Here is a 43,412-nt window from a genome sequence, read left to right on the forward strand (position 1 = left end):
TCGAGTTCTCAAAGAACACACACCCACCAGACGTCCTCGTGATGAGGCCGGCTCCGATGAGCTCTCCCAGAGCGCGAGCATTACTCGCAATCTTGTTCTTGGGAGTGGCCCCGCACAGGCGGCCCGAGCGAGTGGCTCGGGCACTTTTGCTTCCCCGGTGCTTGCGGCTCCGGGGGAGTTGCTCTCTGCGGTGCGTCGATTAAGTTACACAGCCGCGAACAACGCGTCAAATCCCCTGGTCAGAGGGTCAGCTTTGCGCCGGCAAAACTCTTCTTGCCTCGTCGCACCACCAACCAACGACCGTGGAGCAGGTCGGAGTCCGCCGGCTGCCACTCCGGATCGGTGATCTTGGTGTTGTTCACGTAGGCGCCGCCTTCGGACACCGCACGCCGCGCGGCCTTGTTGCTCTCGGAGAGTTTGGTGTCGACGAGCAACTGGATGATGGAGGGCCGTTCTGTCGAGTACTCGGCGATGACGGTCTCCCCCACAGCTGCTGCCAGCGTCGCCTCGTCGAGTTCGTCGAGCTCGGCCCGTCCGAACAATGCCTGGCTGGCGAGCTCGACGGCGCGCGTGTTCTCTTCCCCGTGGATCAGGGTGGTCATCTCGGCGGCGAGCTTCTTCTGCGCGAGACGCAGGTGGGGCTTCTCCTCCGTCGCCTGCTCGAGCTCGGCGATCTCCTCACGTCCGAGGAAGGTGAACCAACGCAGGTAACGGATGACGTCTGCGTCGGCGGTGTTCACGAAGTACTGGTACCAGGCGTACGGGCTGGTGAGCTCGGGGTCGAGCCAGAGGCTGCCGCCACCAGTGGATTTGCCGAACTTCTTGCCGTCCGACGAGGTCACGAGCGGCACGGTCAACGCGTGCAGCGACAACCCGTCGAGTCGACGTCCGAGATCGACACCGCCGATGATGTTCCCCCACTGATCCGAGCCACCGATCTGCAGCACGCAGCCGTACCGGCGGTTGAGCTCGACGAAGTCGTTGGACTGTAGGAGCAGGTAGCTGAACTCGGCGTAACTGATGCCATCACCCTCGAGACGCCGCTTCACGGTGTCCCGGGCGAGCATGACGTTCACCGAGAAGTGCTTGCCGAGGTCGCGGAGGAACTCGATGGCGGAGAGCTGCCCGGTCCAGTCGAGATTGTTGACGACGAGTGCACCGGTCGGGGATTCGTCGATGTCGACGAAGCGGCGCAGCTGCGCATCGATCCGGCCTGCCCATTCGGCGACCGTGTCGGGAGCGTTCATGGTGCGCTCCCCCACCTCACGGGGGTCACCGATGAGGCCGGTGGCGCCACCTGCAAGAACGATCGGGCGGTGACCGGCCAGCTGGAAACGCTTGAGGGTCAGCAGCGGCACGAGGTGGCCGGCGTGAAGGCTGGCCGCCGTCGGGTCGAAGCCCGCATACAAGGTGATGGGCCCGTCCGCCAGTGCCTCGCGCAGTGCATCGAGGTCGGTGGACTGCGCGATCAGACCTCGCCAGCCGAGTTCGTCCAGGATGTCGACGGGAGCGTCCCCGGTCCGGATGGATCCCTCGGTCGTGTTGGCGGTTCCCTCAGTCTCAGCACTCACCCCTCGATCTTGTCATCCATCGAGATCGGGGCTCGGACGAGGTGACGCCTGCGGGCGTCGGACGACCGCGGGCCTACTGCCCGGCGATCAGGCGCTCGTGCTCGGCGTCGTCGACCTTGCGTGCCTCGTCGATGAGCATGACGGGGATTCCGTCTTCGTCGATCCGGTACGCGACGTGCAGTCGCGGGTTGTAGAGCTCGTCGCCGGCGTCGATCAGCGGGCCGTGGTCCTGCGGGCAGGCCAGCCGCTCGCGCACGATCGGGTCGATGGCCTCAGCGCGTGTCGTCACGCCGCTCAGCCTAGGGCATCTTCTGCCGACGACCCGCTCCAGTCCAGCTTCTCGGCGATCGTCTTCGTGTAGCGCCGGTAGCGGCCCTCGTCGTCGCGGTACCAGATCCGCGGTCCGGGCTTGGGCAACCCGTCGGCCGCGAATATGGTGCTCAACGGGCGGTACGACGCGGAGTGCGGGATCTCGTCGACGACGCGGATGAGGTGGGGCCGGATCTCGGCGGGGAACTCCCCGAGCGCGATTCGCAGTTGGGTGACGGTGAGCGACTCGGGTTTGGCATCCGGGCGGAGGGTCAGCGCAGCGACCAGCACCTGGTGTCCCGGCTCCCCCACGCCGTAGGCGACGACCCGGTCGACGCCCTGTATCCGCGACAGCGCGTGGGTGATCGGCGGGATGAACGCGGGTCCGGCCTCGGTGCGGACCACCCGGTCGGTGGCACCGAGGAAGTACAGGTCGCCGTCGGCATCGCGGACGAACAGATGCCCCGACACCTCCCACCGGTCACGGCTGGTGAAGACGTCACGCAGCACAGTGCCGTTGGTGTCGAACTTGTGCCGGGCCTTGGCCAGCAGCAGACCGGGCTCGCCGACCTCGGCACGCCGGACGAAACCGGACTCGTCGATCAGGAGACGATCGTTCGCGATGTCGTAGGCCGCGACCTCGACCGGGTTGGTCTCCGGGAGCGGCCGCCCGACGGACGACAGCTTGTCGCCGGAGACGTTGGCCAGGATCGCCGAACCGTCGGCGGTCGCGAAGAACTCGAGAATCCGGGCCCGGGGGAAGCTGCTGCACACGTCTTCCCACAGGCCCGCCGACATACCGGAACCCATGAACAGCCGGATCGGGTTGTGCTGGTTGATCCGGAAGCGCGGATCGCGGACGACGTCGCCCAGCATCGACCAGGTGTAGGACACGACGGTGACGCCGTAGCGCTGCACCTCGGTCGCGAACGTCTCCGGGTCGATGCCGTTGGACAGCGCGATCCGGGACCGGCCGACGACCGTCGCGCCAAGGGTCGTCAGCAGGCCGGAGGCGTGATGCAGGGGCGGTAGGCAGTACACGGTGTCGCGGTCGGAGAGCGCCGCCGCCGACGCCGCACCGAACGCCGACATCGCGAACCGATGGTTGGTCACCGGCCACGGCACGAGCTTTCCCCGGGCACGGCTGAACAGGATGAATGCGAGGTCTCCCGCGAGACCGGGATCGGGCCGGTACCAGGTGGGCAGGTCGACCTCGTCGGGGACGATCTGCTCCATGTCGATGATCGTCTTGCCGTCGACGCCGTCGATGGCACGGGAGTCGCCGCTGCCACCGCCGAGCACGAGCACCCGGTCCGACGCCGCGTCGGCGAGGTCGAGGTTGGTCGGGTCGGTCACGATGACCGAGCTGTCCGCGAGGCGCATCATCTCCCGCACGTCTGCGTCAGCGGCCAGCAGCACCGAGACGGCGCCGAGCCGGGCCAGTGCGGCGACCACGACCAGCGCGCTCGGACGCGTGTCCATCAGGACGCCGATGTGCTGTCCCGGACGCACGCCGCAGTAGATGAGGCCGGCGACGACGTTGTTGATGCGGGCGTCGACCTGCGCGTGGGTGAGCACACGGTTCTCGAACAGGAAGAGTTCTTTGTCGCCGTGCTTCTTGGTGTTCTCGGCCATCAGCTTCGACAGCGAGATCCGGGTGCCGCTCTGGATCTGGCCCAGGCGCAGGAGGCGGGGCACCGTGCGCACCGACTCCGACGCGACGGCCCGCGATGTCCGCTGCACCGAGTTGACCAGCGTGAGCAGTTCCCGGGACGCTGCGGTGCCGGCATCGGCGACCGACCCCACGCCGTGGGTGATGCGCGAGGACAGGCTGACACCGCCGCCGTGTCCCGGCTCGACCTGCGACATCTCGCTGATGAGTTCCGGACGGGTCCCGTTGTCCGACAACCAGTTCACCCAGTCGGCCGTGGTGGGCCAGGTGTGCTGTCCCGCCGTCGAGCCGACCACCAGCCCGAAGTGCCCGACCGGCAGGGTGGATTCGTAGACCTCGGCGTCGGGTGCGGCGCGCACGATCCCGCGCACCGCCGCCGGTTGACCGATGTCGTCGGCCTCGCCGACGAACGCCAGTACCGGGCAGGTGATCTCGGTGAGCGAGACGAGGTCGCCGTTGATGACGAAGCCGCCGGAGACCATGCGGTTGTGGGCGACGAACTGGCGCAGCAGTTCGGCGATCGCCGGGCCGGACCAGGCGACCCAGCCGTCGGCCTCGAGGAACCGCCGCTGATCCTCACGCGGGAGCAGCGCCTCGCGGTCGTGGAGACGGCGGAGGAAGTCGATCCGGCTGCGCACGGTCTTGACCGGGTCGAGTAGCTGGAAGCCGGTGCGCGCCATCCAGTCCCGGACCCACAGGTTCCGCACGAAGGACCGTTCGGCGAGGAACTCTGCGGCCGGCGCCACCAGACCGGCGGGCAATCCGAGGGGCAGGGCCGCCAGGACGTCGACCGGGCTGCCGAAGGTGATGACGCTCGCGATCCCCTTCGACCGCCGGTAGGCCGCGGTCTGGTAGGCGAACATGCCACCCTGGGAGTACCCGGCGAGGTGGATGTCGCGTCCGGTCGCCTCGACGATCAGATCGATCGCGTGGCTGATGGCCACCACGTGGTCGGCGAGGTTGCGTTCCATCCCGCCCTCTTCGGTGTCCGGGGAACCGAAGTCGATCACCCACGGGGTGATGCCGTTGCGATGGAGGATGGACACCGCACCGTTGTGCTCGGTCACGTCATAGACGTTGGCGGACACCATCATCGGCGGAACGAGCACGATGTTCGGGCCGGTGGACGGCTCGTTCGGGAAGTACCGGCGCAGCCGGAACATCTTGTGTGTCTCGACGATCGCGAAAGGAGCCGGTTCGGTCCCGGTCTCGAGACCGCCGAAGCGGAGCACCTCGAGTCCGTTCTGAGCGGTCGCCACCACCCGGCTGACCACGCCGCCCAGATCCGGGAGCCCGTCCAAACCCACCATCGCGTCGATTCCTCCCCGTTGTCAGCGAGACGTCCACCACCGACACGTCGGTGACATACGCCACTCTACCCACTGAGCAGTGGTTCTACTCTCGTCCTCCGGGACCGGCGTCCCAGCGTGTCCGCAGGTCGGCCGATTGTGCCGACACCACGTCTATCTGCCGTCGTACCTGATCGGGCGCGGTACCGCCATGCGCGTTGCGCGACTCGACCGAACCGCGCACCGTCAGCACCTCGCGCACCGCGGGGCTGAGCGAGGGGTTGATGCCGGTCAACGTCTCGTCGTCGAGCTCGGCGAGACCGATGCCCCGCGACTCGGCCTCGCGGACACAGGCTCCGGCGACCTCGTGGGCGACGCGGAAGGGCACGCCCTGCCGGACCATCCACTCGGCGATGTCGGTGGCGAGGGTGAAGCCGGCCGGGGCCAGCTCCTCCATCCGGTCGGTGTGGAACTCGAGCGTCGCGACCAGACCGGTGACGGCCGGCAGCAGCATCTCGAGCTGTGCCACCGCGTCGAAGACCGGTTCCTTGTCTTCCTGGAGGTCCCGGTTGTACGCCAGGGGCTGCGCCTTGAGCGTCGCGAGGAGACCGGTCAGGTCACCGATCAGGCGGCCGGCCTTGCCGCGCATCAATTCCGCGACGTCCGGGTTCTTCTTCTGCGGCATGATCGAGCTGCCCGTCGACCAGGCGTCGGCCAGCGTCACGTAACCGAATTCTGGTGTGCTCCAGATGATCACCTCTTCGGACAACCGGGAGAGGTCGACTGCGATCATCGCGAACACGAACGCCGCCTCGGCCGCGAAGTCGCGGGACGAGGTGGCGTCGATGGAGTTCTCCGCCGGCGCGTCGAACCCGAGGTCGGCGGCGATGGCGGCCGGATCGAGTCCCAGCGACGAACCGGCGAGGGCACCGGAGCCGTACGGCGAGACCGCGGTCCGGCGGTCGGCGTCGGCGAGGCGATCGATGTCGCGGAGCAACGGCTGGGCATGCGCGAGCAGATGGTGGCCGAGCAACACCGGCTGCGCCGCCTGCAGGTGCGTCTTGCCGGGCATGATCGCGTCAGGATGCGCGGCCGCCTGAGCGGTCAGCGCGTCGACGACGTCGAGCACTCCGAGGGCGACGCGTCGCATGGCGGCGCGCAGCCACATCCGGAACAGCGTGGCGACCTGGTCGTTGCGCGACCGGCCGGCACGCAGCCGTCCGCCGAGCTCGGGGCCGACCCGCTCGATGAGTCCGCGCTCGAGCGCACCGTGGACGTCCTCGTCGGACTCCGCGGGACCGAACGTCCCGTCGGCGACGTCGGCAGCCAGACGGTCGAGGCCGTCCAGCATGCCGGTCAGGTCGTCATCGGTGAGCAGTCCCGCCTTGTTCAGCACCCGGGCATGGGCTTTCGATGCCTGGATGTCGAACGGCGCCAGGGCCCAGTCGAAGTGGGTCGACTTGCTCAGGGCGGCCATCGCCGCGGCCGGACCGCCGGCGAAACGGCCGCCCCAGAGCGAACCCTCGTTGGTCGTCCCGCCGGTCTGCTCGCCACTCACAGATTCAGGTCCCGCTTGGCCGAGATCTTGGAGGACAGGCCGTGCAACTCGACGAAGCCACGGGCTGCCGACTGGTCGAAGCTGTCGCCCTCGTCGTAGGTGGCGAGGTTGAAGTCGTAGAGCGACTCGGAGCTACGACGCCCGGTGGCGGAGATGTTGCCGCCGTGCAGGACAAGGCGGATCTCGCCGGAGACGTGCTGCTGGGTCGAGTCCACGAAGGCGTCGAGCGAACGCTTCAGCGGCGAGAACCACAGACCGTCGTAGACCAGCTCGGCCCACTTGCGGTCGGTGCCGCGCTTGTAGCGGCCGAGCTCGCGCTCGATGGTGACGTGCTCGAGCTCCTCGTGGGCGCGGATCAGCACCATGGCGCCCGGGGCCTCGTAGACCTCGCGGCTCTTGATGCCGACGAGACGGTCCTCGACGACGTCGAGGCGTCCGACACCCTGCGCACCGGCGCGGCGGTTCAGCTCCTCGATGGCCTCCAGCACGGAGACCGGGCGGCCGTCGATGCTGACGGGGCGACCCTTGTCGAAGCCGATGATGACCTCGTCGGGGCTGTTCCAGTTGACGGTCGGGTCCTCGGTGTAGCTGTAGACGTCCTTGGTCGGCGCGTTCCACAGGTCCTCGAGGAAGCCGGTCTCGACGGCGCGGCCCCACACGTTCTGATCGATGGAGAACGGCGACTTCTTGGTCACGTTGATCGGGATGTCGTTCTCTTCGGCGAAGGCGATGGCCTTCTCACGGGTCCACGCGTAGTCGCGGACCGGGGCGAGAACCTCGAGATCGGGTGCGAGGGTGGCGAAGCCGACCTCGAAGCGGACCTGATCGTTGCCCTTGCCGGTGCAGCCGTGGGCGACGACGGTGCCGCCGTGATCGCGGGCGGCGGTCACGAGATGCTTGGCGATCAGCGGACGCGACAGCGCCGACACCAGCGGGTAGCGGTCCATGTAGAGGGCGTTCGAGGTGATCGCCGGGAGGCAGTACTCATCGGCGAATTCGTCACGGGCGTCGACGACGACGGCTTCGACCGCGCCGCAGTCGAGGGCGCGCTGGCGGATGACGTCCATGTCCTCGCCGCCCTGACCGAGGTCGAGAGCCACGGCGACGACCTCCTTGCCGGTCTCCTTCTGGATCCAGCTGATCGCGACCGAGGTGTCCAGGCCGCCCGAGTATGCGAGTACGACACGTTCTGCCATGAGGTGAAGCTCCTGTTCTAAGCGATGACCCGAGTCCATCATCGGCCCCGGGGTTCCGACCACACCGTCCGGGTCTCGGTTGGCGGTGTGTTCGGTTGCGGTTCTCGTTCTGTCCGGCCGCGACGGGCGCGGCCGGTGGTTCTGCAGTGGGCGGGGGCTACACGAGGCCCTCGATCCGTCGGGCGAGCTCGGCGCCGTCGAGCGGCTCGCGGGCGACGACGAAGATCGTGTCGTCACCGGCGATCGTGCCCACCACATCGGGAAGTCGGGCACGGTCGAGGGCAGCCGCCAGGTAGTGCGCGGCGCCGGGCGGCGTGCGCAGTACGGCGAGGTTGCCGCTGTTGTCGGTGGAGACCAGGAGCTCCGACACGAGGCGCGAGAGGCGATCGGTACCGCCGGACACGCCGCGCACCGGCGAACCGTCCTCCGGCACCACGTACACACCCGCACCGCCGTCGGCGGCCCGCAGCTTCACGGCCCCGAGCTCGTCGAGGTCACGGGACAACGTGGCCTGGGTGGCATCGATCCCCTGCTGGGCCAGCAACCGCTGCAGCTCCGACTGGCTGCGCACCTGGTGGGTCGACAGGATGTCGATGATCCGCGCATGCCGCCCCGCGCGGGTCGCGGCGAGGCGGTTCTCCGAGTGTTCGGCTCCGGCGGTCACAACTGGTCCTGGCTTTCTGGTGTCATCTCACTGGTGCTCCAGCAGCCAGATCAGCAGGGCCTTCTGCGCGTGCAGACGGTTCTCGGCCTCGTCGAAGACGACGCTGCGCGGACCGTCGATGACCGAGGCGGTGATCTCGTCGCCGCGGTGCGCCGGCAGACAGTGGAGCACGATTGCGTCGTCGGCGGCGTGGGCGAGCAGCTCGTCGTTGATCTGGTACGGCCGGAAAGGTGCTGTGCGGTCCTTGCCGTCCTCCTCCTGACCCATCGACACCCAGGTGTCAGTGACCAGGACGTCGGCACCGGTGACCGCCTCGACCGGGTCGGTCACGAGCCGCACCGATCCCCCGGTCTCGGCGGCACGCCGCTCGGTGTCGGCGATGATCGCCGGATCGGGCTGGAAACCCTCGGGGGCGCTGATCGTCACGTGCATCCCGGCGGTGACGCCGCCGAGACCGAGCGAGTGGGCCATGTTGTTGGCGCCGTCGCCCAGGTAGGTCATCTTCAGACCCGTGGGCGACCCCTTCTGCTCGATGATCGTCTGCAGGTCGGCGAGCACCTGGCACGGGTGGAACTCGTCGGACAGGGCGTTGACGACCGGCACGGACGCGCTCGACGCCAGGGCCTCGAGACGGTCCTGACCGAAGGTGCGCCACACGACGGCGTCGACGAAGCGCGACAACACCTGTCCGGTGTCCTCGAGGGTCTCCTCGCGGCCGAGCTGGGTGGTGCGGCCGTCCACGACCACCGCGTGACCACCGAGCTGGGCGATGCCGACCTCGAACGAGAAGCGCGTACGTGTCGAGTTCTTGTCGAAGATCACCCCGACCCCGCGGGGTCCCTCGAGCGGGCGGAAGGCGAACGGCTGCGCCTTCACCAGGGCGGCGAGGGCGAGCACCTCGGCCTGCTCGGCGGGGGTGAGGTCGTCATCGCGTAGGAAGTGACGCGTCATGCCTTGTCTCCCTTGTCGTTCTGGGCAGTGGCGCCCTTCGAGGCCGCTGCCGCGGCGGTGTCCGCCGAAGCCGCTGCCGCGGCGGTGTCGAGGATTGTCGGCAGGGCGCCGACGAAGGTCTGCGCCTGTTCCTCGGTGATGATCAGTGGCGGCGCGAGCCGCAGCACGTCGGGTGCCGGTGCGTTGATGAGGAATCCGGCGTCACGGGCCGCAGCCTCGACGCGCCCGGACAGAGCCTCGGTCAATTCGACGCCGAGCAGCAGACCGGCTCCCCGCACACCCGCGATGAGCGGGTGGTGGAGGTCCTCGATGCCGGTGGCGATCGTCTTGCCCACGGCGGCAACGTGATCGGTGAGGCCTTCGGACTCGATGACCCCGAGCACGGCGAGCGCGGCGGCCGCGGCGACGGGATTGCCCCCGAAGGTCGTGCCGTGCTGGCCGGGTTCGAACAGCTCGGCAGCCGGGCCGGTGGCGATGCAGGCACCGATCGGCAGTCCGCCGCCGAGTCCCTTGGCCAGGGTCATCACGTCGGGCACCACACCCACCTGCTGGTGGGCGAAGAAGGTGCCGGTCCGCGCGACGCCGGTCTGCACCTCGTCGAGGATGAGCAGTGCACCGCGCTCGCTGGTGATGCGGCGGGCGGCGGCCAGGTAGTCGGCGGGCGGGACGATCACGCCGGCTTCACCGAGGATCGGTTCGAGGATCACCGCGGCGGTCTGGTCGGTGACGGCGGCGTCGAGTGCCTCGGTGTCGCCATACGGGACGAACCGCACTCCCGGCGGCATCGGCTCGAACGGTGCACGCTTCGACGGCTGTCCGGTCATGGCGAGAGCGCCCATGGTGCGGCCGTGGAAGGCCTTCTCGGCGGCCACGATCTCGGGCCGGCCGGTCCGCCGCGCGAGCTTGAAGGCGGCCTCGTTGGCCTCGGTCCCGGAGTTGCAGAAGAACGCGCGGCCCGGGTGGCCGAAGCGGTCGAGCAGCTTCTCCGCGAGTTCGACGACGGGCGGCGAGATGTAGAGGTTCGACACGTGTCCGAGCGTCTGCAGCTGGGTCGTGACGGCCTCGACGATCGCGGGATGCGCATGGCCGAGGGAGTTCACCGCGATGCCGCCGAGCAGGTCGAGGTATCGCTTGCCGTCGGCATCGGTGACGTACGGCCCCGAACCGCCGACCAGGGCGATCGGCGGGGTGCCGTAGTTCTTCATCAGGGACTGGCCCCAACGCTGTTGCAGCGGTGCGGTCACTGGTCCTCCTCACGCGGGTCGACGACGGTGGTGCCGGTGGAGCTCTCGGTCAGCAGCTGGGCGAGCACGGAATGGGCGACGCGACCGTCGATCACGTGGGCGCGTTCGACTCCCCCGGTCACCGCTCGCAGGCAGGCCTCCATCTTGGGGACCATGCCGGAGTCCAGCGACGGCAGCAGCTCGGCCAGGGCATCGGTGCCGATCTGGGACACCAGCGACCCGCGGTCGGGCCAATCAGTGTACAGCCCTTCGACATCGGTCAGCATGACCAACCGCGAGGCACCGAGCGCCTCGGCGAGCGCACCGGCCGCGGTGTCGGCGTTGATGTTGTGGACGACGCCATCACGATCCGGGGCGATGGTCGAGACCACCGGGATGCGTCCCGCCGCAACGAGATCGAGCACCGCGGAGGTGTTCACCGAGGAGATGTCGCCGACGAGGCCGATGTCGGTGGCGATGCCGTCGACGAGGACCGTCCGCCGGGTCGCGGTGAACAGATGGGCGTCCTCGCCGGTGATGCCGACGGCATAGGGGCCGTGCGCGTTGATGAGACCGACTAGTTCACGACCGACCTGACCGAAGAGGACCATCCGGGCGACGTCCATCACCTCGGGGGTGGTGACCCGGAAGCCGCCCTTGAATTCTCCTTGCAGGCCCAGTTTCTTCAGCATCGCCGAGATCTGCGGTCCGCCGCCGTGCACGACGACGGGGTGCATGCCGCAGGCGCGGAGGAACACCATGTCCGCGGCGAAGGCTTTCTTCAGTTCGTCGTCGACCATGGCGTTGCCGCCGTACTTGACGACGATCGTGGCGCCGGCGAGTTCCTGCAGCGCGGGAAGCGCTTCGGCGAGGACCTTCGCCTTCGCGAGGCCCGCGGCCGGATCGATCTGGGGTGCACCGAATTCCGGTGTGGTGTCGCTCATGACGAGTACGCCGAGTTCTCTTCGACGTAAGCGTGTGAGAGGTCCGTGGTCCGGACGGATGCCGAGGCGTCGCCGAGTTTCAGGTCGACCAGCACGTCGATGTCGGCACCGGAGAGGTCGACATCGCGTGCCCCCTCGACGCCGCAACCGTTCTCACACACGGGGGATCCGTTGAACGACACGGCGATCACGTCCGGATCGATCCGGACCGGGGACGCGCCGACCGTGGCCAGCACCCGGCCCCAGTTGGGATCGGAACCGAACAGTGCGGTCTTGACCAGTGAGTCGCGGGCCACGAACCGGGCGACGACCAGGGCATCGTCCTCGGTCCGTGCACCGGTGACGGTGATGGTGACCCGCTTGGTGACCCCCTCGGCGTCGGCCTGCATCTGGGCGGCCAGGTCGTCGCAGACCGCGAACACGGCCTCGTCGAGATCGGCCTGGTCGACCGGGATCTGGCTGGCACCCGAACTCAGCAGCAGCACGGTGTCGTTGGTGGACATGGAGCCGTCGATGTCGAGCCTGTCGAACGTCCGCTCGGTCGCCCGACGCAGGGCGGTGTCGAGCTGTTCGCTGGTGGCGGCGGCGTCGGTGGTCAGCACCACGAGCATCGTCGCGAGCGAGGGCGCCATCATCCCGGCGCCCTTGCCCATGCCGCCGACGTTCCATCCCTGGGGATGGTGCAGCGCAGCCTGTTTCGGCACGGTGTCGGTGGTCATGATGGCGTGTGCGGCGTCGGTGCCGCCGGTGAGTCCGCCGCCCATCTCCTGGACGATCTCGGTGACGCCGGCGAGGACCTTGTCCATCGGGAGGCGGTCACCGATCAGCCCGGTCGAGCAGACGGCCACCTCGACGGCGCCGGTGCTGGTCCCCCAGTTGCTCAACGCCTCCGCGACGGCCTCGGCCGTCTTGTGGGTGTCCTGGAATCCGCCGGGCCCGGTGCACGCGTTGGCACCGCCCGAGTTGAGGATCACCGCGCGCAGCTTGCCGGTGGTGAGAACCTGCTGGGACCACAGGACGGGTGCGGCCTTGACCTGGTTGCTGGTGAAGACGCCGGCGGCCGAGTAATCCGGGCCCTCGTTGAACACGAGGGCGAGGTCGGGATTGCCGGACACCTTGATACCGGCCGCGATCCCCGCAGCACGGAAACCCAGCGGCGCGGTGACGCCCTGTTCGCGGACGAGCCGCGGGGTGTCGCCGGGGGCCCCGCCCTCGATGCGCTCCGGATCCGGTTGTGCGTCCTGGATTCCGGTTCCCTCGACGCCTGTCATGGTGCAACTCCCACGGTGCTCAGTCCCTCGTTCTCTGTCCAGCCCAGCGCCAGGTTCATCGACTGGACCGCGGCGCCGCCGGTCCCCTTGGTCAGGTTGTCCACCGCGCCGACGACCACGAGGGTCTGGGCGCGCTCGTCGACGGTCACCCCGAGCTGGACGGCGTTGGAACCGATGACCGAACCGGTGGCCGGCAGGCGGCCGTCCGGCAGGACATGGATGAATTCCTCGTCGGCGTAGGCCTTTTCGTAGACCGCGCGGACCTCGTCGCCGGTCGCGGTGGTCCGTGCGGTGCACGTCGCGAGGATGCCCCGGGCCATCGGCGCCAGGATCGGGGTGAACGAGACGGTGACGGGCTGCTGCGCCGCTTCCGACAGCGCCTGCGAGATCTCCGGGGTGTGCCGGTGGACGCCGCCGACGCCGTAGGCCCGGGCGGACCCGATGACCTCGGACGCGAGCAGGTCGACCTTCGGCGAACGCCCGGCGCCCGACGCGCCGCTGACCGCGACCACGGTCACATGCGGCTCGGCCAGGCCGGCCGCGATCGCCGGGAGCAGCGACAGGATCGACACCGTCGGGTAGCAGCCCGGAACGGCGATCCGGCTGGCGTCCTTGAGGACCTCACGATTGCCGGGAAGCTCGGGCAGGCCGTACGGCCAGGTGCCTGCATGATCCCCGCCGTAGTAGGAGGTCCAGTCGCCGGCGTCGCGCAGCCGGAAGTCGGCGCCGCAGTCGATGATCAGCGTGGTCGGCGGCAGGGCGTCGGCGATGACCGCCGATGCACCGTGCGGCAGGCCCAGGAAAACGACGTCGTGGCCGCTCAGGATCTCCGGGGTGGTCTCCTCGAGAACCCGATCTGCCAGCGGCAGCAGGTGTGGATGGTGGGACCCGAGCGTGGTGCCGGCGTTGCCGCCGGCAGTCAGCGCACCGATCTCGAGCTCACCGGATCGCAGACGGGGATGCCCGCACAGGAGTCGGAGGATCTCACCACCCGCGTAGCCGCTCGCGCCGGCCACTGCCACTTTCACACCGCTGGTTGAGCTTGTCGAAGCCATGCAATCATTATGCACCGGCATGCAAATCAATACATAAACGGGGTGGCCCCTATGGGCGTCTGCCCCCGCGTGTCAGCGGAGGCGGGCGCCCACCCGTTCGGCAGCGGCGTCGACCGCGGCCATCTTCGCGGCGTTGGCCTCGTCCTCGGTCAGCGTACGGTCGTTCGCGCGGAAGCGCAGCGAGAACGTCAGCGACTTGTTGCCCTCACCGACCTGCTCACCGGTGAAGACGTCGAACAGTGCGATGTCCTCGAGCAGCTCACCCGCACCGTCGCGCAGCGCCGACCGGACCTCGGCCGCCGGCACGTCGGCCGCGACCACCACGTTGACGTCCTGCAGGACGGCCGGGAAGACCGACACCGCCGGAGCGGGCAACACCTCGCGGAGCGGCAGGGCGTCAATGTCGATCTCGACCGCGCACGCACGCTTGGGCAGGTGGGCGCGTTCGAGAACCGTCGGGTGGAGCTCGCCGGCGAAACCCACCGTGCGTCCCTCGACGGTCAGGCGGGCGCAGCGACCCGGATGCCACGGCCGGTGATCGGCAGCGGAGAGTTCGACCTCCACTCCTGCAGCACGCGCGATCGTGCGAGCCGCCTCGAAGGCGTCGAGGTGGTCGGCGGCGCGTCCCGGACCCCATGGCCCCGCGGGGTCGCGCAGGCCGGTCAGGACGATGCCGACGTGCAGCGGCTGGTGCGGCAACGACGCGTCGAGCGCCGCGATGTCCGCATCGGTGGGACGCCGCGTCACGTCGAGCGCGGGAACGGGTGCGACGTGGTCACCGGCGATGACGACCTGGCCGATGGTGAACAGCGACAGGTCGCGCTGGCCACGGGCGATGTTGCGCGCGGCCATCTCGAGCAGGCCGGGCAGCAACGTCGTGTTGAGTTCGGGCCGGTCCGACTCGAGCGGGTTGAGGACCTTGACGGTACGGCGGCGCTCGTCGTCGGCGGGCAGATCCCAGAGGTCGAAGACCCCGGCCGGCATGAACGGGTACGGGAGGACCTCGACATACCCGTCGAGGGCGAGAGTGCGTCCGACGCTGCGCCGACGACGCTGCTCCGGTGTGAGACCGGTGCCGCCGGGGGCGCGCGGCACGACGGCCGGGATGTCCTCGAGGCCTTCGAGGCGCAGCACCTCTTCGACGAGATCGGCGCGCTGCTTGAGGTCGGGACGCCACGACGGCGGGACGACGTCGAGGGGGTCGGTGCCGGTGACCACGCAGCCCACCTCGGCGAGACGTGCGGCGGTGGTGCCTGCCGGGTAGCCGATGCCGGCGACGCGGTCGGGCTCGTCGGCGGCGATGGTGATCGCCGACGGGGACGGGGTCGCGACACGCGCCTCCGACAGCGGCGAGGAGATGGCGCCGCCGGCGATCTCGACGATGAGCTGGGCGGCGCGATCGGACGCGACCGTGGTGATCTCCGGGTCGACGATGCGCTCGAAGCGCTTGCTGGCCTCGGAGGTCAGCTTGTGACGCTTGCCGGTGCGGAACACGCGGACAGGGTCGAAGGTCGCCGACTCGAGCAGCACGGTGGTCGTCGAGTCACCCACCTCGGTGGCGCCGCCGCCCATGACGCCGGCGAGGGCGATGGGACCGGTCTCGTCGGCGATGACGACGTCCTCGGGGTCGAGTACGCGGTCCACCTCGTCGAGGGTGCGCAGCTTCTCCCCCGGCTTCGCCGACCGCACGGTGACGGTGCCGGTGATGCGGTCGGCGTCGAAGGCGTGCAGCGGCTGACCGAGTTCGATCATGACGTAGTTGGTGACGTCGACGATCGCCGAGATCGGCCGGATACCCGCGACCATGAGTCGCTTCTGCATCCACCACGGCGAGATCGCCTTCGGGTCGACGCCGGTGATCACGCGCGCGGTGTAGCGGGTGGCGCCGGAGCCGTCCTCGATCACGACGGGCCACGGCGTGCCCTCTGCGCTCACATCGGTTTCAACGACACCCGGGTCGACGAAGGGCACCTCGAAGCTGCTCGCCAGCTCGCGGCCGAGACCGCGGATCGAGAAGGCGTAACCGCGGTCGGGGGTGACGTTGACGTCGATGGCGGCGTCGTCGAGTCCGAGGACCTCACGGGCGTCCGCGCCGGGCTCGGCGGTGCCGGGGGCCAGCACCAGGATGCCGCTGTGGTCGTTGCCGATGCCGAGCTCGGAGACCGAGCAGATCATGCCGTCGGAGACGCGGCCATAGGTCTTGCGCGAGGCGATCTCGAAGGGACCGGGCAGCACGACGCCGGGCAGTGCGGCGACGATCAGGTCACCCTCGGCGAAATTCCGGGCGCCGCAGACGATCCCGCGCGGCTCCGACTCGCCGACCTCGACGGTGCAGAAGCGGATCGGCTTCTTGAACTCGGTGAGCTCCTCGATCGTCTCCACGCGACCGATCACCAGCGGGCCGGTGATCTCCGGGAACTTCTCGATGTCCTCGATCTCGAAACCGACGCGGACGAACCCCGCATCGATCTCCTCGGTGGTCGCCGACCACTTCGGATCGCCCGAGCGCAGGACCTCGGTGTACCAGGACTGGGGTGCACGCACTGTGTATCAACTACTTTCGTCGCGTCGTGGAAGTCTGAGGATGCTCGCCGGGCCGGTCAGGCGGCCGGACCGAATGGGAGGGTGAACCGGATGTCGCCCTCGACCATGTCGCGCATGTCGGAGATGTCGTTGCGGAACTGCAGGGTGCGCTCCAGGCCCATGCCGAAGGCGAAGCCGGAGTAGACGTCCGGGTCTATTCCGCTGGCGCGCAGCACGTTCGGGTTGACCATGCCGCAACCGCCCCACTCGACCCAGCCGGGTCCGCCCTTCTTGGCCGGGAACCAGACGTCGACCTCGGCCGACGGTTCGGTGAACGGGAAGTACGACGCACGCATCCGGGTGGTGGTCTCCGGTCCGAACAGCGCACGGGCGAAGGTCTCGAGGGTGCCGCGCAGGTTCGCCAGCGTCAGACCCTTGTCGACCGCGAGTCCCTCGATCTGGTGGAAGACCGGCGTGTGGGTGGCGTCGAGCTCGTCGGTGCGGAAGGTGCGACCGGGGCAGGCCACGTAGATCGGCAGGTCGCGGTTGAGCATCGAGCGCACCTGGACTGGCGAGGTGTGTGTGCGCAGCACCTGGCGCGAGCCCTCGGGCGCGATGTAGAAGGTGTCCTGCATGGAGCGCGCCGGGTGATCCGGCAGGAAGTTGAGGGCGTCGAAGTTGTGGTGCTCGGTCTCGACCTCGGGCCCCTCGGCGATCTCCCAACCCATGGCGACGAAGACGTCGGCGACCTGCTCGGCGATCACGGTGATGGGATGACGGGCGCCGACCGGGCGACGACCGCTGGGCAGCGTCACGTCGACCGATTCGGCGACGAGGACCGCCGCGTCACGTTCGGCCTCGAGGGTCGCGGTCCGCGATTCCAGCGCCGCGGTCACCCGACCCCGAACCTGGTTCACGAGCTTGCCGGCCTCCGAACGCTGCTCCTTCGGCAGGCTGCCGAGGGCGCGCCGGGCCAGTGCGATCGGCGACCGGTCGCCGAGGTGCGCGGACTTCGCCGCGGACAGCTGCTCGAGATCGGCCGCCGCCTCGAAGGCCTCGACGGCCGACGTCGCCGCCGCCTCGAGGTCGTCGGGTCCGGGGAATACCGTTTCGTCGGCGGAAGTGGCCACGGTCGGCGAGCTCCTCATGCGTGGGTCGGTGGGTGGACGGCGTCGTCGTCACGCGGAGGGCTGGTCGAGCGCGGGAGAACCGGCTCGAGGCGACCGTCAACGGCGGCGATGACTCCCATCGAGGGTAGTCGACCGCCGCGAGGCGCTGACCTGCAGGGAGGCGTCGCCTCCGGGAAGTGCGTCCGCTCCGCGACGCGGTGCGGGCCGAAGAGCGAGGACACGAGCCGTCACCGCGCATCCGATCCCGGCGATCAGCCACATGCGGCCGCCCCCGAGCAGCCCGTACCGCGACACCATCAGGACGGCGACACCGAGGCACACCAGGACGCCCGCCAGGGTCACGTCCCGCACGCGTCCGGCACGGCGGGCGGCCGGGTCGTCCCACCACGGGATCGACCGGTTCTCCAACGGAGACAGCATCGCGACGACGGGAACCATCAGGGCGAGGAGCAGCATCGTCTGCAGTCCGACGACGATCGGGAACGACGCGGAGTGCACGTCGGCGCGATCCAGGCCCGAGGCCGCGCCCAGGACGATGACCGCGGCGAGGACCGGGAGGTGCCAGAGATACAGCGTCATCGCACCACGGTTGCCGAGGACTACCCACCACCAGACCCGCGGACGGTCGGCGATGCTCACCAGTACTCGACGCACCGCGATGGCGCCCGCGCACAGCACGATCGCGTGACCCGCGAGAAGCAGGCTGGGCGGGCTCATGTTCGACAGCTGCTGGCCCGGCACCGTGACGAGGGAGACCTCATACGGACCCCACTGCACGAGCCCGGCGTCGAGGATCAGGGCGCCGATCGCCACGGCCGCCGCGGTTCCCGGACGTAGGATTCGCCGCGCGTAGGCGACACCGAGTACAGCCGGGATCGTCCAGACGGTGAGGAAGTTCAGGTAACCGAGCCACGACGGCCCGTGGTCGAGTCGGACGGCGTCGATCAGTGCCGTACTCCCCCAGCAGGTTCCGAGTGCGATCGCCACCTGGAGAGATGTGCGGATCCGCTGCAGCAGTGGGACGACGGCCAGCACGAGCAGGTACGCACCGAGGAACCAGAGCAACTGCACCCCAAGGCGTGCGACGACATCGGCCGCGGCGTCGAGGCCGGCCGTCGTCAGTCCGGCCAGCACGACGAGTACGACTCCGAGGTACCAGCCGAGCGGCCGAAGAAGACGCTGGGTACGCGTGAACAGCCAGTGCCCGGCTGACGGGGTGTCGCCGGGAGCCCGGGACATCCAGCCGTGCGTCGACGCCGCGGCCCCCGCGAAGAAGAACAGCGGCAGCACCTGGAGCAGCCAGGTGGCCGGCTGCAGGATCGGCACATCCCCGAGTGTGTTGCCGAGGTGGATCGCGCCGTCGGACGTGTCGACGGTCAGCATGATCGAGTGACCGGCGACCACCACGAGCAGCGAGCAGATGCGGATGAGGTCGATGACCCGATCCCGGTCTCCGGTGAGGGCGGCCAGCTCGAGTGGTGTCGGCAGACTCCCGGACTTCCGGCGGGGTGACGTCGTGAGCATGCGTCGAGTGTCGCCGGGTACGCGCCGCCGGACCTGAGCAGAATTACTCGGTCGGGGTCGGCAATCCCCGCAGCCCCGCTCCGCGATCCGCCGCCGAAAGCCACCCCCGAAACCCGCCCCCGGAATCCGCCCTCCAGAGGCGGGCCGGCGACACACTGTCGTCGGTCGACTTCTGGAGGGCCGATCTCAGGGGCGCTTTTCAGCTGGTCGGGGTGTGGGCGCGAACAGCAACGGTCCCGGCACCATGCGTGCCGGGACCGTTGTCGGGAGAGCTACTTGCCGAAGCCGGCGCGCTTGAGGGCGTCGGCCATCGCACCGCTGGGCGCGGGCCTGCGGTCGTTGCGGTTGCTGCCGCCCGCGCGGTTGCCCGGGTTGCCGCGACCGCCCTGGCCGCCCTGACCACCGCGCTGATCGTTGCGGCGCTGACCACCACCGCGATTGCCGCCGTTGTCGCTGCGGGGCACACGGGCGCCGCCCTTGCCGCCGGTGTTGCCGGCACCTGGCTCGTCGTCGAGGCGCAGGGACAGGCCGATCCGCTTGCGTTCGACGTCGACGTCCATGACCTTCACCTTGACGATGTCGCCGGACTTCACGACCTCGTGCGGGTCGGAGACGAAGCGGTGGGCCATGGCCGACACGTGCACCAGGCCGTCCTGGTGGACGCCCACGTCGACGAAGGCACCGAAGGCCGCCACGTTGGTGACCTGACCTTCCAGCACCATGCCCGGTGTGAGGTCGGAGACCTTCTCGATACCGGCGGCGAAGGTCGCGGTCTTGAACTCCGGGCGCGGGTCGCGACCCGGCTTGTCGAGCTCGGCGATGATGTCGATGACAGTCGGACGACCGAAGGTCTCGTCGACAAAGTCGTCGGGACGCAGCTTGGTGAGGGTCGCGGTGTCGCCGATCAGCGAGCGGACGTCGGTGCCGACCTTGTCCAGAATCCGGGTGACGACCGGGTAGGCCTCCGGGTGCACGCTGGACGCGTCGAGCGGGTTGTCGCCGTCGGTGATCCGGAGGAAGCCGGCACACTGCTCGAACGCCTTGGGTCCGAGGCGCGGGACATCGGTGATCTGCTTGCGGCTGCGGAAGGCGCCGTTCGAGTCACGATGCGCGACAATCGATTCCGCAAGTCCGGCGGTGATTCCGGACACGCGGGACAGCAGCGGCACCGATGCGGTGTTCACATCCACACCCACCGCGTTCACCGCGTCCTCGACCACGGCACCGAGCGAGCGTGCGAGCAGCGTCTCGGAGACGTCGTGCTGGTACTGCCCGACGCCGATCGACTTGGGATCGATCTTCACCAGTTCGGCGAGCGGATCCTGCAGGCGGCGGGCGATCGACACCGCACCGCGGATCGACACGTCGAGGTCGGGCAGTTCCTTCGACGCGTATGCCGACGCCGAGTACACCGAGGCGCCCGCCTCCGACACGACGACACTGGTCGGCGGCTTCTTGCCGGAGTCCTTGATGGCGGCGATCAGTTCGCCGGCCAGCGCATCGGTCTCGCGGGATGCGGTGCCGTTGCCGATCGCGATCAGGTCGACGCCGTGCTTCTGGACGAGCGCTCCCAACACCGCGAGCGCGCCGGCCTTGTCGCGGCGCGGCTCGTGCGGGTAGATGGTGGCGGTGTCGACGACCTTGCCGGTCTCGTTGACCACGGCGACCTTCACACCGGTCCGCAGGCCGGGGTCGAGTCCCATCGTGGTGCGGGCACCGGCGGGTGCGGCCAGGAGGAGGTCCTTGAGGTTGGTCGCGAAGACCGCCACCGCATCGGCCTCGGCGGCCTGGCGCAGCCGCATCCGGACGTCGAGGGAGAGTCCGACGAACAGTTTGGTGCGCCACGCCCAGCGCACGGTGTCGGCGAGCCAGCGGTCGGCGGGACGGCCCTGATCGGAGATCCCGAACCGCGCGGCGATGCGCTGCTCGTACGGACCGGGTCCGGCCGGGCGGTCGGCCGCCTCCGGATCGGCGTCGAGGGTGACCGACAGGATCTCCTCGCGCTCCCCGCGCAGCACGGCGAGCACCCGGTGCGACGGGATCGAGGTGAAGGGCTCGGAGAAGTCGAAGTAGTCGGCGAACTTGGCGCCGGCCGACTCCTTGCCCTCGCGCACCGCGGTCCGCAGCACGCCGGTCTGCCACATCAGTTCACGCAGTTCACCGACCAGGTCGGCATCCTCGGCGAACCGTTCGACGGCGATCGCGCGCGCACCGTCGAGCTGCTCGGCGGTGAAGGTCGACGGGTCGGTGGTCGGGTCCGACAGGAGGGCGTCGGCCACCGGCTCGTGCCCGGCCTCGCGGGCGATCTGGGCCTTCGTGCGGCGCTTCGGCTTGTAAGGCAGGTAGATGTCCTCGAGGCGGGCCTTGGTGTCGGCCGCGAGGATTCGTGCGTCGAGTTCGGGGTCGAGCTTGCCCTGGGCGGCAATCGACTCGCGGACCGACTGACGCCGGGCCTCGAGGTCGCGGAGGTAGCCGAGACGCTCGTCGAGGGTGCGCAGCTGGGCGTCGTCGAGACCGCCGGTGACCTCCTTGCGGTACCGGGCGACGAACGGGACCGTCGACCCGCCGTCGAGCAGTTCGATCGCGGCCCGGACCTGACCGACGCCGACGCCGAGTTCGGTGGCGATCGCCGACGCGATGCGGCTGTTCACGACTGCGGGGTCGGGAGCGGGCACCGTCTGCGGGGTCGCGGCCTCCGATGGGGCGGGAACTGCGGGAGCGGACTCGGGCTGGGGCGCGGAGGCGGGTGACACGGTTTCTGACACGATCGCCGACCCTACCGGCCGCCTCGGACAGCTGTCAGCCGCGACCCACCGCCTTGTGGACGCGCGCACTCTCGTACAGACAGATCGCCGCCGCGGCGGCGACGTTCAGGCTCTCGGCGCGTCCGCGGATGGGGATGGACACCCGGTGGTCGGCGGCCGTCTGGATGCCGGCGGGCAGCCCGTGGGCCTCGTTGCCGAAGAGCCAGCCGATCCGGCCGGACAGCACCTCGGCGGCGTGGTCGAGGTTCACCTCACCGTCGGCGGCGGTCGCGAGCAGCGAGATGCCGGCGTCGGAGATGGCATCGAGACCCTCGGTCAGGGTGCGCTGCCGCACCACCGGCACGGTGAAGACACTGCCGGCGCTCGCGCGGACACATTTCCCGTTGTGGGGATCGACCGCGTCACCGAGCAGCACGACGGCGTCGGCGCCCATCGCGTCGGCGCATCGGATGAGCGTTCCGGCGTTCCCGGGTTCCCGAGGTTCGACGGCGATCGCGAGCAGCCGCGGCTCGTCGGCGAGAACGGTCTCGAGCGGCACGTCGAGGAGCGGGCAGACGGCGAAGATCCCGGGCGGGGTCGAGGTCTCCGCGAGCTTCGACGCCGCTCGAGCAGAGATGACGAGAACCGGGACGCCGGCCGACTCGGCAGCATCGGTGATCTCCCGATGCCGGAGCCGGTCCTCGTCGGCGACCAGCACGACCTCGGCGCGTTCGACCGCGAGAGCCGAGGACACCGAGTTGGCCCCCTCGGCGAGGAAACGCCCCTGCTCGCGCCGCTCGGCGGCGCGATGGAGCTTTGCATACGACACGACCCGCGAGGATCGCTCGGACAGGATCTCCGTCATCGGATCATCCCTCGGGCGACTCGCGGGTCGTGTGTGGTGTGGCGCAATCAGGCAGCCGGGGCGTTGACGTCGGCCGGCAGAGCCTTGCGGGCGACCTCGACCAGGCCGGTGAAGGCCTCGGAATCGGTCACCGCGATGTCGGCGAGCACCTTGCGGTCAACCTCGACACCAGCGGCCTTGAGGCCCTGGATGAAGCGGTTGTAGGTGATGTCGTTGGCGCGGGCCGCAGCGTTGATACGCGCGATCCACAGCTTCCGGAACTCACCCTTGCGGGCGCGACGGTCCCGGTAGGCGTAGGTCATCGAGTGGAGCTGCTGCTCCTTGGCCTTGCGGTAGAGGCGCGACCGCTGTCCGCGGTAGCCCTTCGAGGCCTCGAGGGTGGACCGACGCTTCTTCTGGGCGTTCACTGCCCTTTTCACGCGTGCCATGTGTTAAATCCTTTTGCTTGTCAGAGGTCTGGGTTCGCGCGCGTCAGATGTTCAGCAGGCGCTTGATGCGAGGGGTGTCGTTCTCGCTGACGACGGTGGTGCCGTCGAGACGACGGGTGCGCTTGGAGGGCTTGTGCTCCAGCAGGTGGCGGCGGTTGGCCTTCTGACGGACGATCTTGCCGCTGCCGGTCACCTTGAATCGCTTCGCGGTGCCCTTGTGGGTCTTGCTCTTAGGCATGTCTTTCCTTCTGTCGGGCGAACTCGGGCAGCCGAACCTGACCAGGTCCGGCTGGAATCCGGGTTCACGTCTCGTGATCTCGGCCGGGACGGGGCATGCACCCGCGTCCGGCCGAACGGCTCAGCTCTCGTCCGGCGCGTTCTTCGGGCCGCCGGAACGTTCGCGGCTCTCTTGCGCCTTCTGGCGGGTCTTCGCACCCTTGTGCGGGGCGAGGACCATCGTCATGTTGCGACCGTCCTGCTTGGCCGAGGTCTCGACGAAGCCGTAATCGGCGACATCGTTGCCCAGGCGCTGCAACAGGCGGTAGCCGAGCTCAGGACGGGACTGCTCGCGGCCGCGGAACATGATGGTCACCTTCACCTTCGACCCCGCCTCGAGGAACCGGACGACGTGACCCTTCTTGGTCTCGTAGTCGTGGTCGTCGATCTTGGGGCGGAGCTTCTGCTCCTTGATGACGGTCATCTGCTGATTGCGACGCGATTCGCGCTGCTTCTGGGCCGCTTCGTACTTGAACTTGCCGTAGTCCATGATCTTGCAGACCGGCGGACGGGCGTCGGGAGCCACCTCGACGAGGTCGAGGTCAGCTTCGTAAGCCAAGCGAAGCGCATCTTCAACACGCACGATGCCCACCTGCTCCGAGTTGGGTCCGACGAGTCGGACCTCAGGGACGCGGATGCGCTCGTTGATGCGGGTCTCAGTGCTGATGGGGCCTCCTAGTTCAATCCTGCAGTGGTAACCGTCGCGTCGTGGCGAGGGTCGTGTGCAGGAGAACGAGCGCAAACCTCAGCAAACGAGCCCCGGGACAGTGTCCGCGGGGCTCCGTTACCGACCGATTCTCTTCACTGCATCTCGAGGGCACAGCGCGGCCGATCTCTCCAGTCGCATCACGAGGATGCGATCTGCGACGATCGGCGTGAACCGGACCGTGCGACTGCGGCGAACTCGCCAGGCGAGGACTCGCGTCGAACGGTGGGAGCGGAACTCCACTTACGACCCCGGCGCATACCAGGGCGGTCGTGCTATGGGAGTCTAACAGCCATGGCCGAGAACCCCAATTCGTCACAAGCACCGACACCCCAGGGGGGTGCGACGGGCAGTGGCTCCGACATCGATGATGCGGCACGCACTGACTTCGACAACGTCCGTGACCTGGGAGATATTCCGGCCATCGAGGTCATCACCCGGTCCATCGTGATGCTCATGAGTGCCGCCGCCGAGAAGTTGGGCCTGGCCGAGGGCACCCCGGAGGACCGGATCGACCTGCCCGAGGCCCGCACCCTCATCACCGCGCTGGCCGGCCTCGTCGATGCGTCGAAGGCCGACCTCGGCATCCATGCCGCCCCGATCCGCGACGGCCTCAAGGGCCTGCAGCTCGCCTTCCGCGAGGCCAGCGCCTACCCGGACGAGCCCGGCGAAGGACCCGGCGAGAAGTACACCGGCCCGGTGCGGGCGCCGAAGAAGTAGGCGGACCTCGATACGCGGCGTCCTCGCTTCGCTCGGTCGTCGCTACTCGGCCGGCCGGCCGGGCGCGGGTCCCGCGTCGGTCGCTCGATCGTCGCCGGTCGGCCGGCAGGGCTCTGCTGGTTGAGCAGGTCAAGAGCGTAGCGACGAGCCGTGTCGAAACCACTAACCTGGACTCATGACGAATCCCGGAGAGTCCGACGCACCGAACACGTCCCCGTCGGACGACATCATCGATGCGGAGATCGTGCACACCGGCCCGGTACCGGGAACCCTCCCCGACCCCGACTACACCGAGAGCGGTGTCCCGACCTTCGACTTCGTCCGCGACAAGATCGAGAACCGGATCACCACTGCGATCGGCTCCCAGGAACTCGCCGAGGCGAGTGCCGAAGGCCAGAGCGTCGACGAGATGATGCGCAAGCGCGACGAGGCCGCGAAGAAGCGGCTCGAGGAGATCCGCAAGTCGATGGGCCAATAGCCCAACCGTACGCACAATCGCCACTTCCGAGCAGAGGCGCTGGCTGTAACCAGCACTGCTGCAACGGAAGTGGCGATTCTGCTGTGGCTGTCAGCCGGCCGAGGCGACCGTCTCGTCGACCTCGAGGATCTCGGCGAGGAACTTGCCGGTGTGGCTGCCCGGGGCGACCGCGATGTCCTCGGGGGTGCCCTCGGCGACGACCGTGCCGCCGCCGCTGCCACCCTCGGGTCCCATGTCGATGACCCAGTCGGCAGTCTTGATGACGTCGAGGTTGTGCTCGATGGTGATGACCGTGTTGCCCTTGTCGACGAGGCCGTTGATCACCGCGAGGAGCTTCTTGATGTCCTCGAAGTGCAGGCCGGTGGTCGGCTCGTCGAGGATGTAGACGGTGCGACCCACCGACCGCTTCTGCAGCTCCGACGCCAGCTTCACGCGCTGCGCCTCGCCACCCGACAGGGTCGGGGCCGGCTGTCCGAGGCGGACGTAACCGAGACCGACGTCGTTGAGGGTCTTGAGGTAGCGATGGATCGAGGTGACCGGCTCGAAGAAGTCGGCGGCCTCCTCGATCGGCATGTCGAGAACCTCGGCGATGGTCTTGCCCTTGTAGTGGACCTCGAGGGTCTCGCGGTTGTAGCGGGCACCGTGGCACACCTCGCACGGGACGTAGACGTCCGGCAGGAAGTTCATCTCGATCTTGATCGTGCCCTCGCCGGTGCAGGCCTCACATCGGCCGCCCTTGACGTTGAACGAGAACCGGCCCGGCTGGTAGCCGCGCACCTTGGCCTCGGTGGTCGCCGCGAACAGGGTGCGGATCTTGTCGAAGACGCCGGTGTAGGTCGCCGGGTTGGAGCGCGGGGTGCGTCCGATCGGCGACTGGTCGACCTGGACGAGCTTGTCGAGGTTGTCGAGTCCCTTGATCCGAGTGTGGCGGCCGGGCACCTGACGTGCGCCGTTGAGCTTGTTGGCGAGCACTGTCGCGAGGATGTCGTTGACCAGCGTCGACTTGCCGGAGCCGGACACACCGGTCACCGCCGTCATCACGCCGAGCGGGAACGACACCTCGATCCCGCGCAGGTTGTGCTCACGCGCACCGACGACGGTCAGCTGACGCTTGCGGTCGATCGGCCGGCGGATCTCCGGGATCGGGAGTGAATCCCGGCCCGAGAGGTATGCACCGGTCAGCGACTGACGGTTCTTCAGCAGGTCCTTGTAGCTGCCGCTGTGCACGACGTGACCGCCGTGCTCACCGGCCCGGGGACCGATGTCGACGATCCAGTCGGCGGACCGGATGGTGTCCTCGTCGTGCTCGACGACGATCAGCGTGTTGCCCAGGTCGCGGAGTCGGGTGAGGGTCTCGATCAGTCGACGGTTGTCGCGCTGATGCAGACCGATCGACGGCTCGTCGAGGACGTAGAGGACACCCGCGAGTCCGGAGCCGATCTGCGTCGCGAGACGGATGCGCTGGGCCTCGCCACCCGACAGCGATCCGGCCGCACGCGACAGCGACAGGTACTCCAGTCCGACGTCGAGCAGGAAGCGGATGCGTGCCTGGACCTCTTTGAGCACGCGGCCGGCGATCGCGGCCTGACGCTCGTCGAGGTGGAGGTTGTCGAGGAAGTTCGCGCAGTCGGCGACCGACAGCGCACAGACCTCGGCGATCGACTTCGGGCCGTACTCGGGATGGTCGAGGGTGACCGCGAGGATCTCCGGACGCAGACGCGCACCCTGGCAGGCGGGGCACGGCACGTCGCGCATGTACCCCTCGTAGCGTTCCTTCATCTGCTCGGACTCCGTCTGGTCCATCCGCCGGGCGAGGAACGACATGACGCCCTCGAACTCGGTGTAGTACGAGCGGGTTCGTCCGTAGCGGTTGCGGAACTTCACGTGCACCTGGTGGTCGCTGCCGTTGAGCAACGCTCGACGAGCCTTGACCGGAAGCTTCTTCCACGGGGTGTTGATGTCGAAGCCCATCTGGTCGGCCAGACCCGACATCAGGCGCAGGAAGTAGTCTGCGTTGTGGCCGGTCGACCACGGCGCGATCGCACCCTCGGCGAGGCTCATCTCCGGGTCGGGCACGACGAGTTCCTCGTCGACCTCCTTGCGGATGCCGAGGCCGTCGCACTCGGGGCAGGCGCCGTAGGGCGAGTTGAACGAAAACGAGCGCGGCTCGAGGTCGTCGATCGCGATCGGGTGGGCGTTGGGGCACGCCATCTTCTCGGAGAACCGACGCTCGCGGTTCGGGTCGTCCTCTTCGAGGTCGACGAAGTCGAGCACGATGATGCCGTCGGCGAGCCGCAGCCCGGTCTCCACCGAATCGGTGAGACGCTGCTTGGCGCCGGCCTTGACGACGAGGCGGTCGACGACGACCTCGATGTCGTGCTTCTCCTGTTTCTTCAGCTTCGGCGGGTCGGTCAGCTGGTGGACGACGCCGTCGATGCGGGCGCGCGAGAAGCCCTGGGTCTGGAGTTCGGCGAAGAGGTCGACGAACTCGCCCTTGCGGGTTCGGACCACGGGCGCGAGGACCTGGAAGCGGGTGCCCTCCTCCATGGCGAGCACCTGGTCGACGATCTGCTGCGGCGTCTGCTTGGCGATCGCCTCGCCACAGATCGGACAGTGCGCCTTACCTGCGCGGGCATACAGCAGACGTAGGTAGTCGTAGACCTCGGTGATGGTGCCGACCGTCGACCGCGGGTTGCGGTTGGTCGACTTCTGGTCGATGGACACCGCCGGCGACAGACCTTCGATGAAGTCGACGTCGGGCTTGTCCATCTGACCGAGGAACTGCCGGGCGTAGGCCGAGAGCGACTCGACGTAGCGACGCTGGCCCTCGGCGAAGATCGTGTCGAAGGCGAGGGACGACTTGCCCGACCCCGACAACCCGGTGAACACGATGAGGCTGTCCCGGGGGAGGTCGACATCGATGCCGCGAAGATTGTGTTCGCGGGCACCTCGGACGATCAGACGATCAACCACTGCAGTCCTAACATTCTTTTCAAGTCAGAGTCTTCTCAAACTCACCGGGGCGCACGGGTGGCGCATGGGCACCGTAACGACGGGCACCGACAATTCTGTTCCGCATGCGTCGGCCCGGATGGGATTCGAGGCCCGCGGGCCGGACGATCGGTCTCGCCATCCGCGCATACACCATCGGACCGATAGTCCACGATACCCGCGCCCCGGCCACGCCCGACCGTCGCGAGCGTCACACACCGGACAAGCGGTGTCATAGCCTTGTCCCATGACTTCAGCGACACCGATCAGCGACTCCTACACCGGCGATCTCTCCGAGTCGAAGACCCCGCAGCGACGCACCCTGGACTCGGCCACCATCGTCAAACTGTCCGTCGGGTCGATGGACAACAACGTGTACGTGGTGACCTCGAAGGCCACCGGCGACCAGCTGATCATCGACGCCGCGAACGACGCAGACACGATCATCGCCACCCTCGACGCCATCGGCGGGAAGCCCGCACTGATCTTCACCACCCACCAGCACTTCGACCACGTGCAAGCCCTCGCCGCTGTTGCCGAGCACACCGGCGTCCCGACCGCTGCCGGCCGGTTCGACGCCCCTGAGTTGCCGGTCGCCCCGGATCGTCTCGTCGACGACGGCGACGTGATCGAGGTCGGCGACCTCCGCTTCGAGGCGATCCACCTCGTCGGCCACACCCCGGGCTCCATCGCCCTGGCCCTCACCGACGGCGACACCGTCCATCTGTTCACCGGCGACTGCCTGTTCCCCGGCGGCATCGGCAAGACCTGGAAGTCCGAGGACTTCGACACCCTCATCGAGGACGTCTCGACGAAGCTGTTCGACCGCTTCGGCGACTCGACCGTCGTCTACCCCGGCCACGGGAAGGACACCACCCTCGGCGCCGAGCGTCCGTCGCTGCAGGAGTGGCGCGAACGCGGCTGGTGACACCCCACAAACCCACCCTTTTTCCGTAGACGCGCCCCTCATGACGGGGTGGGTTCACGGAAAAGGGGTGGGTTTGCTTCAGGTTTGGGCATGGGCCTCTCCGGATACCTGACATCCGAAACGCTCTCCCGATCGTGACCTCGGTGCTCCCCGAAGTTCCCGAACGGATCACGAAGAGTCGATTCACCTGCATGTATCCGAAGGGCGGGTAGCGTTGATCAGGCCAGAAATGCGCTGTACCCCGACGGATCTCGAACCGCACTCGATCGAAGAAGGTTGTGACCGATGATTCTCCGCCGTATCGCCCGCCCGCTCCTCGCATCTGCGTTCGTCGCCAGTGGCGTCGACGCCATCCGGAGCCCGAAACCGATCGCGCAGTCCGCGGCGCCGCTCGTCGACAAGGCGCGCACCGCTCTGCCCCAGGAGGTCGCGGACAAGGTCCCGGAGAACACCGAGACGCTGGTCCAGATCAACGCCGCGGCGCAGATCGGCGGCGGCATCCTGCTGGCGACCGGCAAGTTCCCGCGCCTCGCCTCGGTGGTCCTGGCCGGAACCCTGATCCCGACGACGGCCGCCGGCACGGACTTCTGGAACGAGGCCGACCCGGTCCGCAAGGAAGCCCAGCGCGACGCGTTCATCAAGAACGTCGGCCTGCTCGGCGGCGTGCTGCTGGCCGCGGTGGACACCGAGGGCAAGCCGTCGCTCGCGTGGCGCGGCAAGCAGAAGGCCAGTGCCGTCGCCGCAGCACTCCCGATCGGTGCCGCTGCCGGCCACTCGACCTGGGACACCCTCGTCGAGCGCGGCCATGAGGGCGCCGAGATCGTCGGCGAGCGGTCGGCCGAGGCCGGCGACCTGCTGAGCAAGGGCGCCCACGTGCTGTCCGAGCGTTCCGCGGAATGGACCTCCGAGGCCGCCGCCAAGTTCCGCGAGCACGCCCCCGAACTGGCCGAGTCCGCGCAGAAGCGTTCGCTCGAGATCGCGGAGCGGGCCGCCGACACCGCGGCCGAGGTCGCCGACCGTCTGCGCGACCGCGCCCCCGTTCTGGCCGACGCCGCCATCGTGCGTTCGTCGAACTTGGCCGACGCCGCGCTCGATCGCTCGTCGGAACTGGCCGAGACCGCACGCAAGCGCGGACCGAAGCTGGCCAAGCAGGCGCAGAAGCGCGCGAAGAAGGCCAAGAAGCAGGCCGCGAAGAACGCTCCGAAGTTCGCCGACGTCGCCCGCGACCGTTCTGCCGAGTTCGCCGACATCGCCCGGGATCGCTCGACCGAGTTCGCCGAACTCGCACGCGCCCGGTCGGCCGAGCTCGCCGAGTCCGCCCGGCATCTCGCGGCCGCCGCCGAGGAGACCGCGGCGCACACCGCAGACGAGGGTCGCAAGCGTTGGCGCAAGGCGCGCGGCTGACCGTCCTGCCCGGTAGCCCGATGCGAGGACGACGCTGAGCACCACCGACAACCACACGGACGCGGCACACCCACCAGAGAACTACCCCTGGGTGTCCGCGTCCGTTGTGGTCGAGCGGGACCCACAGTCTGCTCCCCCACCCGGTACGCGCCTGGTGGTGGCGGTCGGCTCGAACGCGGCGCCGAGCGTGTTGCGCCGCAAGCTCGGCCACCTCGACCCCACCGGCGTCCTGCACCTGACGCGGGTACGGGTCGCCAACATCACAGTCGGTCATTCCGCCCACGTCGCGGTTCGCGGATACGTTCCCGCGGCACCCGTCCGCGCAGGTCACGGCACCGTGGAGACGGTGGCCGCCTGGCTCTCACCCCCGCAGACCGAGGCGCTGGACCTCACCGAACCCAACTACGATCGACGGACAGTGAACACGCACGACCATCCCCTGATTCTCGGTGACCCTCGGCTGCCCGCCGACGCTCCCGCCACTCCGGACGAGTTCGACATCTACGTGTCGCGTCACGGAGTCCTCGCCGACCCCGCGACCCACACGCCGCTGCCGTTCGGCACCCAGGCCGGCGTGTTCGGCTGGCTGCAGCGGCATCTCGACGACCCTGCCCTGCGAGGCACGGCGGCCGAGGTCTGCGCACGACTGGCGACCGGCGATCACGCGACCCGGATGACGGGGCAGATCAGGGATGCCCGACTGTCATGGACGGCGTGGCCCGTCGACGCGCGAGGAGTTGTGCAGTGACCGCACTGTCCCCCGACACCGACCCTCGGATCAGCGAGGAACAGGAACACCTCGACCGCGTCTACGGTCGTCTCGACCGGATGCGCCAGACCACACAGCGCCGCCTGTCCTCGACCCTGAGCGAGCGCGGTGGGACCCCGCAAGCACTCTCTGAGCGCGAGTCCTACGAACGGATGTACAACGAGGATCTCGCGAAATTCGATGCCGCCGAACACAATCTGTACTTCGGCCGCCTCGACCTCGACGACGGTGAGATCCGGCGGATCGGGCGAATCGGCGTCCTCGACGACGGCCTCGGTGACGACGGTACGCACGACCACACCGCGACCGACGCAACGCTGCTGCTCGACTGGCGTGCACCGCTCGCGCGTCCCTTCTACCTCGCCACCCCGGCGGCGCCCGAGGAGGTCGCCCGCCGTCGCCACATCCGGACCCGCAGTCGCAAGGTCCGGGGGGTCAGTGACGAATCGCTGACCGCCGGCGATGCCCTCCTCGACGACTTCGGCCACGGCGACGTCGTCAACGAATCCGCCCTCGTCGCCGCGCTGAACGCGGCGCGGACCGGCGAGATGACCGACATCGTCGAGACCATCCAGCGGGAGCAGGACCTCATCATCCGGTCGACGCACCGGGGTGTGACGGTCATCCAGGGCGGGCCGGGCACCGGCAAGACGGCCGTCGCGCTGCACCGCGCCGCCTACCTGCTCTACACACATCGCGAGATTCTCTCGCGCAGCGGCATTCTCATCATCGGACCCAACGACGACTTCCTCAGCTACATCGGTCAGGTCCTGCCGTCGCTCGGTGAGTCCGGCGTACTTCTCTCGACGATCGGCGACCTGTTCCCCGGCGTCCGGGCCCGCAGTGAGGACCCGCGTGTCACCACCGGGGTGAAGGGCGCCCTGCGGATGGTCGACGTCCTCAAACGTGCGGTGCGGGCCAAGCAGTCCCTGCCGTCCCGGCCGGAGCCGGTCGATTTCGACAGCTACCGGGTCGAGATCGACTCCGAACTGGTCAAAGCCGCACGGGCCAAGGCCCGTTCGACACGGCGTGCCCACAACCAGTCGCAGAACGCCTTCCTCAAGGCCGGTCTCGCCGAACTCGCCCGGCGCCATGCCTCGACCATCGGTTCCAGTCTGCTCGACGGTTCGCAGTTGCTGAGCCCTGCCGACATCGCCGACATCCGCGACGACATGAGCCAGGACCCCGACATCCGTGCCGCGCTGCTGAAGTTCTGGCCGACCCTGACGCCGCAGGACATGCTGCGCGAGTTGCTGACCGACGAACGCGCCATCCGTAGGGCCACGCCCGGCTGGTCGGACGACGACCGGGCAGCGCTGCTGCGGAAACCGCGCACCTTCTCCACCACCGGGGAGGACTTCTCCCCCGCCGACGTTCCGCTACTGGACGAGCTGGCCGAACTCATCGGATACGGCACCGACGACGCCGAACGCGCCGAACGTGCACGCTGGCGGCGCCAGCTCGCCGAGGCGCAGGATGCTCTCGACATCCTCACCGGGTCGGCCCCACAGGATCTCGAGGACGAGCTCGATCCCGAGATCCTGATGGCCTACGACCTGATCGACGCCGAACAACTGGCGTCGCGACAGACCGAGACCCGACGCGCCACCACCGCCGAGCGCGCCTACGGCGACCGCACCTGGACCTTCGGTCATGTGATCGTCGACGAGGCGCAGGAGCTCTCGCCGATGGCATGGCGGATGGTGATGCGCCGCATCCCGAACCGGTGGATGACCATCATCGGTGACACCGCCCAGACATCCGACGAGGCGGGTACCCGGTCGTGGGGTGAGGTCCTCGAGCCGTACGTCGCGAAGCGATGGCAGTTCAAGGAACTATCGGTGAACTACCGCACGCCCAGCGAGATCATGACCTATGCCGCCCGTGTCCTCGACGAGATCGGCAACGGCGAGACCGCGCCGACCTCGTTGCGCAGCAACGGTATCGAGCCGGTGGCTATCCCGGTGGACGACACCGGTGACGCGGATGGCATCGCGGCCGGAGTACTCCACGCCGTCGATCTCGCCGAACCCGACGGACTCACGGCCGTCGTCGTCCCCGACACGCTGGTCGATGTGGTGGCCGCCGCTCTGGACCCGGACGCGTTCGATGCGAAGGGTGTGGAGGCGCCGAAGGTCTACACGGTCCGGACCTGCAAGGGGCTCGAGTTCGACACCACGATCGTGGTCGAGCCGGCAACGATCATCGCCCAGTCACCGCGCGGTCTCAGCGACCTGTACGTCGCACTGACCCGTGCCACTCAGCGTCTGGTGGTCGTGCACGACGAGCCGCTGCCCGCGGTGCTGGCGGATCTGCCTGCCGTCACCGACGCCGCGACTCCGCGTCGCTGATCGCTGCGTCGATCCGCGGTCCGAACTCCGACAGGGCGTCGCTGCCGACGATGCCGAGATGGTCGGTGTCGATGTCGATCCGCGTGACGCCACCGCCCAGGTAGGGCGCCCAGCGGTTCGGGCCCGCGTCCGCCGAGCCCTCGGTGTCGCTGTCGGCGGCGACGATGAGCATGGTGTCGCCGTCGTACGGTCGCGGCCGGTGCGAGATCGTGCGCTCGGCAGAACTCGTCATGCGCGTCAGCATCCGGTCGAAGGACTCCGCATCGAGCAATCCGAGTCCGGTGACCTTGTCCCGGATCGCGACGGCGATCGTCTCCGGCGCAACCGATCCCGCGTCGTCGGGGTCGACGAGCTCGTCGACGTCGATGACCTCACGCCAACCGCCGAGCAACTCCGAGGCCAGCTCTCGGGCGTCGATGTCCACCGACATCTCCCCCTCGTCCGTCCAACTCGTCGCCAGCTCTACGTCGTCGGCCGGGTAGCTGTCGAGCAGCCCCAGGAATCCGACGTCCTCGCCGCGCAACCGCAGTTCGACGGCCATCTCCTGCGCGATCAGGCCACCGATCGACCACCCCAGCAGGTGGTACGGCCCCTCGGGGGCGATGCGTCGGATCTCGTCGACGTAGCGAACGGCGAGATCGTGCACCGTGGCGTCGGGGAGATCGCCGGCCACCACATACGGATCCTGGAGTCCGTACACCGGCCGGTCGTCGAGATGGGGTGCGAGACCGCCGAACAGCCACGCCAGTCCGTCGGCGGGATGCACACAGAACACCGGGTTCCGTGAGCCCTCACGGCGCAGCGGTACGACGACGCCGCCGTTCTTCGGGTCGGCCGCGACTGTTTCGGCGGATTCCGGTTCGAGGTGTGCGGCCAACCGAGCGCCGAGGTCGCGAGGGGTGGGTCCGGCGAACACCCAGGCGACCTCGACCGGGATGCCCGTACGGCGACGGAGTTCGGCGACGAGACGGACCGCGGACAGTGACGTCCCACCGACGTCGAAGAATCCCTGGGCCGCGCTCGTGACCGCGACCCCGGTGACCGTGGACATGCACTCGGCGACGAGCTCCTCCCACTCCCCGGCCGGCGCCACCGGCTGCTCCGCGGCGTGTGCGTTGTGAGCGGTCTCCCGAATCACCGCCGACATCTGCGCGTGGTCGGGTCGTCCGTCGTCCCCGACGGGGATCTCGCCGACGATGGTCAGGACCGACGGGACACAGTGCGGTGCGATGACTTCGACGGCAGCGCGACGTAGATCATCAGCGGTGATGGTGTCGGTGGTGATGCCTTCGTGGTCGGCGCTCACCCATCCATGGATCTCGACACCGTCGTCGCTCGGGACAGCGACGACACCGCTCGCTCGCACACCGTCGAGTTCGGCGAGGGCCGTCTCGACCAGGTCGAGATCGACGCGCAGCCCGCGTAGCCGGACCTGACGGTCGAGCCGGCCGAGGACCTCGATCCCCGGTTTCGCGCCGTCATCCAGCCACCGTGCGAGCACACCCGTCGACTGGCCGTCGTGGCGCAGTTCGCCGGGGATTCGGGCCGGCAACGCCCGCCCGGCGGTGTCGACGACGACCGCACCCGGCGCACCCTCGGTACTGAGTCGACGACGATCGTCCTCGGTCACCAACTCGATCTCACCCAGCAGGGTGGTGGCCGGTTCGTCCGTCGTGATCGCATCGATGATCCGCTCGAAGACATCGCGGAACACCGCGACCGTCGCCGGCTCGAAGAGCGCTGCTGCGTAGTCGATCTCGCCGGTGATCACCATCCCGTCGCGGGTCGTGGTCTCCGCGAGCCCCAGTGTGAGGTCCACCTTGGCCGGCGGGGGTCCGGGGTCGACGGGCTGCGCGCGGAGACCGTCGGCGATCTCCGACGGCACCGCAAACCGGTCGGTGTGTCCGGCAGAGGTGTCGGCCAGGTAGTTGATCATGACCTGGACGAGCGGGGCGTGCGCGGTGGACCGGACGGGCGTGAGGCGCTCGACGAGCGTCTCGAACGGGATGTCCGCGTGGGCGAAGGCCGCCGCATCGGTGTCGCGTACCTGATCGAGCAGATCGGCGACGGTGTCATCGGTTCCGACCCTCGTGCGCAGGACGACGGTGTTGATGAACATGCCGATCATGCGCGTCGTCGCGGCCTGCCCACGACCCGACACCGCGGCCCCGATACTCACGTCGTCGACATCGGCGAGTCTGGCGAGCGCCGCGGCGAAGGCGGCGTGGCACACCATGAACGGGGTCAGCCCGTGCGCCCGGGCGGTACGGGCGACCGCGGCGCTGCGTTCGGGCCCGAGTTCGATCGGCAGTCGTCCGCCCCGGTGATCGATCACCGGCGGTCGCGGCCGGTCCGTCGGAAGGTCGAGCGCCGCGGGGATGCCGTCGAGCGCCGTCGACCAGTAGTCGAACTGGGCAGTCATCAGCGAGGTCGGGTCGTCGAGGTCACCCAGAGTCTCACGCTGCCAGAGCGTGTGGTCGACGTAACCCACCGCCAGCGGCTCCGGTGCGGGCAGATTCGTTCCCGACGCTCGCACCTGGTACGCGACCAGCAGTTCCCCGGTCAGGATCTGCAGGGATGCGGCATCACCGGCGATGTGGTGGATCACCACGACGACGCGGTATCCGCCGTCGATGGGCGCGATCGCGACCCGCACCGGGAGGTCGACGGTGACGTCGAATCCCTCGGCGCAGACGGCCATCGCGGCGTCGAGATCGGCTGTCACGTTCCAGCGCAAGCGGGTTGCCGCGTCACTCGTGTCGAGCACGAGCTGTACCGGTGTCCCATCGTCCGCCATCGGGAAGACGGTGCGCAGCGGTTCGTGTCGGGCGATGACGTCGAGCAAGGCCTCGCGCAACGCGGCGAGGTCTGGGTCGCCGAGTACATCGAAGGCGACGGGCATGTTGTACACCGGCGACGCCACATCGAACTGGTTGATGAACCAGATGCGTTGCTGCGCATACGACAACGGAACCCGCTCCGGGCGCCGGCGACGACTCAACGGCTGCGCCGACAGTCGCCGCCGGGTCAGCGTACGCGCGAGCTCTCTTACGGTCGGAGCGCGGAAGATGTCGCGGATGTCGATGTCCGCCCCGAGACGTTCGGCGACGCCGGCCACCACACGCATCGCGGCGAGCGAGTGCCCGCCGAGGTCGAAGAACGGCACCGTCACCGAGACCTCGTCGAGGGCCAGGACGTCGGCGAAGACCGCCGCCAGGGCTCGCTCGATTCCGTCGGCGGGCGGGACGAACTCGGCCGACACCGCGGTCGGCGCGGGCAGCGCACGCCGGTCGAGCTTGCCGGTGGCGGTCAGCGGAACGTCGTCGAGGATCACCCACTGCGTCGGTCGCATGTACTGCGGCAGGGTCTCGGCCACGCGCGCCCGCACCGCGTCGAGGTCGACGTCGCCGGCCAGGTAGCCGACCAGGACCTCGCCGGTCGGTCCGCTCCGGACGGTCGCCGCGGCGTGGGTGATGCCGTCGATTCGCGCGAGGATCGATTCGATCTCCCCCAGCTCGATGCGCTGTCCGCGGAGTTTCACCTGGAAGTCGGCGCGTCCGAGGTATTCGAGTTCGCCTTCCGCGTTCCATCGGACCAGGTCACCGGTCCGGTACAGGCGGGCGCCCGGACGCCCGGTGGGGTCGGCGACGAAGCGTTCGGCGGTGAGATCCGGTCGGGAGGCGTACCCGCGGGCCAGCTGCCCGCCGCCGACATAGAGTTCGCCGACGACCCCGACCGGCGCGGGTTGCAGCCGGTCGTCGAGGACCCAGGTCGTGGTGTTCGCGATCGGCCGGCCGATCGGCACGGTCACCTCGTCGGTACCGAGGCGGTGAGCGGTGACCTCGACGGCGGCCTCCGTGGGCCCGTACAGGTTGTCCATGTCCGCGTCCGGGACGAGCGCACCCAGCGCGTGCGCGGTCGCGGCGGGAAGCGCCTCGCCGGAGGCGTGGATGCGTCGCAACGTCGCCAGGGCCGCGCGCCGCTCGGGGTCGTCGCCGATGTACTCGGCGAACGCCGCCATCATCGACGGCACGAAGTGGATCGACGTGATCCCCCGGCGTCGGATCTCGTCGAGGACGTAGGCCGGGTCGATGTGGCGGCCGTCCTCGGCGATCACCAGCCGGGCACCGGCCATCAGTGGCGCGAACAGCTCCGGCACCGACACGTCGAAGGTGGCCGGGGTCTTCAGCATCACGACGTCGTCGGTGCTCAGCGGTTCCCGGATGTGCATCCAGGCGAGACGGTTCAGGACTGCTCGGTGACTGACCGTGACGCCCTTGGGTGTTCCCGTCGATCCCGAGGTGAACAGTGTGTACAGCGCGTTGTCGGGGTCGACCACCCGACGGAATGCGGTGCGGGACACCGCCGCGGCGTGGTCGTCGGCAACCGGGGTGTCGGCGTCGACCACCAGGACCTCCGGTCTGACGCCGACGAGGACCTCGGGCCGGGGGTCGGCGGCCAGGATCGCCGAGATCGACGCCGCGTCGATCATCGCCGCGAGTCGCTCCGGCGGCGTTGCCGGGTCGATGACCGCGTAGGCGCCACCGGCGGCGACCACGGCGTGGATCGCCAGGACGAGCTCGACCGAACGCGGGATACACACGCCCACGGCAACATCCGGTCCCACGCCCTGGTCCGAGAGCCGCTGTGCGAGATCGGACACCCGGGTGGTGAACTCCGCGTAGGTCAGCGTCCGATCCCCCGCCACCAGAGCTATCGCGCCGGGTGCGCTCTGGGCAGCGGCGTCGACCGCCTCGGAGACCGTCGACCAGGGCACGGACAGGTCCGGCCCGGAGACCAGTTCGGCGATCCGGGCCCGCTCGGCGTCGTCGGTCAGATCGATCTCGCCCACCGACCGGCCGTCGATCTCCGTGCCGGTGAGAGCGTCGAGCACACGGATCAGCCGCGTGATCATCACCTCGATGGTCGACGCGTCGAACAGATCTGTCGCGTAGACGATCTCGACCGGCCACGCACCCTGCGGGTTCACGCTGACCGCGACCGTCATGTCGAGCTGAGTGGTCCCGGTGGACACCGCGAGAGGTTCCAGACGGAGTCCGCCGGCGGCCTCGGCTGCGTCGGCGGTCTCAGCAGAGCCCTCGGCGTGCAGCACCGACAGCATCACCTGGCTCAGCGGGGCGAAGGCCTCGGATCGCGCCGGGGACAACCGGTCCACGAGATAGTCGAACGGGACATCCGCGCGGGCGAGCGCGTTGACGTCGTCGACGCGGACGCGGTCGAGGAAGTCGCGGACACCGATCGACGGGTCGACCTCACTGCGCAGGACCAGGGTGTTGACGAACATGCCGACCAGGTCGTCGAGATGAGCGTGGCCACGTCCGGCGACCGGCGTGCTGATCGCGATGTCGCGGCTCGCCGACAGGCGGGCCAGGAGGATCGCGAGGGCCGCGTGAATCGTCATGAAGTCGGTGATCCCGCGATCCCGGGACACCGCGGAGATCCGGGCGGCCAGGTCGGCCGGGATCTCCGCGGTGACACGGCCACCACGCTGAGACGCGACCGGCGGCCGCGGGCGATCTGTCGGCAACGGCAGGAGGTCGGGCAGGTCGGACAACCGGTTGACCCAGTACCCGACCTGCTTGCCGAGCACCGACTCCGGGGCGTCGACATCGCCGAGGGTCTGCCGTTGCCACAGTGCGTGATCGGCGAACTGGACCGGTAGTTCGGTGAACGCCGGTGGCCGTCCCTCGGCACGCGCGAGGTAGGCCGTCCACAGGTCGGACAGCAACGGTCGCATCGACTCGCCGTCGGCAGCGATGTGATGGAGAAGTACGACGAGGAGGTGATCGTCACCGTCCGTGCGGTCTCCTCCCACTTCCAGGAGCCGTACGCGCAGCGGGATCTCGGTGGTGATGTCGAACCCGGGCGGCCCGAGGAGCACGGACAGGTCGTCGGCGGCGAACGGATCGGCGGGCAGCGTGTCGGTTTCCCACCGCAGTGCTGCTCGGGCTTCGTCGATGTCGAGGACTCGCTGGAAGGGTTCACCCGCGTCGGCCGGGAAAACGGTGCGCAGGATCTCGTGCCGCGCGAGCACATCGGTGACGGCCTCACGCAGCGCCGACCGATCGAGCGAACCGCGCAGTCGTACGGCCAACGGGATGGTGTAGGCAGCCGACTCCGGTTCGAACCGGTTGAGGAACCAGATGCGTTGCTGCGCATACGACAACGGAATCCGGTCCGGGCGGTCGACGACGCGCACCAGTGGCGCCTGCGGCGGCTCCGAGTCGAAGGCGGTCTCGATGCGCCGCGCGAGCCCGCGCACGGTCGGCGACTCGAAGACGTCGCGGACGCCCAGGCGGACGCCGAACTGGTCCCCGGCACGGGCGCTCAGTCGGGTCGCGGACAGCGAGTTCCCGCCGATGGCGAAAAAGTCTGCGGTGGCCGAGACCTTCTCGAGGTCGAGGATGTCGGCGACGACCGCGGCGAGGATTCGTTCGGTGTGACCCGACGGCGGTGTGTGGGTGTCGGTCGCGTCGGCGGTGTCGATCTCCGGCAACTGCCTGCGGTCGATCTTGCCGACCGGATTGCGCGGGAGCCGTTCCAGGACAGAGAGGCGCGCGGGAACCATGTACGGCGGTAGCTGCCCGGCGAGATGTTCGCGAAGGTCTGCGGTGTCGAGCTCTGTGTTCGGATCGAGGGGTTCGACGTACCCGGCGAGCTCCGAGACGGGGTCGCCCACGCCGATGACGACCGCGTTGCGCACGGCCGGGTGAGCGGTCAGGGTCGCTTCGATCTCACCGAGTTCGAGACGCTGGCCACGCAGCTTCACCTGGAAATCGCTGCGCCCCACATAGGTCAGTTCGCCGGTGCGCGACCGCCGGACGAGGTCGCCGGTGCGGTACATGCGGCTGCCCGGTGAGCCGAACGGGGCAGGCACGAAACGCTCGGCTGTGAGGGCCGGACGGTCGTGGTAACCGCGGGCGAGCTCCCCGCCGGCGAGATACAGCTCTCCGACGACGCCGGGTGGCACCGGATGGAGTCGGGCGTCGAGCACGTGCGCGGTGGTGCCGGGCACGGGACGTCCCAACCGGACCGGTTCGTCGAGGCCGATCGCCGGTGAGGTGACGCCGACGATCGTCGTCTCGGTGGGTCCGTAACCGTTGTGGAAGGCGGTGTGCGCGGCCCAACGGTCCTTCTCGGCATCGGGGACGGCTTCGCCGCCGACGAGCACGTTGGTGAACGGCAACGACGCGGGGTCGGGAAGTGAGGCGGCCACCGAGGTCACCAGGAACGCGTGTGTCGTCCGATGCGTCGTGACGAAGTCCGCCAGTTCGCGTCCACCGTAGATCTCCGGCGGGACGACGACGAGCGTGGCCGCGCTGCCGTAGGCGCCGAGGACCTCGAGGATCGAGGCGTCGAAGGCCGGTGAGCTGATACCCAGCCATCGGGCCTGCGGCCCTGATCCGTGACGGTCGCGCAGCACCGCGGCCACTCCTGACAGGCCCCGGTGGGTGACGAGCACACCCTTGGGCATTCCGGTCGAACCGGAGGTGAAGATCATGTAGGCGCCGTCGTCGGGGTACACGGGGCGCCGCATCGCGGGAGCCGACCGGGGCTCTCGTGACCTCAGTTCGGCGGCCCGGTCGGCGTCGAGAAGGATCCACTGCAACTCCCCGGTCGACGTCGGCACCGAGCCGTCTGTGAGCGCAACCTCGGCGCGCGCGGCTCCCACCACGCCGGCGATGCGATCCGCGGGATGGCGGGGATCGACCGGGCAGTACACCGCGCCGGCCTTGGCGACCGCCCACAGTGCGAGTTGTGCCCGTGCCGACCGCCGGAAGGCGCACACGACGACGTCGTCCGGACCGACGCGCTGTTCGACGAGTTCGGCGGCGAGATGAGAACTCGCGTTGTCCAACTCGTCATACGTCCAGCCGCCGAGGTCGTCGATGACGGCAGGGTGGTCGCCCCGCGATCGGACGGCGGCGGCGAGCAGTTCGGGAAGGGTCACGACACCCGGGTCCGGGTCACCGGAGACCAGCGGTCCCGTGTCCTCGTCGGCGGCGAGCAGTTCGAGATCGCCGACCGGCGTGGTGGTGTCGGCGACCGCCCCGACCAGGAGGCCGACGAAGCGGTCGGCCAGGCGCCGGGCGTCGGCATCGTCGTAGAGGTCGACGGCGTAGGTGAGGGTGCCGCGCCAGGGTGCGCCCGCCGCCCCGTCGGTGCGCACCGCGACCGTGAGGTCGAACTTGGCGGAGTCGTCCACGACGACCACCGGACTGATGTCGAGGCCGGCGAGCTCTGTGGACAACTCCGCGGGCAGCGTTGCGGTGTCGGCGGTGTCGGCGGTCGTCAGCAGGACCTGGACGAGCGGTGCGTAGGAGGCGGCCCGGGTGATCCCGAGCGCGTCGATCACCTCGTCGAAGGGGACGTCGGCATGTGCGAGGGCGTCGAGGTCGCCGTCGCGGATCTCGTGGAGGAGGTCCGCGAACCCGCCGTCCGCCACGACCCGGCTCCTCAGAGCGACGGTGTTGACGAACATGCCGATCAGGTCGTCGGTCTCGCCATCGCGGCCGGCGGTCGCTGTGCCGATCACGATGTCTCCACTCCCGGAGAGGCGGCTCAGGAGCGCCGCGAGCGCGGCGTGCAGCACCATGAACGTCGTGGTCCCGGTGGCACGGGCGAGATCGGCGGCGGCCGACGCGGTGCGGCCCGGAATCGTGAAGTCGACCGTGGCACCGCGAGTGTCGCGGGTCGACGGTCGCGGGTGTGTGGTCGGGAGGTCGAGGAGCGCCGGAGCACCGGCGAGGCGGTCCGCCCACCACTGGCGTCGGGTGGCCGCGGTCTCGTCTCCCTGCCGGAGTTCCAGGACATGGTCGGCGTACTGGCGATGCAAGGGCGCCCAGTCCGGTGCCCCGCCGTCACGTCGCGCGACATACGCGGTGAGCAGGTCCCGGGCCAGGACAGTCCCCGACGCCCCGTCCGCGGCGATGTGGTGAATCGCGAGGACGAGCAGCGCACCGTCGGCCGGGTCGCGGTGCAGACGAGCCCGTACCGGCAGGTCCCGGGTGAGGTCGTACGGCACCGCGGTGACGGTCATCGCCTCGGCATCGGAATCGACCACCCGCCAATCGAAGTCGACGTCGTCGGCGATGACCTGGTGCGGTCGGCCGTCCGGCCCGAGGGGGTAGGTGGTCCGAAGGATCTCATGCCGCGCGATCACGTCACCGATCGCGGACCGGACGTCGTCGACGTCGACCCGTCCGCGGATACGGAATCCGAACGGGATGATGTATGACGCGACGTCGGGTTCGTACTGGTTGATGAACCACATGCGTCGTTGTGCACTGGAGAGCGGCAGGACGTCGGGACGCGGCGGGAATGCCCTCTCGCCCACCCCCGGGCCGAGCGCCGCGGGATCGGCGCCGGAACGTTCGACGCGGGCGGCGAGGCCGCGAACGGTCGGCTCGTCGAAGACGTCCCGCACGGTGACCGGGACGCCGAGCGTTCGTCCCAGTCGTGACGCGAGACGGGTTGCTGCGAGCGAGTTCCCGCCGGCGTCGAAGAAGCTGGTGCCGACCGAGACCTCGTCGACCCCGAGCACATCGGCGAAGACGTCGGCGACGGCGATCTCGGCGGGTGTCGACGGGGCGACGTATTCGTCGGCCGCGTACATCGGAAGCGGGAGTGCCTTGCGATCGATCTTGCCCGCGGTGTTCGACGGCATCTCGTCGAGGATCACCCAGGACGTCGGACGCATGTAGCCCGGCAGTTTCTCGGCCACGGTCCGGACGGCATCGAGATCGACATCGGTTCCGGTCAGATGGGCGACGAGCTGCTCGCCGGCGGGCAGCTCCATCACGGACGCCACCACCTGGGTCACGCCGGGTGCGGTCTGCAGGACCGACTCG

General features: G+C 69.0%; 27 protein-coding genes. 6 read left to right on the forward strand and 21 right to left on the reverse strand.

Annotated elements, in window-relative coordinates; genetic code table 11:
* Nucleotides 1-239: 239 nt before the first annotated feature.
* The 19 genes from tyrS to infC form a co-directional block, all read right to left on the reverse strand.
* Nucleotides 240-1,571, reverse strand: coding sequence for a tyrosine--tRNA ligase (gene tyrS / locus OK17_RS20270; protein ID WP_232716189.1), 1,332 nt, complete (start codon nt 1,569-1,571; stop codon nt 240-242).
* A 73-nt stretch (nt 1,572-1,644) separates the two neighbouring features.
* Entirely contained in the window at nt 1,645-1,860 is a 216-nt protein-coding gene (locus OK17_RS20275; RefSeq protein WP_232716190.1) for a Trm112 family protein, read from the reverse strand.
* 5 nt (nt 1,861-1,865) lie between these two features.
* Complete coding sequence (locus OK17_RS20280; RefSeq protein WP_461418542.1) at nt 1,866-4,862, reverse strand: AMP-binding protein; 2,997 nt, start codon at nt 4,860-4,862, stop codon at nt 1,866-1,868.
* Nucleotides 4,863-4,947: 85 nt separating this feature from the next.
* Nucleotides 4,948-6,399: an argininosuccinate lyase gene (gene argH, locus OK17_RS20285; RefSeq protein ID WP_232716194.1), complete on the reverse strand. Its 1,452-nt coding sequence runs from the start codon at nt 6,397-6,399 to the stop codon at nt 4,948-4,950.
* On the reverse strand, nt 6,396-7,595 hold the full coding sequence (locus OK17_RS20290; RefSeq protein WP_461418543.1) for an argininosuccinate synthase: 1,200 nt from the start codon (nt 7,593-7,595) through the stop codon (nt 6,396-6,398). Before OK17_RS20290 ends, argH begins: the two co-directional genes overlap by 4 nt.
* Nucleotides 7,596-7,752: 157 nt before the next feature.
* On the reverse strand, nt 7,753-8,259 hold the full coding sequence (locus tag OK17_RS20295; RefSeq protein ID WP_232716197.1) for an arginine repressor: 507 nt from the start codon (nt 8,257-8,259) through the stop codon (nt 7,753-7,755).
* A 27-nt stretch (nt 8,260-8,286) separates the two neighbouring features.
* Nucleotides 8,287-9,210: an ornithine carbamoyltransferase gene (argF, locus tag OK17_RS20300; RefSeq protein ID WP_232716199.1), complete on the reverse strand. Its 924-nt coding sequence runs from the start codon at nt 9,208-9,210 to the stop codon at nt 8,287-8,289.
* Nucleotides 9,207-10,454: an acetylornithine transaminase gene (locus tag OK17_RS20305; RefSeq protein ID WP_461418544.1), complete on the reverse strand. Its 1,248-nt coding sequence runs from the start codon at nt 10,452-10,454 to the stop codon at nt 9,207-9,209. Before OK17_RS20305 ends, argF begins: the two co-directional genes overlap by 4 nt.
* Nucleotides 10,451-11,377 (reverse strand): acetylglutamate kinase, encoded by a 927-nt coding sequence (gene argB, locus OK17_RS20310; RefSeq protein ID WP_461418545.1) that lies wholly within the window; start codon nt 11,375-11,377, stop codon nt 10,451-10,453. The genes OK17_RS20305 and argB overlap by 4 nt, the downstream gene beginning before the upstream one ends.
* Complete coding sequence (gene argJ, locus OK17_RS20315) at nt 11,374-12,648, reverse strand: bifunctional glutamate N-acetyltransferase/amino-acid acetyltransferase ArgJ (protein ID WP_461418546.1); 1,275 nt, start codon at nt 12,646-12,648, stop codon at nt 11,374-11,376. Before argJ ends, argB begins: the two co-directional genes overlap by 4 nt.
* A complete protein-coding gene (argC, locus tag OK17_RS20320) occupies nt 12,645-13,703 on the reverse strand; it encodes an N-acetyl-gamma-glutamyl-phosphate reductase (RefSeq protein ID WP_461418547.1) in 1,059 nt (352 codons plus the stop codon). The genes argJ and argC overlap by 4 nt, the downstream gene beginning before the upstream one ends.
* A gap of 72 nt (nt 13,704-13,775) precedes the next feature.
* Nucleotides 13,776-16,247 (reverse strand): phenylalanine--tRNA ligase subunit beta, encoded by a 2,472-nt coding sequence (gene pheT / locus OK17_RS20325; protein WP_461418548.1) that lies wholly within the window; start codon nt 16,245-16,247, stop codon nt 13,776-13,778.
* Between the two features lie 56 nt (nt 16,248-16,303).
* A complete protein-coding gene (gene pheS / locus OK17_RS20330) occupies nt 16,304-17,356 on the reverse strand; it encodes a phenylalanine--tRNA ligase subunit alpha (protein ID WP_232716209.1) in 1,053 nt (350 codons plus the stop codon).
* A 96-nt stretch (nt 17,357-17,452) separates the two neighbouring features.
* Nucleotides 17,453-18,880: an acyltransferase family protein gene (locus OK17_RS20335; protein ID WP_232716210.1), complete on the reverse strand. Its 1,428-nt coding sequence runs from the start codon at nt 18,878-18,880 to the stop codon at nt 17,453-17,455.
* 272 nt (nt 18,881-19,152) lie between these two features.
* Entirely contained in the window at nt 19,153-21,645 is a 2,493-nt protein-coding gene (locus tag OK17_RS20340) for a Tex family protein (RefSeq protein WP_406566969.1), read from the reverse strand.
* A 34-nt stretch (nt 21,646-21,679) separates the two neighbouring features.
* Nucleotides 21,680-22,489: a TrmH family RNA methyltransferase gene (locus tag OK17_RS20345; RefSeq protein WP_232716212.1), complete on the reverse strand. Its 810-nt coding sequence runs from the start codon at nt 22,487-22,489 to the stop codon at nt 21,680-21,682.
* Between the two features lie 47 nt (nt 22,490-22,536).
* Entirely contained in the window at nt 22,537-22,917 is a 381-nt protein-coding gene (rplT, locus tag OK17_RS20350) for a 50S ribosomal protein L20 (protein ID WP_461418549.1), read from the reverse strand.
* Between the two features lie 43 nt (nt 22,918-22,960).
* Nucleotides 22,961-23,155, reverse strand: coding sequence for a 50S ribosomal protein L35 (rpmI, locus tag OK17_RS20355; RefSeq protein ID WP_005200211.1), 195 nt, complete (start codon nt 23,153-23,155; stop codon nt 22,961-22,963).
* Between the two features lie 120 nt (nt 23,156-23,275).
* On the reverse strand, nt 23,276-23,878 hold the full coding sequence (gene infC / locus OK17_RS20360) for a translation initiation factor IF-3 (RefSeq protein WP_081712428.1): 603 nt from the start codon (nt 23,876-23,878) through the stop codon (nt 23,276-23,278).
* A 315-nt stretch (nt 23,879-24,193) separates the two neighbouring features.
* On the opposite strand from infC, the gene OK17_RS20365 reads away from it, so the two are divergent.
* Both OK17_RS20365 and OK17_RS20370 read left to right on the forward strand, forming a co-directional pair.
* Complete coding sequence (locus OK17_RS20365; protein ID WP_461418550.1) at nt 24,194-24,619, forward strand: DUF1844 domain-containing protein; 426 nt, start codon at nt 24,194-24,196, stop codon at nt 24,617-24,619.
* Nucleotides 24,620-24,794: 175 nt separating this feature from the next.
* Nucleotides 24,795-25,097 carry a PspA domain-containing protein gene (locus tag OK17_RS20370; protein WP_232716215.1) on the forward strand — a complete coding sequence of 101 codons (303 nt, stop codon included), beginning with the start codon at nt 24,795-24,797 and terminating at the stop codon, nt 25,095-25,097.
* A 90-nt stretch (nt 25,098-25,187) separates the two neighbouring features.
* Here OK17_RS20370 and uvrA read toward each other — a convergent pair whose 3' ends face one another.
* Nucleotides 25,188-28,070 carry an excinuclease ABC subunit UvrA gene (uvrA, locus tag OK17_RS20375; protein ID WP_461418551.1) on the reverse strand — a complete coding sequence of 961 codons (2,883 nt, stop codon included), beginning with the start codon at nt 28,068-28,070 and terminating at the stop codon, nt 25,188-25,190.
* Nucleotides 28,071-28,335: 265 nt separating this feature from the next.
* Between uvrA and OK17_RS20380 the strand changes: the two genes are divergently transcribed.
* The 4 genes from OK17_RS20380 to OK17_RS20395 all read left to right on the forward strand — a co-directional run bounded on the left by OK17_RS20380 (nt 28,336) and on the right by OK17_RS20395 (nt 33,540).
* Entirely contained in the window at nt 28,336-29,016 is a 681-nt protein-coding gene (locus OK17_RS20380) for an MBL fold metallo-hydrolase (RefSeq protein WP_232716219.1), read from the forward strand.
* A 285-nt stretch (nt 29,017-29,301) separates the two neighbouring features.
* Entirely contained in the window at nt 29,302-30,420 is a 1,119-nt protein-coding gene (locus OK17_RS20385; RefSeq protein ID WP_461418553.1) for a DoxX family protein, read from the forward strand.
* Between the two features lie 91 nt (nt 30,421-30,511).
* Nucleotides 30,512-31,168 (forward strand): hypothetical protein, encoded by a 657-nt coding sequence (locus tag OK17_RS20390; protein ID WP_232716223.1) that lies wholly within the window; start codon nt 30,512-30,514, stop codon nt 31,166-31,168.
* A complete protein-coding gene (locus OK17_RS20395) occupies nt 31,165-33,540 on the forward strand; it encodes a HelD family protein (RefSeq protein WP_461418554.1) in 2,376 nt (791 codons plus the stop codon). The genes OK17_RS20390 and OK17_RS20395 overlap by 4 nt, the downstream gene beginning before the upstream one ends.
* Here the strand turns inward: OK17_RS20395 and OK17_RS20400 are convergent.
* Nucleotides 33,512-43,384 carry an amino acid adenylation domain-containing protein gene (locus tag OK17_RS20400; protein WP_461418555.1) on the reverse strand — a complete coding sequence of 3,291 codons (9,873 nt, stop codon included), beginning with the start codon at nt 43,382-43,384 and terminating at the stop codon, nt 33,512-33,514. The genes OK17_RS20395 and OK17_RS20400 overlap by 29 nt on opposite strands.
* Nucleotides 43,385-43,412: the final 28 nt, after the last annotated feature.

It is taken from the genome of Gordonia sp. GN26 (assembly GCF_054823965.1).

Excerpts from the sequence above, each read along its gene's own strand:
- OK17_RS20280 (WP_461418542.1), bottom strand. The coding sequence starts at position 4,862 with ATGGTGGGTTTGGACGGGCTCCCGGATCTGGGCGGCGTGGTCAGCCGG.
- OK17_RS20290 (WP_461418543.1), bottom strand. The coding sequence starts at position 7,595 with ATGGCAGAACGTGTCGTACTCGCATACTCGGGCGGCCTGGACACCTCG.
- argF (WP_232716199.1), bottom strand. The coding sequence starts at position 9,210 with ATGACGCGTCACTTCCTACGCGATGACGACCTCACCCCCGCCGAGCAG.
- argB (WP_461418545.1), bottom strand. The coding sequence starts at position 11,377 with ATGAGCGACACCACACCGGAATTCGGTGCACCCCAGATCGATCCGGCC.
- argJ (WP_461418546.1), bottom strand. The coding sequence starts at position 12,648 with ATGACAGGCGTCGAGGGAACCGGAATCCAGGACGCACAACCGGATCCG.
- argC (WP_461418547.1), bottom strand. The coding sequence starts at position 13,703 with ATGGCTTCGACAAGCTCAACCAGCGGTGTGAAAGTGGCAGTGGCCGGC.
- OK17_RS20335 (WP_232716210.1), bottom strand. The coding sequence starts at position 18,880 with ATGCTCACGACGTCACCCCGCCGGAAGTCCGGGAGTCTGCCGACACCA.
- OK17_RS20345 (WP_232716212.1), bottom strand. The coding sequence starts at position 22,489 with ATGACGGAGATCCTGTCCGAGCGATCCTCGCGGGTCGTGTCGTATGCA.
- rplT (WP_461418549.1), bottom strand. The coding sequence starts at position 22,917 with ATGGCACGCGTGAAAAGGGCAGTGAACGCCCAGAAGAAGCGTCGGTCC.
- rpmI (WP_005200211.1), bottom strand. The coding sequence starts at position 23,155 with ATGCCTAAGAGCAAGACCCACAAGGGCACCGCGAAGCGATTCAAGGTG.
- OK17_RS20365 (WP_461418550.1), top strand. The coding sequence starts at position 24,194 with ATGGCCGAGAACCCCAATTCGTCACAAGCACCGACACCCCAGGGGGGT.
- OK17_RS20370 (WP_232716215.1), top strand. The coding sequence starts at position 24,795 with ATGACGAATCCCGGAGAGTCCGACGCACCGAACACGTCCCCGTCGGAC.
- OK17_RS20380 (WP_232716219.1), top strand. The coding sequence starts at position 28,336 with ATGACTTCAGCGACACCGATCAGCGACTCCTACACCGGCGATCTCTCC.
- OK17_RS20385 (WP_461418553.1), top strand. The coding sequence starts at position 29,302 with ATGATTCTCCGCCGTATCGCCCGCCCGCTCCTCGCATCTGCGTTCGTC.